General features: G+C 49.6%; 50 protein-coding genes and 2 tRNA genes (1 of these 52 running past the window's edge). 29 read left to right on the top strand and 23 right to left on the bottom strand.

Annotated elements, in window-relative coordinates; genetic code table 11:
* Nucleotides 1-33 precede the first annotated feature (33 nt).
* A complete protein-coding gene (locus tag ACF8D4_RS08830) occupies nt 34-1,248 on the bottom strand; it encodes a pyridoxal phosphate-dependent aminotransferase (protein ID WP_392464579.1) in 1,215 nt (404 codons plus the stop codon).
* A gap of 575 nt (nt 1,249-1,823) precedes the next feature.
* On the opposite strand from ACF8D4_RS08830, the gene ACF8D4_RS08825 reads away from it, so the two are divergent.
* Together ACF8D4_RS08825 and ACF8D4_RS08820 are read left to right on the top strand one after the other, a co-directional pair.
* Complete coding sequence (locus ACF8D4_RS08825) at nt 1,824-3,206, top strand: Na+/H+ antiporter NhaC family protein (RefSeq protein ID WP_044734497.1); 1,383 nt, start codon at nt 1,824-1,826, stop codon at nt 3,204-3,206.
* A gap of 250 nt (nt 3,207-3,456) precedes the next feature.
* Nucleotides 3,457-4,341, top strand: a complete 885-nt coding sequence (locus tag ACF8D4_RS08820; RefSeq protein WP_392464577.1) for a hypothetical protein — start codon at nt 3,457-3,459, stop codon at nt 4,339-4,341.
* Nucleotides 4,342-4,410: 69 nt separating this feature from the next.
* Here ACF8D4_RS08820 and efp read toward each other — a convergent pair whose 3' ends face one another.
* The 6 genes from efp to ACF8D4_RS08790 all read right to left on the bottom strand — a co-directional run bounded on the left by efp (nt 4,411) and on the right by ACF8D4_RS08790 (nt 8,257).
* On the bottom strand, nt 4,411-4,974 hold the full coding sequence (gene efp / locus ACF8D4_RS08815; RefSeq protein ID WP_025010405.1) for an elongation factor P: 564 nt from the start codon (nt 4,972-4,974) through the stop codon (nt 4,411-4,413).
* 45 nt (nt 4,975-5,019) lie between these two features.
* Entirely contained in the window at nt 5,020-6,216 is a 1,197-nt protein-coding gene (gene earP / locus ACF8D4_RS08810) for an elongation factor P maturation arginine rhamnosyltransferase EarP (RefSeq protein WP_392464576.1), read from the bottom strand.
* Between the two features lie 77 nt (nt 6,217-6,293).
* Complete coding sequence (gene fldA / locus ACF8D4_RS08805) at nt 6,294-6,821, bottom strand: flavodoxin FldA (protein ID WP_025010404.1); 528 nt, start codon at nt 6,819-6,821, stop codon at nt 6,294-6,296.
* Between the two features lie 54 nt (nt 6,822-6,875).
* Nucleotides 6,876-7,145: a LexA regulated protein gene (gene ybfE / locus ACF8D4_RS08800; protein WP_025010403.1), complete on the bottom strand. Its 270-nt coding sequence runs from the start codon at nt 7,143-7,145 to the stop codon at nt 6,876-6,878.
* Between the two features lie 14 nt (nt 7,146-7,159).
* A complete protein-coding gene (locus ACF8D4_RS08795; protein WP_025887393.1) occupies nt 7,160-7,381 on the bottom strand; it encodes a DUF2788 domain-containing protein in 222 nt (73 codons plus the stop codon).
* A 99-nt stretch (nt 7,382-7,480) separates the two neighbouring features.
* Nucleotides 7,481-8,257, bottom strand: a complete 777-nt coding sequence (locus ACF8D4_RS08790; protein ID WP_028779913.1) for an alpha/beta fold hydrolase — start codon at nt 8,255-8,257, stop codon at nt 7,481-7,483.
* A 299-nt stretch (nt 8,258-8,556) separates the two neighbouring features.
* Here ACF8D4_RS08790 and seqA point away from each other — a divergent pair, with 299 nt between their 5' ends.
* Nucleotides 8,557-9,111: a replication initiation negative regulator SeqA gene (gene seqA, locus ACF8D4_RS08785; RefSeq protein ID WP_025887395.1), complete on the top strand. Its 555-nt coding sequence runs from the start codon at nt 8,557-8,559 to the stop codon at nt 9,109-9,111.
* Nucleotides 9,112-9,148: 37 nt separating this feature from the next.
* Nucleotides 9,149-10,798, top strand: a complete 1,650-nt coding sequence (gene pgm, locus ACF8D4_RS08780; protein ID WP_392464574.1) for a phosphoglucomutase (alpha-D-glucose-1,6-bisphosphate-dependent) — start codon at nt 9,149-9,151, stop codon at nt 10,796-10,798.
* A gap of 70 nt (nt 10,799-10,868) precedes the next feature.
* On the opposite strand, the gene msrA is transcribed toward pgm, so the two are convergent.
* Complete coding sequence (msrA, locus tag ACF8D4_RS08775; RefSeq protein ID WP_392464573.1) at nt 10,869-11,348, bottom strand: peptide-methionine (S)-S-oxide reductase MsrA; 480 nt, start codon at nt 11,346-11,348, stop codon at nt 10,869-10,871.
* Nucleotides 11,349-11,644: 296 nt separating this feature from the next.
* On the opposite strand from msrA, the gene astE reads away from it, so the two are divergent.
* The 9 genes from astE to ACF8D4_RS08730 all read left to right on the top strand — a co-directional run bounded on the left by astE (nt 11,645) and on the right by ACF8D4_RS08730 (nt 21,991).
* On the top strand, nt 11,645-12,682 hold the full coding sequence (gene astE / locus ACF8D4_RS08770) for a succinylglutamate desuccinylase (protein ID WP_025010398.1): 1,038 nt from the start codon (nt 11,645-11,647) through the stop codon (nt 12,680-12,682).
* Nucleotides 12,683-12,845: 163 nt separating this feature from the next.
* Complete coding sequence (locus ACF8D4_RS08765; protein ID WP_028779909.1) at nt 12,846-14,024, top strand: thiamine pyrophosphate-dependent dehydrogenase E1 component subunit alpha; 1,179 nt, start codon at nt 12,846-12,848, stop codon at nt 14,022-14,024.
* A 2-nt stretch (nt 14,025-14,026) separates the two neighbouring features.
* Nucleotides 14,027-15,004: an alpha-ketoacid dehydrogenase subunit beta gene (locus ACF8D4_RS08760; RefSeq protein ID WP_107004818.1), complete on the top strand. Its 978-nt coding sequence runs from the start codon at nt 14,027-14,029 to the stop codon at nt 15,002-15,004.
* A gap of 10 nt (nt 15,005-15,014) precedes the next feature.
* Nucleotides 15,015-16,610 carry a dihydrolipoyllysine-residue acetyltransferase gene (locus ACF8D4_RS08755; protein WP_044734489.1) on the top strand — a complete coding sequence of 532 codons (1,596 nt, stop codon included), beginning with the start codon at nt 15,015-15,017 and terminating at the stop codon, nt 16,608-16,610.
* Between the two features lie 167 nt (nt 16,611-16,777).
* Nucleotides 16,778-17,845, top strand: coding sequence for a quinolinate synthase NadA (nadA, locus tag ACF8D4_RS08750; RefSeq protein ID WP_107004816.1), 1,068 nt, complete (start codon nt 16,778-16,780; stop codon nt 17,843-17,845).
* Between the two features lie 155 nt (nt 17,846-18,000).
* A complete protein-coding gene (locus ACF8D4_RS08745; protein WP_208129457.1) occupies nt 18,001-20,001 on the top strand; it encodes a methyl-accepting chemotaxis protein in 2,001 nt (666 codons plus the stop codon).
* A gap of 164 nt (nt 20,002-20,165) precedes the next feature.
* A tRNA-Ser gene (locus ACF8D4_RS08740) sits at nt 20,166-20,253 on the top strand.
* Between the two features lie 201 nt (nt 20,254-20,454).
* Nucleotides 20,455-20,542: transfer RNA gene (locus tag ACF8D4_RS08735), tRNA-Ser, on the top strand.
* Nucleotides 20,543-20,797: 255 nt separating this feature from the next.
* Complete coding sequence (locus tag ACF8D4_RS08730; protein ID WP_144167286.1) at nt 20,798-21,991, top strand: amino acid aminotransferase; 1,194 nt, start codon at nt 20,798-20,800, stop codon at nt 21,989-21,991.
* Between the two features lie 90 nt (nt 21,992-22,081).
* Here the strand turns inward: ACF8D4_RS08730 and yvcK are convergent, their stop codons facing one another.
* Nucleotides 22,082-22,984, bottom strand: coding sequence for a uridine diphosphate-N-acetylglucosamine-binding protein YvcK (yvcK, locus tag ACF8D4_RS08725; RefSeq protein ID WP_071238158.1), 903 nt, complete (start codon nt 22,982-22,984; stop codon nt 22,082-22,084).
* A gap of 150 nt (nt 22,985-23,134) precedes the next feature.
* Here yvcK and ACF8D4_RS08720 point away from each other — a divergent pair, with 150 nt between their 5' ends.
* From ACF8D4_RS08720 to ACF8D4_RS08710, 3 genes are all read left to right on the top strand, one after another.
* Nucleotides 23,135-23,962 (top strand): glucosaminidase domain-containing protein, encoded by an 828-nt coding sequence (locus ACF8D4_RS08720; RefSeq protein ID WP_025887408.1) that lies wholly within the window; start codon nt 23,135-23,137, stop codon nt 23,960-23,962.
* Nucleotides 23,940-24,569 (top strand): DUF2987 domain-containing protein, encoded by a 630-nt coding sequence (locus ACF8D4_RS08715; RefSeq protein WP_028779901.1) that lies wholly within the window; start codon nt 23,940-23,942, stop codon nt 24,567-24,569. The genes ACF8D4_RS08720 and ACF8D4_RS08715 overlap by 23 nt, the downstream gene beginning before the upstream one ends.
* Before the next feature lie 187 nt (nt 24,570-24,756).
* The gene (locus ACF8D4_RS08710) at nt 24,757-25,194 is read left to right on the top strand and encodes an N-acetyltransferase (RefSeq protein ID WP_186265645.1); all 438 of its coding nucleotides are present in this window, start codon (nt 24,757-24,759) and stop codon (nt 25,192-25,194) included.
* 90 nt (nt 25,195-25,284) lie between these two features.
* On the opposite strand, the gene ttcA is transcribed toward ACF8D4_RS08710, so the two are convergent.
* From ttcA to ccoN, 11 genes are all read right to left on the bottom strand, one after another.
* Nucleotides 25,285-26,247 carry a tRNA 2-thiocytidine(32) synthetase TtcA gene (ttcA, locus tag ACF8D4_RS08705; protein WP_045282778.1) on the bottom strand — a complete coding sequence of 321 codons (963 nt, stop codon included), beginning with the start codon at nt 26,245-26,247 and terminating at the stop codon, nt 25,285-25,287.
* A 78-nt stretch (nt 26,248-26,325) separates the two neighbouring features.
* On the bottom strand, nt 26,326-27,252 hold the full coding sequence (gene uspE / locus ACF8D4_RS08700; protein ID WP_025010390.1) for a universal stress protein UspE: 927 nt from the start codon (nt 27,250-27,252) through the stop codon (nt 26,326-26,328).
* Nucleotides 27,253-27,341: 89 nt separating this feature from the next.
* Nucleotides 27,342-28,094 carry an electron transport transcriptional regulator EtrA gene (gene etrA, locus ACF8D4_RS08695; protein ID WP_025010389.1) on the bottom strand — a complete coding sequence of 251 codons (753 nt, stop codon included), beginning with the start codon at nt 28,092-28,094 and terminating at the stop codon, nt 27,342-27,344.
* A gap of 55 nt (nt 28,095-28,149) precedes the next feature.
* Nucleotides 28,150-28,842: a sulfite exporter TauE/SafE family protein gene (locus ACF8D4_RS08690; protein ID WP_044734484.1), complete on the bottom strand. Its 693-nt coding sequence runs from the start codon at nt 28,840-28,842 to the stop codon at nt 28,150-28,152.
* Nucleotides 28,832-29,059 carry a cbb3-type cytochrome oxidase assembly protein CcoS gene (gene ccoS / locus ACF8D4_RS08685; RefSeq protein WP_044734483.1) on the bottom strand — a complete coding sequence of 76 codons (228 nt, stop codon included), beginning with the start codon at nt 29,057-29,059 and terminating at the stop codon, nt 28,832-28,834. Before ccoS ends, ACF8D4_RS08690 begins: the two co-directional genes overlap by 11 nt.
* Entirely contained in the window at nt 29,056-31,452 is a 2,397-nt protein-coding gene (locus ACF8D4_RS08680; protein ID WP_392464567.1) for a heavy metal translocating P-type ATPase, read from the bottom strand. Before ACF8D4_RS08680 ends, ccoS begins: the two co-directional genes overlap by 4 nt.
* Before the next feature lie 8 nt (nt 31,453-31,460).
* Entirely contained in the window at nt 31,461-31,940 is a 480-nt protein-coding gene (locus tag ACF8D4_RS08675; protein WP_025010384.1) for a FixH family protein, read from the bottom strand.
* Between the two features lie 104 nt (nt 31,941-32,044).
* Entirely contained in the window at nt 32,045-33,025 is a 981-nt protein-coding gene (ccoP, locus tag ACF8D4_RS08670; RefSeq protein ID WP_025890018.1) for a cytochrome-c oxidase, cbb3-type subunit III, read from the bottom strand.
* A 5-nt stretch (nt 33,026-33,030) separates the two neighbouring features.
* Nucleotides 33,031-33,207: a CcoQ/FixQ family Cbb3-type cytochrome c oxidase assembly chaperone gene (locus ACF8D4_RS08665; RefSeq protein ID WP_025010383.1), complete on the bottom strand. Its 177-nt coding sequence runs from the start codon at nt 33,205-33,207 to the stop codon at nt 33,031-33,033.
* 10 nt (nt 33,208-33,217) lie between these two features.
* The gene (gene ccoO, locus ACF8D4_RS08660; protein WP_025010382.1) at nt 33,218-33,823 is read right to left on the bottom strand and encodes a cytochrome-c oxidase, cbb3-type subunit II; all 606 of its coding nucleotides are present in this window, start codon (nt 33,821-33,823) and stop codon (nt 33,218-33,220) included.
* Between the two features lie 12 nt (nt 33,824-33,835).
* The gene (ccoN, locus tag ACF8D4_RS08655) at nt 33,836-35,272 is read right to left on the bottom strand and encodes a cytochrome-c oxidase, cbb3-type subunit I (RefSeq protein WP_028779894.1); all 1,437 of its coding nucleotides are present in this window, start codon (nt 35,270-35,272) and stop codon (nt 33,836-33,838) included.
* Nucleotides 35,273-35,537: 265 nt separating this feature from the next.
* Between ccoN and ACF8D4_RS08650 the strand changes: the two genes are divergently transcribed.
* The gene (locus tag ACF8D4_RS08650; RefSeq protein WP_342179421.1) at nt 35,538-36,005 is read left to right on the top strand and encodes a hypothetical protein; all 468 of its coding nucleotides are present in this window, start codon (nt 35,538-35,540) and stop codon (nt 36,003-36,005) included.
* Nucleotides 36,006-36,130: 125 nt separating this feature from the next.
* Here ACF8D4_RS08650 and ACF8D4_RS08645 read toward each other — a convergent pair whose 3' ends face one another.
* A complete protein-coding gene (locus tag ACF8D4_RS08645; RefSeq protein WP_107352115.1) occupies nt 36,131-37,708 on the bottom strand; it encodes a DUF3369 domain-containing protein in 1,578 nt (525 codons plus the stop codon).
* Between the two features lie 505 nt (nt 37,709-38,213).
* On the opposite strand from ACF8D4_RS08645, the gene ACF8D4_RS08640 reads away from it, so the two are divergent.
* From ACF8D4_RS08640 to ACF8D4_RS08630, 3 genes are all read left to right on the top strand, one after another.
* The gene (locus ACF8D4_RS08640; RefSeq protein WP_304715145.1) at nt 38,214-39,491 is read left to right on the top strand and encodes a site-specific integrase; all 1,278 of its coding nucleotides are present in this window, start codon (nt 38,214-38,216) and stop codon (nt 39,489-39,491) included.
* A gap of 311 nt (nt 39,492-39,802) precedes the next feature.
* The gene (locus ACF8D4_RS08635) at nt 39,803-40,015 is read left to right on the top strand and encodes a hypothetical protein (RefSeq protein ID WP_392468605.1); all 213 of its coding nucleotides are present in this window, start codon (nt 39,803-39,805) and stop codon (nt 40,013-40,015) included.
* Between the two features lie 283 nt (nt 40,016-40,298).
* Nucleotides 40,299-40,712, top strand: a complete 414-nt coding sequence (locus tag ACF8D4_RS08630; protein ID WP_392468602.1) for a hypothetical protein — start codon at nt 40,299-40,301, stop codon at nt 40,710-40,712.
* 214 nt (nt 40,713-40,926) lie between these two features.
* On the opposite strand, the gene ACF8D4_RS08625 is transcribed toward ACF8D4_RS08630, so the two are convergent.
* Nucleotides 40,927-41,109 carry a hypothetical protein gene (locus ACF8D4_RS08625; RefSeq protein WP_345854864.1) on the bottom strand — a complete coding sequence of 61 codons (183 nt, stop codon included), beginning with the start codon at nt 41,107-41,109 and terminating at the stop codon, nt 40,927-40,929.
* Nucleotides 41,110-41,222: 113 nt separating this feature from the next.
* Here ACF8D4_RS08625 and ACF8D4_RS08620 point away from each other — a divergent pair, with 113 nt between their 5' ends.
* The 7 genes from ACF8D4_RS08620 (at nt 41,223) to ACF8D4_RS08590 (ending at nt 46,451) form a co-directional block, all read left to right on the top strand.
* Entirely contained in the window at nt 41,223-42,500 is a 1,278-nt protein-coding gene (locus ACF8D4_RS08620) for a phage/plasmid replication protein, II/X family (RefSeq protein WP_345888759.1), read from the top strand.
* A 9-nt stretch (nt 42,501-42,509) separates the two neighbouring features.
* A complete protein-coding gene (locus ACF8D4_RS08615) occupies nt 42,510-42,806 on the top strand; it encodes a single-stranded DNA-binding protein (RefSeq protein WP_392468600.1) in 297 nt (98 codons plus the stop codon).
* Nucleotides 42,807-42,820: 14 nt separating this feature from the next.
* Nucleotides 42,821-43,024, top strand: a complete 204-nt coding sequence (locus tag ACF8D4_RS08610; RefSeq protein ID WP_345854868.1) for a hypothetical protein — start codon at nt 42,821-42,823, stop codon at nt 43,022-43,024.
* A 9-nt stretch (nt 43,025-43,033) separates the two neighbouring features.
* Nucleotides 43,034-43,264 (top strand): hypothetical protein, encoded by a 231-nt coding sequence (locus tag ACF8D4_RS08605; RefSeq protein ID WP_345854869.1) that lies wholly within the window; start codon nt 43,034-43,036, stop codon nt 43,262-43,264.
* Between the two features lie 68 nt (nt 43,265-43,332).
* Nucleotides 43,333-44,799: a virulence factor TspB C-terminal domain-related protein gene (locus tag ACF8D4_RS08600; protein ID WP_392468596.1), complete on the top strand. Its 1,467-nt coding sequence runs from the start codon at nt 43,333-43,335 to the stop codon at nt 44,797-44,799.
* Nucleotides 44,800-44,808: 9 nt separating this feature from the next.
* Nucleotides 44,809-45,138 carry a DUF2523 family protein gene (locus ACF8D4_RS08595; protein WP_345854872.1) on the top strand — a complete coding sequence of 110 codons (330 nt, stop codon included), beginning with the start codon at nt 44,809-44,811 and terminating at the stop codon, nt 45,136-45,138.
* Nucleotides 45,135-46,451 carry a zonular occludens toxin domain-containing protein gene (locus tag ACF8D4_RS08590; RefSeq protein WP_345854874.1) on the top strand — a complete coding sequence of 439 codons (1,317 nt, stop codon included), beginning with the start codon at nt 45,135-45,137 and terminating at the stop codon, nt 46,449-46,451. Before ACF8D4_RS08595 ends, ACF8D4_RS08590 begins: the two co-directional genes overlap by 4 nt.
* 387 nt (nt 46,452-46,838) lie before the next feature.
* On the opposite strand, the gene ACF8D4_RS08585 is transcribed toward ACF8D4_RS08590, so the two are convergent.
* Nucleotides 46,839-47,765: a LysR family transcriptional regulator gene (locus ACF8D4_RS08585; protein ID WP_181317028.1), complete on the bottom strand. Its 927-nt coding sequence runs from the start codon at nt 47,763-47,765 to the stop codon at nt 46,839-46,841.
* A gap of 126 nt (nt 47,766-47,891) precedes the next feature.
* Between ACF8D4_RS08585 and ACF8D4_RS08580 the strand changes: the two genes are divergently transcribed.
* The gene (locus ACF8D4_RS08580) at nt 47,892-48,809 is read left to right on the top strand and encodes an alpha/beta hydrolase (protein ID WP_234504527.1); all 918 of its coding nucleotides are present in this window, start codon (nt 47,892-47,894) and stop codon (nt 48,807-48,809) included.
* Between the two features lie 190 nt (nt 48,810-48,999).
* Nucleotides 49,000-49,573, top strand: partial view of an SDR family oxidoreductase gene (locus tag ACF8D4_RS08575; protein ID WP_101058786.1) — the 5' portion only. It continues 62 nt past the right edge of the window; 574 of the gene's 636 nt are visible here — the first part of the coding sequence; it begins with the start codon at nt 49,000-49,002; the stop codon falls past the right edge of the window.

Raw genomic sequence — 49,573 nt, 5'->3', positions numbered from 1 at the left:
AAAAAGCCGCCTCGATGGGCGGCTGGCATTGTGTTATTGACGGTAGTACTCGAGGAAGTCACCGAAGGCGAGCAGGGCCCGTTGTAAGTCTTCCTTATGAGGCAGGAACACCACTCGCAGGTGATCCGGCTCCGGCCAGTTAAAGGCGGTGCCCTGTACCAAGAGAATTTTCTTCTCTTTCAGTAGATCCAACACCAGGCGCTCATCGTCCCTGAGACCGAAACGCTTGCTGTCGATGCGGGGGAATGCATACATGGCGCCCTTGGGTTTCACCACACTCACACCGGGAATTTGATTGAGCAGTTCATAACAGATATCCCGCTGCTGAGTCAGGCGGCCATCGATGGCGGTAAGCTCATTGATACTCTGATAACCCCCCAATGCTGTTTGAATTGCATGCTGATTGGGCACGTTGGCGCAAAGGCGCATAGAGGAGAGCATTTCCAGCCCTTCAATATAGCTGCGCGCCGCCTTGAGGTTGCCGGATAGCATCATCCAACCGACCCGGAAACCGGCAACTCTATAGGCTTTGGAAAGGCCATTAAACGTCACAGTGAGAATATCGTCCGACAGGCCGCAGGCCGGAATATGCACAGCGCCATCGTAAAGAATTTTGTCATAGATCTCATCGGCAAACAGTATGATGGAGTGCTGCCGGCACAGCTCAACAATCTCCAGCAACAGCTCGCGACTGTATACGGCCCCGGTTGGATTGTTGGGGTTGATAATCACAATTCCGCGGGTTCTTGGGCCAATCTTGCTCTTGATATCCTCAAGGTCGGGAAACCAGTCGACCGCTTCATCGCAGCGATAGTGGCGCGCCTTGCCGCCGGCCAGGTTAACCGCCGCGGTCCACAGTGGATAGTCAGGGGAGGGAACCAACACCTCATCATCGGTATTGAGTAGCCCCTGCATGGCCATCACAATCAATTCGGAAACACCATTACCTATATAGATATCTTCGATATCGACACCGAAGATCCCCTGGGACTGGTAATGCTGCACTATCGCCTTGCGGGCAGAGAACAAACCTTTGGACTCACAATACCCTTGGGCCGATGGCAGGTTGAGGATAACGTCACGAACTATCTCTTCCGGGGCTTCAAAGCCAAAGGGGGCCGGGTTACCTATATTGAGCTTAAGAATACGATGACCTTCATCCTCCAACCGACGCGCTTCTTTATGTACCGGCCCTCGAATATCGTAACAAACACTGTCGAGCTTATTGGATTTGATGATTGGCCGCATTACTACCTCGAAACTGGCTGATATGAAAGAGTTTAACCTTCGGCACAATACCTAATTTCAAGCGCCTTAGAAAGAGGGGTAAAGCCAAATTTTGTATTTGCGGTAGAATTTTCATCTTTAAAAGCAAAAAAATACGCATAATAAAAAGATAAAAACTCTGCGTTTATTGTAAAATTACGTTTTAAAAACTGAACTGACTGCTAAACAATAGCAGTTATCACAAAGTGACCTTAGGCTTCTTTGAAATAAAAAGGCAGTTTAACTGAATGCTTATATGCAAATGCATGCAAAAAAGCATAAAAACGACATGTAAAACCCTTTGAATCATATGATGTTTTTTTTGGAATCGCCCACAAGGTCAAAATTTGCGCTGACTGACTCAATTTATGGTTGACTCATATCCAGTTGCGCATTATTTTCTGCGCGATGTTTTTAGCAAGGCTCCAACAAAAGCGACCAGTTGTTACTGTCCGTCTGGCGGAAAGCCGTAAATAAAGCAGTTGTTTTGGTGGTGTCTTCAACGCCCCACATGACTTTATAAGGCCGCAAGGCCATCTTTTTGAGGACCTAAGTGCATGTCTGAGCCGACAGCGTTAAGTCTTGTTCCCCCCATAGTTGTATTGGTGCTGGCCATTTGGCTGCGTCGTCCCATCCTGGCCTTAATCATAGGTGCCGTCAGCGGGCTATTGCTTCTTGACCCCAGTCAGGTGCTGAACAGCTTTGCCGATATCTCTCTCAAGGTGATGGCCGATGAAACCATAGGTTGGTTAATCCTGGTGTGTGGCAGTTTCGGTGCCCTGATAGCCTTACTGGTGCGCACAGGTGGCGCCTTGGCCTTTGGCCGTAAAGCGCTCAAACTCGCCAAAGGGCCACGCTCATCTCTGCTGATGACCTTTGTACTAGGCCTGGTGATCTTTATTGATGATTACCTGAATGCACTCACAGTAGGCGAAACCATGAAACGGGTTACAGACAGGTTCAAGATTTCCCGTGAGATGCTGGCCTATGTGGTTGACTCCACCGCAGCGCCGGTATGTGTGTTGGTGCCGCTATCCACCTGGGCGGTGTTTTTCGGCGGACTTTTGGTCAACAACGGTGTGGCCGCCGAAGGCGAGGGGATCCAAATTTATATGCAGGCGATCCCCTATATGTTTTACGCCTGGTTGGCGGTTGCCATGGTGCTGCTGGTCATCCTTGGCATAGTACCGGCAATAGGACCAATGAAAAAGGCGCAGCTCGCAGCGGCGGCCGGCAATCCGGCCAAAGAGCAGATAGATCTGGATGAAGTTCAGACTTCAGATGAATACGCCGTGCGCGCCATGGAGGAGGAGTTTGAGCAGGCCGACAAGCAAGGTAAGCTGCATAACTTCCTGGTGCCAATTTTGCTGTTGGTTGGTTTTACCGTTTACTTTGATATCGATGTTTGGAAAGGCTTGTTGGCAACACTGGTGATTACCCTGCCATATTACGCGGTGCAGCGTTTGATGCCCTTATCCGAGATGATGGATCAGATGATAGATGGCTTCAAGAGCATGCTGCCGGCCATAGGCACGGTTATCGCCGCCTTTGTGTTTAAGGATGTTTGCGACCAACTGCTGCTGCCTCAATATGTGATTGAGTCCCTGAGTCCCTTTATGACGCCAAAACTCTTGCCTGCAGTGGTGTTTGTGGCCATGGCGATTCTGGCCTTTGCCACCGGGTCCAGCTGGGGGATTTTTGCGGTGACCATTCCCATAGTGATGCCGCTGGCTCAATCTGTGGGGGCTGATATTCCGCTGGTGATAGGTGCTTTGCTGTCGGCTTCATCTTTTGGTAGCCAGGCTTGCTTCTACTCGGACTCCACCGTTCTGGCGGCGCAAGGGTCGGGCTGTAACCTGGTAAGCCATGCGGTGACCCAGTTACCCTATGCCTTGATAGCGGCAGTACTTACCTTTATTGGCTTTATCATAGTTGCCTGATTAGTCGCATGATTAGTTGAATGACGGCTGTTTCCAAGCCTGAGCCTACCAACAAAAATCCCCAAGGTTATGCCACGGGGATTTTTTTATCAAAAGGTTGCCGCAAGAAGCCATCAATAAAAGCGGATGCAAAAGGTTCAATAGCTCGACATATCAAACGCTTCTGGGCAGTATTGTGAATAACGATACAGGGAATTTGCCTTCGATGGTGTTTGTAAGTGAGTACCACAAGGCTTAAGGACAGAGCTGCATGCATATATTCTTTGCCATTACTGCGCTGCTGTTATTACTCATAACACCTCTAAGCAGTAACAAGAGCCGTTGCTTTACCCCATCACCTCGCCAGGCTATGGCTTTTATCAGCGTTCTTTGGCTAATTGTCTGGGGCTGCTCTGCAATTTTCAAAACTATACTCCCCGATGCTTCAGGCTCAGGTGTGATAAGTGCTATTGCAGGCTTGGTACTGGTTATTTTGCTTATTTTTGCCGGTATCTTAATGATCATCCGGATGGATGGAAAACACAGTGCCAAACGAAGTGCGGCACTTAAGGTTTTTCGTGCCAAACAGCGGCAAGATTATGGTCAAACTCCTTTGATAGAACATTTTAATGTTACTCAAAACCAGGATACTGCAGGTCAGCTCATCTCCTTGAAAGCGGAGATCGTTTTTAAACGCGATCCCTTAATTGAAGACCGCAACATTAAGATAATTGTCTTTGTGGATACCAATAGCCAGACTCAAGGGGCTTCCCTTTATGAAAATGGACTCTTCTCATCCCGCATGGCACTCCAGTGCCAGTCGGAAAGTACACTCGTCTACCAAGTGGAGATAAAGGCTGCAGAGATAAGGAACGAGCTGAACCGATTAAGAGGGAGGTTGAAAGACAGTTCAAATGAAGAGTTAACGGGGAAGGATGAGAGTGATATCAAACTCGACTACTCTGTGTATGTAATCGGTCCTGATTATATTACGGAGCTAGCTGAGAAACCCGGTATATGCTTTACCTCTTTGTCTGATGAGGCGCTCGCTTTGCGGGACTATTATCCGGGAGGCTCCCCCTATGAAGCAGCTTACCCTGCCTTATCGAATGAGAAGTTAATGCTCAATACCCGTTTACGACTGACAAACCAATAACAAGATGTGTTTTTTACGGTACAAAAAAGCCAGCAATGATGCTGGCTTTTACAAAGGAGGGCGATTTAATTAAACGCGCTTCTTGAATTCACCGGTGCGGGTATCGATTTCAATCTTGTCGCCTTCTTTAACGAAGTCGGCAACCATCACCTTCAGATCTGTACCTACGATAGAAGCAGGCTTCATTACCTTACCAGAGGTATCACCACGGGCGGCAGGTTCAGTGTAACCTACTTCGCGAATGATAGTGGTAGGCAGTTCTACAGAGATGGCTTTGCCTTCGTAGAAAGTGACCTGACAGATCTCTTCCATTCCATCAACTATGTAGTTGATGGCATCACCCATGTTTTCGGCTTCAACGTCATACTGGTTGAAGTCTGAGTCCATAAAGACATACATAGGATCAGCAAAGTAAGAGTAGGTGCACTCCAGGCGCTCGAGCTGAATATCTTCCAGCTTGTCGTCAGCCTTGAATACAGTTTCAGTTCCGGAACCTTGCAGCAGGTTCTTCAGCTTCATCTTTACCACAGCAGCGTTACGGCCGGATTTGTTGAACTCGGTCTTGAGTACAACCATAGGGTTGCCGTCAACCATGATAACGTTACCTGCGCGGACTTCCTGAGCAGTCTTCATTACGTATGTTCCTATATAAGCGGTTTTTCAATTCAGCGCAGAATCTTAGCGGGTTTTGGCCATTAGCACTAGCCTGTTTGCCAGATCTGCTTCATTTATTGCTTCAGCCGGCCATTTTTTTGCGTGTTGCATCAATGTCGGCATGGCAGAATTCAGTGCCAGCCAGCTTTGGCTGGCTTGGGCTCCCTGGTCGCAGTTGAACGCGGTATTCAGCGTTCGCCAGGTTTGGGCGACAAGGGGAGGCAGATTATCGCAGTATCGTGCCATAAAAGCATCCAATTTTACCAGATGTGCTTGTTCTTCCTGCTGATAGATATGCCAGATAAAAGGTTTGCCGGCCCACTGAGCTCTTAAAAAAGAGTCTTCCCCGCGAACTATGTTGAAATCGCAACTCCACAACAGCCGATCATAGCCATCTTGATCTGTCATCGGCAGGACTTGCACCTTGAGTGCGCCGCGACTGAAACTCTGGCCTGCTTGCCAACTGGCAGGATCTTGCCAGTCGACTTTGGGTCCTGAATCCTGGTTAAATTGCTCAAGTAAAGGCGCGATACAACCTAAGCTGCGCCCCTTGGGGACTAACAGTTGTACCCGCCGCTCACTTTGCTGCCAAAGTTCCAGCAACGCCGGCAAGGCTTGGGTCTCGTAGCTGAACAGGCTGATGAGGTAATCATCAGTGCCAATATCACTAAGCCCCATCTTTGCCAAGTGTGCCATGGCGTGTTCAGGCTTTGCTTGCCAGGCATCACGCTCGCTAAACAGAGACTGCTCGCAGATGAGTCCGCCTGACTTTGGGGTAAAGCCCGGAAAGAAAAAGGTCTTCTTGACCCCTTTGAGCGCCGGCGAACTGAGGCCGTGGCAATCATCTATCCAGCTCTCGGCGCTGAGATAATCCAGATTTATCCATTTCGGTGCCTTGGCAAGCTCAGGCAGGCTTGTCAGCACTTCCGAGGGCAAGTCGCAGGCAAAGGCTTCTATCAATACTTCGCCCGGTTGCCAGGCTCGGGGTAGGGGAGACAGCCAATGGATGACTTCAACACCACCAAAGTGTTGACTGACAAGGGCCGGGTTTAACTCGGGTAAAATGTGCGTAAAGCTGTTGAGGTCATCGACCCACAAACGTACTTTAATACCATATTCGCCGGCCAGCTGCCGCGCCAGGCGCCAGGTAACGCCTATGTCGCCATAGTTGTCCACCACAGTACAGAAGATATCCCAATGACGCAGATTATCGGCTTGCATCTTGTTTCTGTTTCCTGAGTAATAGCCAATAAAAAGGCGGCCATATAGGCCGCCGGAGAGTTACCGGGGAGCGAATATCAGTCTTCCAGCTCGGCCAGGCACATCTCTTCGTAAATCTGTTTAACCCAGGCGTCGACACGCTCTTCGGTCAATTCAGGCTGGCGGTCTTCATCTATACCCAGACCAACAAAGTGCTTGTCGTCAACCAGCCCTTTAGAGGCTTCGAAGTTATAGCTGTCAGTCGGCCAATGGCCAATGACTATTGCGCCGCGCTCTTCAACGATATCTCGGACCATACCCATGGCATCGAGGAAGTACTCAGCATAGTCTTCCTGATCGCCGCAACCGAAAATGGCCACCAGCTTATCGGTAAAATCAATCTGCTCCAGCTCAGGGAAGAAGTCATCCCAGTCACATTGAGCTTCACCATAGTACCAGGTTGGGATCCCGAAGATCAGCAGGTCGTATTCGGCGATCTGCTCTTTGGTGCTCTTGGCGATATCCTTCACCTCAACCATCTTCTTGCCCAGTTTCTTCTGGATCATCTTGGCTACAGCTTCGGTGTTACCTGTATCGCTACCGAAAAAAAGACCTACAGTTGCCATTGTCTTTCCTTTAATGTCTAGTTCGCTATTTACTTCGATCTTTCCTGACAGGGGCTAACCTAGCTGCTCCTGAAGGATCAATTCTATTAACTGGCTGCGGCTGATGTTACTGGCCAAAGCCTTCTCATTCAAGGCGTCATATAAATCTTGTGACACTTTTAACTCTATTCGTTTCAGACCCTTCGCCCGATCCCGCATGATCTGGTTACGTTTATTCACCTTGAGCTGCTGCTCGCGGGGCAGAGGATTGCTTCTGGGCCGTCCGCGGCGCTTTTCAGTGGCAAAAAGGTCTATGGTTGTTCTATCTGTTGCTTCTTTTGCCATTTGAAATCTGATGTTTAACCTATACCTGAGCCTTCCCAGGTCATTTGAATTATCCCCTTGGCGACAAAGCCTGCACAGCCAAGGAAGAGTACCAACCAAACAATGAAGCGACCAAACTTGGGTACGTTACCCTGATTGAGTACATCCCTGATGGCCATACCGATAAAAAAGAAAATTGCTGCGAAAAACAGATCCAGTCCAACGGCTTCTATCTGTTGCATATACTGGTTCAACACGCTGCAGCCTCCCGGTGTTCCCTAGCCAAAAAGAGGCGCGAATATAGCATATTGGTTCAGGGGCTGCTACCGCATTTACCCTCAGCAAGGGCTTGGATATTAATCGTTACTGTCAATGAAGTCGGACACAATACGGTTGAATATCGCCGGTTTCTGGGCGTGTAGCCAATGCCCGCACCCCTCCAGAGTCTTGGCTTTGACCTTAGGAAACTGAGCCACAATCTCTTCTTTGTAAGCGGCGGTCACATAGTTTGACTCGCTGCCCCGGATCATCAAGGTGGGCCCTTGATAGCTAAGTTGGCCACCGCAGCGCTCAGGGCCATTGTGCCAACCTATGATAGCCGGATAACTGTCAATCAGCCCCGGCAGATTCATCTTCCACTCAAAGCCGGATTCGCCGCGGCGCAGGCTCTTGAGCAAAAACTGCGCCGTCGCCTCATCGATCTCATGATTCAAAAGATGTGCCAGCGCCTGACGTCTGTCTTTAATATCCAAAGGCATGCTGCTTAGGCCGGCAAACACTTTTTCATGTCTCGGCGAGTAGGCCACAGGCGCGATATCGGCGGCGGTCAATGACTGTACCCGCTGCGGATAAGCCAGCGCGGTGGCCATGGCAATCTTACCGCCCATGGAATGGCCCACCAGATGCACCTTGCCTATAGCCAGTTCATCAAGCAGAGACACAAGCGCTTTTGCAAGCCCAGGATAGTCCATTTGCGGCCAATGTTCGCTCTGACCATGATTGGGGCAGTCTATCCTTATTACCCGATGATTTTGCTCGAGCAGAGCCCCGAGTGATTTAAGATTGTCCAAATCACCGAATAAGCCATGGATCAGCAACACCGGACTACCGCTTCCGGTCGAAACAAAGTGCATACAGCCCCCTCACAGTGAGTTTGTTGCCAGTATTTCAGCAGGGGGCAAATTCTGCGACAAAGGTCAGTATTTGACAAGGATGGATGCGGATTTAACACTGGCTTTGACTGCTTTTTCAACAAATTGGCTGTGCAAGTCATAGGTTTGTAACTCTATTCTCGCATTTTGATGGATTGAGCCTTCCACCGCTGGAGAGTTATGGCATACTTTGAGCCAAATCGCAGCCGCGCCCCAGATGTGCTTTGACGGCAATGTCATGGCGGCTGCATAGAACAAGTTGAAACTAAAGGAATCGGGCCATGAAATATATTGAGGTGGATGAGGAACTGTATCGCTTTATTGCCGGGAAAACCGAAAGGATAGGCGAAAGCGCATCGGATATTCTTCGTCGACTGCTGGGCTTGGATGTGACAGCCGTTGAACCCAAGGCACCGGTTGAACTCAGCCAGCCAAGCATGGAGCAGGGTTATCGTCCCAATACATTACCCGAGGCCGAGTCAACCCTGGACTTTGACAACCTGTTTAGCAGTGCGGCTATCGAAGCCCAAAAGGGGGCTGTTGGCCGTTTTCTGTTTGCCCTCGAATGTCTCTATAACCAGGATCAGCAAGGATTTGAGCAGGTACTGCAGGTTCAGGGGCGTGATCGCCTCTATTTTGCTACCTCGAAGGAAGCCTTGCTTAAGGCCAGTAAATCGGCCAACCCCAAAGAAGTCGGCAGCAGTGGTTTTTGGGTAACCACCAATAACAACACTGCCAAGAAGCACACCATTTTGTCTGAAGTGTTGGAAAAGATGGGCTGCGACGGCGACAAGGCCAAAGCGATTGCCGATAAGGCACTGCCACTTAAGGCATAAATCTGTATTCCAACATCCGCCATCAAGGAGCACTATTTTGGCTATTCATGAGCGGGCCGGTAAAAGGGCCATGCAGAAGGATCTGGTTAATATTCCGCGGCTGATGAGCCACTATTACCGAATTGTCCCCAACTGTGATGACCCGGCCCAGAAAGTGAGCTTTGGCACCTCGGGGCACAGGGGTAGTTCCTTAAGCGGCAGCTTCAATCAAAACCATATCTGGGCCATTACCCAGGCTGTGGTAGATTACCGCCAATCCCAGGGGATTGAGGGTTCACTCTATCTGGGCATGGACACCCATGCCTTATCTGAAGCAGCTTATATTTCGGCCATCGAAGTATTGCTGGCCAACAATGTGAAGTTGGTGGTGCAAGAGAGCCAGGGTTTTACGCCTACGCCTGTCATTTCCCATGCCATAGTTAGCGCAAACCGAAATGCCGCCGAGCTCAGCGATGGCATTATTATTACCCCGTCCCACAATCCACCTCAGGATGGCGGAATTAAGTACAATCCGCCCCATGGTGGGCCGGCAGAAGGTGAGATTACTGCCTGGATTGAGCAGCGAGCCAATGACTATCTCAAGGCACAGCTGGAAGGGGTCAGGAAACTCAACTACGGCGTAGCCGCCAGTATCGGACTCATCAAGGAAACCGATCTTATTGAGCCCTATGTTGCCGATCTCGCCTCTGTAGTAAATATGCAAGCCATCAAAGATGCCGGCGTTCGCATAGGTGTCGACCCTCTGGGCGGCTCAGGCATCCATTACTGGCCACATATTGCCCGCCGTTATGGCGTGAATATCACAGTGGTCAACGACCGGGTCGATCCCAGCTTCGGCTTTATGCCACTGGATAAAGACGGCAAAATCCGCATGGACTGCTCATCGCCTTTTGCCATGGCAGGCCTGCTTAAGCACATGGATGAGTTCGATATCTGCCTTGGGAATGATCCCGACTACGACAGACACGGGATAGTCTGCCCAGAGACAGGGTTGATGGACCCCAACCACTTTTTGGCGGTGGCGATAGATTACCTGCTGGAGCACAGACCCGATTGGCCGCAGACGCTGCAAATCGGCAAGACCTTGGTTTCCAGTGGCATGATAGACAAGATAGTTGCCTCACACGGTCGCAAGCTTTGTGAAGTGCCGGTTGGTTTCAAGTGGTTTGTCAGTGGTTTGAGTGAAGCCAGCCTGGCTTTTGGCGGCGAAGAAAGCGCCGGCGCCGCCTTCCTTCGACGTGACGGCACTACCTGGTGCACGGACAAAGACGGTTTTATTCTCGGGCTGCTGGCCGCTGAAATCCTCGCCGTTACCGGCAAAAACCCAGCCGAGCGTTATGCAGAACTGGCTGCGATACACGGTCATTGCTTCTACAAACGGATAGACAGCCCCATTAATGCCAAGCAAAAGGCGCGTTTTGCCACCCTCAATGCAGATACCCTGGGGGCAGAGACTTTGGCCGGAGACAAGATTGAGGCGGTACTGACCAAGGCCCCCGGCAATGATGGTGCCATTGGCGGTATTAAGGTGCTAACCGACAACGGCTGGTTTGCCGCCAGACCTTCAGGTACTGAGGCACTCTATAAAATTTACGCCGAAAGCTTTGTCAGCGAGCAGCATCTGCAGCAGATACTGGAACAGGCGAGAGCTCTGATAACCAGCGCCCTAAAAGGTAAGCCGAACTGAGCTTAAAAGATTGCCAATTCAGTAAAAAAGCGCAGCCGTGAACACAGTTGCGCTTTTTTATTCCCGGGGGTCAATATTCAAGATGGCAACTGGGCAGGTTATTCTTCTGGATATAATCCTGATGATATTCTTCCGCACGATGAAACTGTTTCACTGGAACAATTTCCGTCACTATGTGCCGCTGACCCCACTTACCACTACGAGCCAACGCCAGTTTTGAGGCCTCAGCCTGCTCCTTCTGCTCTTTGTTATGAAAAAAAATCACGCTCCGATACTGGGTGCCGATATCACCACCTTGGCGATTGAGACTGGTGGGGTTGTGATTACTCCAGAAAACTTGCAGCAGCTCGGTAAATGAAACCTGGGCTTCATCGAACTCCACCTGAACCACTTCGGCATGGCCGCTGTTTCCCTGTTTTACCTCTTCATAGCGTTTGATTCTATCATCACCGCCCATATAACCACTGGTGGCGTTTAATACCCCGGGCACTTGACGAAAGAAATACTCCACCCCCCAAAAACAACCGCCACCGAATGTTGCTACCGCCATTGAATTTACCTCTAGATGTCCAGATGGCCAAAATTATGCGTGATAAGTTTTTCCGGCGCAAGTGGTGTATTTGTCGGAGTGGCTTTTTTGCTCCTTAGTTAGATAAGAACTATCTGAAACCAGTTCGCGAGCCTGGCATTGGATAGCTTTAGTCACATCGCCAACTTAATAAGCTGTGGTACTATGAAACCTTGCTCTCTGGCGCTGGTCTCAACAAGCAAACGCATTGCAACAAGTTCCCAGGAGACAGCGTTAATGGAAACAACAGCCAAATCGGCAATAAGAAGGAGTATTTCGTGTTACAAGCCCTGAAGGATAATCCTGACTTCCTGTCATTGACTCTGAATAACCCCAATTCATTGGAGAGTATTAGTGGCACGCTTGGCGACCACACCCGGATAGCGATTTGGGACACAGGAGTCTTGCTGTTTGAACCTCTGGACAACCAGAGTGATAAAGATATCGTGCTGTCATCCGGGGTACACGGCAATGAAACTGCACCTATCGAACTGTGTAATGGCATTATCAAGTCGCTGTTAAAGCAAGAAATACGGGTAGGGCAGCGAGTACTGTTCATGTTCGGTAACCCGGCGGCAATTAACCGTGGCACTCGTATTGTCGATGAAAACCTCAACCGGCTGTTCAGTGGCGAGCATTCAAATCCCCCCGGGCTGGTGAACCCGGAGCGGATCCGCGCCAAGAAGCTGGAAACTTATGTCACACGTTTCTTCGAAGACGCACCACAAGGGGCAAGACAGAGGATCCATTACGATCTGCACACCGCCATTCGGGGCTCCAAGCATGAAAAGTTTGCCATCTATCCCTATCGACCGGGTAAGGCTTACAGCCGTGAACAATTGATGTTTCTGGAGGCGGCCGGAGTCGATACCGTGTTGCTGCATCACGAACCCACAACCACTTTCAGCTATTTCTCGTCAAATCAGTTTGGCGCCGATGCCTTTACCATTGAGCTTGGCAAGGTTTACCCCATGGGACAAAACGATATGACACGTTTTATCGCCACCCGGGAGATGCTGAGCCGTTTGATCTGCAAGCAATCGCTCGAACTCGAGGAGCAGGCGCTTGAACGGGTTAATATCTATCAGGTCTGTAGGGTCATCAATAAGCAGGCCGACGACTTTGAATTTACCTTCGCCAGCGATGTGGAAAACTTCACGGCTTTCCCCAAGGGATATGTGCTGGCGCGGGAAGCGGGCCGGGATATTCGAGTAGAGCAAGACTCGGAAGCCGTGGTGTTTCCCAACGCCAAGGTGCCCATTGGCCAACGTACAGTGATCTGCCTGGTTCAGGCCACAGAGGTGCCATTGGCCTGAATTGTAAACCAATATATACGCGCCGATCCCATGCTAGTTGGCAAAGCACCCAAGGCGGGAGTTGCTTGCTAGTTTACGTTAACGTAATGTTCGGGGCGCGTACTGAAAAAATCGGTAGGGCCGGTTTCGAGCCGGACAAACCCAGAGATAACAAGAGCACACTATGAGCAACGCAACAAAGATGAATGAGACGGTGCATCGGGTGAGTTTTTTGAACAAGGACTCGCTGCATATCCCTGTACTCAAAATACTTCAGGCCGACGGCACCACCTATGAAGAGGCAGTATTGCCCGTCATAGATGAAGCCCTGTCACGCAAGATATTCGATACCTGTGTCTTTACCCGTGTCCTGGACGAACGTATGTTGGGCGCCCAGCGACAGGGAAGGATCAGTTTTTACATGACCTGTATCGGTGAAGAAGCCGCCGTTATCGGTAGTGCCGCAGCGCTGGATGACAAGGATGTGATCCTTGCCCAGTACCGCGAGCATGCGGCACTGCGTTATCGCGGCTTTACCACTGAGCAGTTTATGAACCAGATGTTCAGCAATGAGAAAGATCTGGGCAAAGGCCGGCAGATGCCTATTCACTACGGCAGCCGTGAACTCAACTATCAAACCATCTCTTCACCGCTGGCGACTCAGATCCCGCAGGCATCCGGCGTAGGTTACTCGCTGAAGATGCAGGGCAAGCGTAATGTGGCTATCTGTTACTTCGGTGAAGGTGCCGCCTCTGAAGGTGATTTCCATGCCGGTCTTAATATGGCCGCAGTTCACAAAGCGCCGGTCATCTTCTTCTGCCGCAACAACGGCTACGCCATCTCAACCCCTACGGAAGAGCAGTACGCCGGTAACGGCATAGCCAGCCGCGGCGTTGGTTATGGCATGCACACCATCAGAGTCGATGGTAACGATATGCTGGCGGTTCTGGCCGCAACTCAGCAAGCCAGAGCCTACGCGCTTGAAAACAACGCGCCTGTGCTGATTGAAGCCATGACCTACCGCCTGGGTGCCCACTCATCTTCCGACGACCCATCCGGTTATCGCTCCAAAGAGGAAGAAGCCAAGTGGCAACAGCACGACCCTGTGAAACGCTTCAAGTTGTGGCTTATCAACAAAGGCTGGCTCAAGGAAAGCGACGAGACCGAGCTGTATGAGAAGTATCGCGAGGAAGTGCTGGCCGCGGTAAAAGTGGCCGAAAAGGTTCCGGCACCAGCCATAGACGCCATCATAGAAGACGTTTTTGATCAGCCGACAGCGGCGCTCAAGCAGCAATTAACCGAGCTTAAGGCCCACGTTGCCAAGTATCCGAAAGCCTATCCTAAAACAGCAGGGAGATCATAAGCGTGGCACAGATGAATATGTTACAGGCCATCAATAATGCCCTGACTATAGCGATGGAAGCCGACGAAAAAATGCTGGTTTTCGGTGAAGACGTAGGCCATTTCGGCGGTGTGTTCCGGGCAACTTCCGGTTTGCAGGAAAAGTTTGGCCGTGAGCGCTGCTTCAATACTCCACTTACAGAGCAGGGGATTGCCGGCTTTGCCAACGGCCTGGCTTCCAACGGTATGACGCCGGTAGCGGAAATCCAGTTTGCCGACTACATCTTCCCGGCGTTCGATCAAATCGTCAACGAAGCGGCCAAGTTCAGATACCGCAGCGGCAACGAGTTTGATGTCGGCGGCCTGACCTTCAGAACCCCCTATGGCGGCGGCATTGCCGGCGGTCATTACCACTCCCAGTCACCGGAAGCCTACTTTACCCAAACACCCGGTCTTAAGGTGGTGGTTCCCCGTAACCCATACCAAGCCAAGGGTTTGCTGCTGGCCGCCATTCGCGATAAGAACCCAGTGGTCTTCTTCGAGCCCAAGCGCCTGTACCGCGCCTCTGTCGGCGATGTGCCGGAAGGCGATTATCAACTGGAGCTGGGTAAAGCCGAAGTGGTTCGTGAAGGTAAAGATATTACTCTGCTTGCCTGGGGCGCGCAGATGGAAATCATCGAGAAAGCAGCCGATATGGCCAAAGAGGAAGGTATTGACTGTGAAGTCATCGACCTTCGTACTCTCGCCCCTTGGGATGTGGAAACCGTGGCCGAGTCGGTGAAAAAGACCGGCAGATTGCTCATCAACCACGAAGCGCCGCTGACCGGTGGTTTTGCCGGTGAAATTGCCGCTACCATCCAACAGGAATGTTTCCTGTACCTGGAGTCGCCCATCAGCCGGGTCTGTGGTCTGGATACGCCATATCCATTGATCCACGAAAAAGAATATATGCCGGATGCGCTTAAAACCTTTGAAGCCATCAAGGCCTCGGTGAATTTCTAGGAGAGCCAGGATGATTAAAGATTTTATTTTGCCCGACATAGGCGAAGGTGTTGTCGAGTGTGAACTGGTGGAATGGTTGGTGACTGAGGGCGATAGCGTCGCCGAAGATCAACCCGTTTGTGATGTGATGACAGACAAGGCACTGGTGCAAATTCCTGCGCCTTTCCCCGGTGTTATCAGTAAGCTTTATTACGCCAAGGGTGAAATTGCCAAGGTGCATGAGCCTTTGTATGCCGTGGAAGTGGACGCTGTAGACAGTGAAGCGCCAGCAGCCAATGTGGCCGGCGCCGATACCGCTGCATCGCCTAGCACTAACGCTGCGGCTAGTGTCGGTAGCCAGGTGGAAGACTTTATGCTGCCGGATATTGGCGAGGGCATAGTCGAGTGCGAACTGGTGGAGTGGCTGGTCGAAGAAGGCGACACTGTGGTTGAAGATCAACCCATCTGTGATGTAATGACAGACAAGGCACTGGTGCAAATCCCGGCGATGAAGGCCGGTAAAATCGTCAAGCTGCACTACCGTAAGGGGCAGTTGGCCCAAGTGCATCAGCCACTGTTTGCCATTGAAGTTGCCGCTGAATCCGCCAGTGCACCTGTGGCTCAAACCGCTGCAGCAAGTGCATCATCTGGCTCAACCTCTGCCGCCTCTCAAGCCCAGAGCTGCTCGCAAACGGCTGGCTGCAGTATGGTGCCCCAAGGCAAGGCTCTGGCGAGCCCAGCGGTAAGACGTATGGCTCGCAGCCTGGATGTCGATATCGCCAAAGTGCCTGGCAGCGGCAAAAATGGCCGGGTCTACAAAGAGGATATTGAGCGTTTCCTCAAGGGGGCTACGCCTCAGGCACAAGCCCAACCCCAAACTTTGCCACAGGGCCAAGTGCAAACCGGCACAGCGGCAACTGCAAACGACAGGGTAGAGCCTATCAAGGGCGTTCGCGCTGTGATGGCGCGGATGATGACAGAATCAGTTTCCAGCATTCCGCACTTTACTTACTGCGAAGAGCTGGACTTGACCGAGCTTATCGCCCTTCGTGAAGCGATGAAGGCCAAGTACTCCAATGACGAGCTTAAGCTGACCATGATGCCTTTCTTTATGAAGGCCATGTCGCTGGCGCTGACCGAGTTTCCGGTGATCAACAGCCGAGTGAACGCCGATTGCACCGAGCTCACCTATCTTGGCCGTCATAACATAGGTATGGCCGTTGACTCCAAGGTTGGCTTGTTGGTGCCCAACGTTAAGGATGTGCAGGATAAGTCGATTCTGGATGTTGCCGCCGAAGTCACCCGTCTGACCCAGGCCGCGCGCTCGGGTAGAGTCGCACCTGCCGATCTTAAAGATGGCAGCATCTCTATCTCCAACATAGGCGCGCTGGGCGGCACTGTGGCGACACCTATCATCAATAAACCCGAAGTGGCGATTGTGGCCTTGGGTAAGGTGCAAACCCTGCCGCGTTTCAATGCCAAGGGTGAGGTCGAAGCCCGTAAACTGATGCAGGTCAGTTGGTCAGGTGACCACAGAGTAATAGATGGCGGCACTATTGCCCGCTTCTGTAATCTGTGGAAACAGTATCTCGAGCAGCCGCAGGAAATGCTGCTGGCGATGAGATAATCATAAAGGCCCTGCAATGCGGGGCCTTGTTTTAGGTGTGTTTCGGGAGCAGCACAATTCTTGCCTTCTTAAGGCATTGGCTTTATTTGATCCCAAACACAAAGTGGTTACGATTTGATGGCAGATTTCGTATAATCGCCAACAGTATTAGTCGCATTGGGTCTGTTATGAGTCAGGTAGCACCAAGCATAGAACACATTCAATATCCTTTCCCGCCAAAACCGGTTCCCTTGTCTGAACAGGAAAAAAGCGAATACAAAGCCAGGATCAAGCAACTGCTCAAGGAGCAGAATGCGGTGCTGGTTGCCCACTACTATACGGATCCTGAAATTCAGGCACTGGCCGAGGAAACCGGTGGCTGCGTTTCCGACTCGTTGGAAATGGCGCGTTTTGGTCGCGATCATCCTGCCAAGAAGCTCATCGTTGCCGGGGTTAAGTTTATGGGGGAAACCGCCAAGATCCTTAGCCCGGAAAAAACCATTCTGATGCCGACTCTGGAAGCCACCTGTTCTCTGGATGTTGGCTGTCCTATTGAGCAGTTCAGTGCCTTCTGTGATGCGCACCCGGATCACACTGTTGTGGTCTATGCCAACACGTCGGCTGCGGTCAAAGCCCGGGCCGATTGGGTGGTGACTTCCAGCATAGCGCTGGAAATCGTTGAACACCTGGATAGTGAAGGCAAAAAAATCATCTGGGGGCCAGACCGTCACTTGGGCAGCTATATTGCCAAGCAAACCGGTGCAGAAATGTTGATGTGGCAGGGCGAGTGTATCGTTCACGATGAATTCAAGGCCAGGGCCTTGCGTCAATTAAAGGCGCAGCACCCGAACGCCGCCATTCTGGTCCACCCTGAATCTCCGGCGAGTGTGGTGGAAATGGCCGATGCGGTAGGTTCAACCAGCCAGTTGATCAAAGCTGCCCAGACCATGGACAATGATACCTTTATCGTGGCCACTGACAGAGGCATCTTCTACAAGATGCAACAGGCAGCACCGGGCAAGACCCTGATTGAAGCCCCAACCGGCGGTGAAGGCGCCACTTGCCGCAGCTGTGCTCATTGCCCCTGGATGGCAATGAATGGCCTCAAGGCGATAGCCAGTGCGCTGGAAAGCCAGGACAACTGCCAGCATGAGATCTTTGTCGATGAAGCGCTGCGTCAAGGGGCTCTGGTGCCTCTGACCCGGATGCTGGATTTTGCCAAGACCCTCAACATGCAAGTCAAAGGCAACGCCTGATAAACCCACAAGAGTTTGAACCAAGTCAAAGAGCCTGCAAATGCAGGCTCTTTTTCCATTTACACTCGGTTTCATCGACTATACTTGCCGACGTATGCTAAAAATTGTATTTCATAGCAATAAATTAGTAAGTTAGCTGCTTAAAGGATGCATCAATGAAATGGCAATGGATTGAAAATCTTCCTCTGAAACACAAATTTCTCTTGGTTATCCTGCCGCCTTTTATTGCGGCAACCCTGTTTGGTATTTTGTTGTTCAGCGATCGGCTGTCGCTCGCCAATGGCCTGGAAGAAGTGCTGGATCTCAGTGAACTGGCGGTGGTTAACTCGGCGCTGGTGCATGAGCTACAAAAAGAACGCGGCATGAGCGCCGGTTATCTCGGCTCCAAGGGCAAGAGCTTTGCCGACAAACTACCGGGCCAGCGGCAACTCACAGATAATCAACTCCAACAATTCAATGATTTCTTGAATAATCATCAACTGCCCACCGATTTTGCCGCTGATTTAACCGAGGCAAGGAACAGCATTGCCCGCTTGAGAGAAATTCGCAGCCAGGTTGATAGACAAGGGATAAGCGTTGCTGAAGAAGTGGCGTTTTACACTCAGTTGAATAAATTACTGCTGTCGATTGTCGATCTCAGTGTACAGAAGGGCGGCGATCAACAAATTGCCATGCAAGCTGCAGCATTCTCGGCCTTTTTGCAGATGAAGGAACGCGCCGGTATCGAGCGAGCCGTACTGAGTTCAACCTTCGGCCAAAGTGAGTTTAAACCCGGTGTCTATCGCAAATTTATCACTCTGGTTTCCGAGCAGGACGCTTATCAGGAAAGGTTTGTGGCCTTGGCTGATGAAACCGCACTCAAGAATTTAAAGGTATTGCAAGCCCAAGCCGCAGTGGCTGAAGTGGCTCGCTTGAGGGAATTGGCCTTTGGTCAGAAAGCCGAAGATCTCCAATCTCAATCTCCCGAAACCTGGTTTACCCAATCCACAGCCCGTATCGATCTTCTGCATAAGTTTGAGCAACAGCTGTCAGACAAACTGCTGGCAGAGACTCTGAGTAAACAGCAAAGCGCAGCCAATCAGACCTGGCTTCTACTCGGGATCATGGTGATAGGTCTGATCATTGTCAGTCTGGTCTCCAGCATCATACTCAAGTATTTGCACGGCAGCTTGAGGGAGTTACATCAAGGCGTAACCCGAGCCCGGGCTCACTATGACTTAAGCGTGCGTTTGCCCCATACGGGCAAAGATGAATTTGGCGAGCTGGCCGAGTCTTTCAACAGTATGATGACCGACTTTGAACAGGTAATACTGCGCGTCCGCTCCAGCAGCAAGACCCTGCTTGGAGTGGTGCAACAGATGGAACAACACTCGACCCAGATGCAAGCCGATGTATCTGTTGGCTACAGTGAGACAGAACAAGTGGCTTCGGCGATGACAGAAATGAGCTCAACCGTACAGGAAATTGCCTCCAATGCGGTACGGGCCTCGGAAGCGTCCAATCAAGCCAGCACTGAGGCCAGGGAAGGGAGCCTGGAAGTGGGGCGCACGGCATCGGCCATCAATGAACTGGCTGAAGAGATTAGTTATGCCGCCGATGCAATATCCAAACTGGATAAAGATATTCACGGCATTGTCAGTGTACTGGAGGTCATCAGTGGCATAGCCGAGCAGACCAATCTCCTGGCTCTGAATGCCGCCATCGAAGCCGCCCGGGCCGGCGAAATGGGCCGCGGCTTTGCCGTGGTGGCCGATGAGGTGCGCAATCTGGCGCAGCGGGCACAATCTTCCACCGAAGATATTCGTAATATGACAGTAAGGCTCAAACAGGGCGCCGAAGTGGCGGTAGCCGCCATCACCAAAGGCAAGACACAGGCGGGTACCAGTGTCGATGAGGCCAATCGCGCCGGTGAGGAACTCAGACGCATAGTTGAGCACGTGGAGGTTATCGATAGCATGAATGAACAGATAGCTGCCGCGACCCATGAGCAGTCGGCCGTCTCAGAAGAGGTGAATCGCAACGCTATGAAGATCAGCGATATTTACCGCAATACTCAGGATATCGCCAATGAGCTTGGCAAACTCAATGAGCTGTTGATTAAAGACGCCAACAAGATGAGCGATGAGGTGAGTAAATTCCGCCTCAATGAACATTGATTGCAGCATTTTTCACCTGTTTTGTTCAGCAAACACGCAAACGGATATTATGGCGGATTTTTGCTTGACCGGCATTCGCCTTTTGCGTAAAGTACCGCTCCATCAAGAGGATAGAGATATCTCTTGCTGAATGTGTTGATACGCACAGTAAATAGTATTGATGCGGTGAGGTGTCCGAGTGGCTGAAGGAGCACGCCTGGAAAGTGTGTATACGGCAACGTATCGAGGGTTCGAATCCCTCCTTCACCGCCAGATTTAGACGACGGGGTTCAGTTTAGGCTGAACCCCGTTTTCGTTTGTAAAGCCCAGGGGATGATAGGGAAGTCATCTCAGACTGTTCTGTCCTTCAAGGCTAAAAACCAAGCGAACGGATGATAATGCGCGATAAAGCATTGACCCGGCCTTTGGAGTTCTCTATAGTAGCGCCCCGTTGAGACGCAATGTCCAACGTACGGTGAGGTGTCCGAGTGGCTGAAGGAGCACGCCTGGAAAGTGTGTATACGGCAACGTATCGAGGGTTCGAATCCCTCCTTCACCGCCAGATTCTGATAACGGGATCCAGTATTAACTGGGTCCCGTTTTTCATTTCCGAACCTAACCGACATCACAAACGGGCTGAAGTCATCCGTAGCGCACTTCGTTGTCATATCCATGACAAATTTCCTTTCTGAGTGAATATCCTTCAAGTAATAAATTAAATGACTCAGAATCTGCCAAGGAGACTGTAACCCGGGCGAGGACAATGGTATAAATGGAGCCGATTTGTCCCTACATGTCCAATTACAGGAAAGCTGTCATGATTTTTTCTCAGATTACCGCCGCGCCGGCCGATCCCATTCTTGGTTTAACCGAGGCTTTTAAAGCCGATCCCCGCACGGATAAAGTCAACCTGGGTGTTGGCATCTATAAGGATGAGGCTGGCCAGACCCCGGTACTCAAGTCGGTCAAGTTGGCAGAGGCCAAGTTGCTCGAAGAGGAAAAGACCAAGAGCTATCTCGGTATCGAAGGGGTTGCCCTGTATAACCAGGCGGTTCAACAACTGCTATTCGGTAAAGACAACGTCATAATCGCCGATGGCCGGGCAGTAACGGCTCAGGCGCCGGGAGGTACCGGCTCACTGCGGGTCGCTGCCGAGTTTGTCCTGAGCAACACAGACAGCAAAACCATTTGGATCAGCAACCCAACCTGGGCCAATCATAAGAACATTTTCGAAACCGCCGGGCTTGAGATCAAAGAGTACAGCTATTATCAGGCAGAAACCCATGCTCTCGACTTCGATGCCATGATGACAGATCTGCAACAGGCGAGTGAGGGTGATCTTGTGCTGCTGCACGGCTGCTGCCACAATCCGACCGGTATCGATCTGAATATCAATCAATGGCAGCAAGTTGCCAAACTGTGTGCCGAAAAGGGCTTGGTTCCCCTGTTTGACTTTGCCTATCAGGGCTTTGGCACTGGAATTGAAGAAGATGCCCAAGGGCTCAGAGCCGTTGCCGCCTTGGTGCCGGAGCTGCTGGTTGCCAACTCTTTCTCGAAAAACTTCGGGCTCTATAATGAGCGTATCGGCGCCGTGACTCTGGTGGCCAAAGACAGTGAATCTGCTGCCCGGGCTTTCAGTCAGGTTAAGCGTACCATTCGCGCCAACTACTCAAACCCGCCGGCTCATGGTGCCATGATTGTCAGCACTATTCTCAACGACGTTGAACTTAATGCCCTGTGGCAGCAAGAGCTGACTGAAATGCGCCAGCGCATAGCCAGCATGAGAACCCTGTTCGTTGAGAGCCTCAAGGCCGAAGGCGTCGATCGCGACTTCAGCTTCATCTCTCGTCAAAACGGTATGTTCAGCTTCTCGGGCCTCAACAAGGAACAAGTTGCCAGGCTTAAAGATGAGTTCGGCGTCTACATTGTCGGCTCCGGCCGTATCAGTGTTGCCGGGATGACCAAGACCAATATGCCGGTTATCTGCAAGGCGATAGCCAAGGTGCTCTAAGCCTGTTGGATTTTGCCAAACTTAAAAAGGACAGCTGCAGCTGTCCTTTTTACTTATCCGGCCACAAAAACCTGTCTTAAAAAATGCTGCTCAGGCAATGAGTTTCTTCGGCTGCAGAGCTTGCACCAGCGCGCTGACCAGGGCGTCTCTGTCGTGGCAGCCACTCTGGATTGGGTCGGCAAGCGGCGAGCGATAAATCAATCCTTCCTGCGCAGGCTGACCATGACACAGCACAGCATCAATACGCCCGGTGCCTATGAGTTGCTGACACCAATCCAGTTTGGCATTGAGACTGAGTTCGCCCGCCACAGAAGCCTCGGGCTTCAGATTATCGATAAATACCACTTTAGCGGCGCTGTTTTTAATGGCGGCGGCCAACTCGGGCAACAGCAAAGGCGGCATCAAGCTGGTGAGAAAGCTTCCCGGGCTTAAAATTATCAGTTCGGCAGCTGTCAAGGCCGCCACCGCTTCCTCTGTGGCCCGAACCATAGGTTCAAGATTCATTGCCACGGGCCGCTCTGCCATGCTGTCGACTTCCAGTTCACCAAACACCTTACTGCCGGAGACATCGAGTGCCAAAAGGTGTGTGGGTTGTTCCGACATGGGGTACAGACGGGTCTCGATTTTGAGCAGGCCGCGGATAAGATTGATAGCCTCAAGCGGCCGGACGCAGAGCTGATCCAACGCAGTCAGGATAAGATTGCCCAGGTTATGGCCGCTGAGCTCGTCCTGGCCATCAAATCTGTATTCGAACAACAAGGAGCCAACAGAAGGTTTATGGGCCAGCTGGCTGAGACAGTTGCGCAGATCGCCCCAGGCGATACAGTCATTGCTGTTTCTTAACCTGCCAGTGCTACCGCCATTGTCTGTTGTCGCCACTATGCCGGTGAGGTGGTTACCCAGAAACGCCAAGGCTGACAGGACTCTTCCCAAACCATGGCCACCGCCAATGGCAACAACTTGCCGATATTGACTGAACAACTGCGCTTGCATAGCGGATCCTTGCTGCGGTTTCAAACCCTTACATTCTACATTAGTGGGGGAAAGCTGCCAGCGGCTGATTTTGTGAAAAGAGATATCTGACATATAATGCGCGGACATTTTCCCCGTAACCTTTGGGCAACAGGCAAAAGGAAAGACTGATTGAAAACCGGAAAACTTGGCTCATTTACCCTGGCACTGGCTTTGGTGATCCTGTCGGTATTGGCACTGAGAGTGTATTTGATACCCAGCTTGAAAACCGCCGAGCAGACTTCAGCGCCACTGATAAAGAACCAATTGGGCGTCAGCTTGATCCCCGATTTCAGCAGTATCAGTGTTGTCAGCGACAAGAAACAGGCGTTTTTTGACTTCCTGCGTCCGGCGGTGCAAAAACAAAACCGGATTATCGCCGAGGAACGTAAATTCCTCGAGCAGGTGCAAAAACATCTGCAAAACCAGCATCAGCTCAATGATGCCGAGCAATATCGTATTCAACGCTTGGCGGAAAAGTATCAATATGCCATGCGCGCTATCGATAGCGACAGCATCAATAAATTGCTGCGTCGGGTCGATGTGATCCCCGAATCTATGGTACTTATCCAGGCGGCCAATGAGACCGGCTGGGGCAGCTCACGCTTTGCCCGCGAAGGACTCAATTTCTTTGGCCAATGGTGTTTCAAGAAAGGCTGCGGCTTGGTGCCGCAGTCACGCACCGAGGGTATGTCCCATGAGGTTGCGGTATTTAAATCGGTCGATGATTCCGTGGCTTCCTATATGCGCAATCTTAATTCCAATGCAGCCTATTCTCTGTTTCGCTCCATTCGCGCCGATCTCCGTAGCCAGCAAGAACCGCTGACCGCTGAAAAGCTGGTCTATGGTTTGGTCAACTACTCGGAGCGTCAGGAAGCCTACATAGACGAATTGCTCGATATGCTGCGTCACAACGAAGAATATTTGGTGGATAACCATGTCGAAAAAACTGCTGTTTAGTGCACTCTTGTTGCTGTCACCCTCTTTGATGGCGAGCCAGGTATCTTTGAACTACGCCGACTTTTACGCACGGATGAAAGTGATGAATAAGGGGAATTATCAACTCATAGATCTGGCGTTTACAGTGCCTGAAACCCAGAGCTGTCAGGTGAAAGCCGGCAGTATAAGTACAGAGACTGAGCGCTTTCCGCTGACCTTCGATGCCGGCCAACGGCTATTCATTCCCTTTGATGAAAAACTCAAGAATGCCAGGGCCTTGATTAATCTTGAGATTGCAGGTGAAGGGCAAGGCTGTGGCATTGGGATGCAGCTCAGAGTGCGTAATCCCAAGCAAGAATACAGCGGCGACGAGCTGAGAAACATCAGCAGTCAAATGAATGAAGCGCTGAAGCAGATGCAAGGCTTTCCCATGAAGTACTTCGCCAAGCCTATCTCGGGTTTGAGCATAGAGTTTAGCGGCAGTGAAAATGGTGCTTGGTTCGATGGCCGCCACCAGGCGCTGGATAAGCGCTATGAACTCAGTAACGAGGAAATCGCGTTACTTGAGACGCTGAAGTTTGACGCTACACCCAAAGTTATCAGCCCTTGGGTCGCGCCAGGCAAATGACAAACGAGTAACCGCTAAACCCGCTGTCAAACCGTTCGGGTAAGTTAGTTATGGTCAAACAAAGCAGAGCCTCGCATTGCGGGGCTTTTTTATGTCGTATGAAGCACAGGTTCAACATGAAACCGATATATCGCCTCTCCTGCAACATATAGAATAATGCGGTTAGCATTTTGAGATCGGAAGTAAAATGATTGAATTAAAGCAGGCTATCGTGACTGAGATTGGGCAATTCGTGGCAATGGAACAGTTGCAAAATACGGCCGGCTTTATCATGCCTTATCCGGCGGAAAAGCATCTGGCCGAAATGACGAAGGATACTGTCCACTATCTTTCGATTTATCAAAATGAGTTACTCGCGGGTTTTATGATTTTGGTCGAGGATAAGCCGAAGGAGATAGAGTTCAGAAGAATTGTTGTCGCCCATAAGGGTCAAGGTTTAGGTCAAAGAGCGATGCAATTGATGGAAGAGTATTGCCTTAATGAGTTAAACGCTTCACGTATCTGGCTCGATGTATTTGCTGCTAATCAGGTTGGCCGCCATATCTATCAAAAGCTGGGCTATTGTGAATTCGATACTACTGAGGTCAATGGCAAGCGTTTGCTGTTTATGCAAAAGTGGCTTTAGTTTTGATAGTGGCTTTAGTTTTGATGAAGTAAACGGCAGTAAACAGAGCATTTCCGAACAAGCACCAAGTGCTTGTTCGGAATAGGTGTATCAAGGCTGATAGATGCCAACCACTTCGATACGTTGGCTTTGATCAGCATGTTTGGCGGCACTGTCGAGATCGATATGACCGCTGTTGCTGACATCCATAAAGTCAAAGGCGGGTAAATCGGCTTCGGCAACTTCCCCGCTGGCAGGAGCATCCGGATTGCGCTCCAGTGCCATAAAGTCAAACACTGTGCGGTCAACACCCTGGGACGGCGCGGTATTTTGCATCGCAGTAAAGATGGTTTCGATACGCCCGGGGAACTGTTTGTCCCACAATTTGAGCATATTTTTGACTTCGGCGCGCTTGAGGTTTTCCTGGGAGCCGCAAAGGTTACAAGGAATGATAGGGAAGGCTTTCAGTTTGGCGTATTCGGCAATGTCTTTTTCTCGGCAATAAGCGAGGGGACGGATCACCATATTGGCACCATCATCCGATAGCAACTTGGGTGGCATGGCCTTCATCTTGCCACCATAGAACATGTTGAGGAACAGGGTTTCTATGATGTCGTCTCTGTGATGGCCCAGCGCTATCTTGGTGGCTCCTATTCGCTGGGCAAACCCATAAAGGGTACCGCGGCGCAGCCTGGAACAAAGCGAGCAGGTGGTCTTGCCTTCGGGGATCTTATCTTTGACTATCGAATAAGTGTCTTTTTCTAGAATATGGTAGGCCACGCCTAAACTATCCAGATAGGCCGGCAGCACTTCTTCCGGGAAGCCGGGCTGTTTCTGATCCAGATTGACGGCGACAATTTCAAACTGCACAGGTGCACGCTGCTGCAGGTTCAACAAAATGTCCAGCATGGCATAGCTGTCTTTGCCGCCGGAGAGGCAGCACATCACGCGATCGCCTTCTTCAATCATGTTGTAATCAGCAATGGCACTGCCGACTTCGCGGCGTAAACGCTTTTGCAGTTTGTTGAGACGAGTGATTTGTTTCTTATCCAGCTCTTGCATAACTTCAGACATAAAAAAATAAGCGCCCAGTAACACTATGGTTCAGGGCGCGTATTATTCCAGCTAAAGTCGGTCGGGTAAAGGGGCGACTCAGGCCAGAGGCGACTTATAACCGTCGGGTTTTACCGCCAGCAGATCGCAGTTGACCGAATCTATCACATGTTCTGCCGTGTTGCCGATAAGCGCGGCAGAGAAACCGGTACGACCCACAGTACCGAGAACGACCAGCTCGGCGTCCAGTTGCTCCGCCAGCTCAGGGATAACATCCTCAGGTAAACCTTCTTTCACGTGGCAGTGGGCGGTATCGACCCCGTAACTGTTGGCCAGATAATTGACCCGCTGCTCATGCTGCATACGAATGGTTTCGTTGTAGGTGTGGGCATCAAAGTCCGGCAGTTCAATCGCCAGGTTGACCGGAGTTCCGGGATAACCGTTGACAAGGTGTACCTCGGCATCGAACTTGGCCGCCAATTCCTGGGCATGTTCAATGATCTTGCCGTTCAGGGATTGATGCTCCTCATCTTCAGAGGCAACGTTGACAGCGCAGAGAATTTTGCCTTTCACCGGCCAGTCATGCTGTTTTACCAGCAATACAGGCACTGGAGCCTTACGCAACAAGTGCCAGTCGGTGGGGGTGAAAATAACGGCCTTGAGTTTGTCGTGCTCATGGGTGCCTTTGACTATCAGGTCGTACTCTCCCTGAATGGCAAAGTTGATGATGCTCTCGAAGGGGCGGTTATGCCACAGTACTTCGCTGTCCATCTCGAGTCCGGCTTGCTGATGCGGCTTGAGCAGATCGGCAATCCAGGCTTTGCGTTGATTGATAACCCCCTGACGCATGGCCTCACGTTCCTGATTGGAAAGAATAGAGGTCATTTCATAGGAGAAATCAAAGATGGACAGAAAGACAGTGATCTTGGCCTTGCTGCGAGTGGCGAGTTCCACCGCGCGGGCAAGGGCAGGCTGTTTTTCCGATGTAGGGTCGACTACGACCAATAGCTTTTGATAATCCCTCATGGCTTTTTCCTTATTCCGCAGGATATACCTATATCATGCGATATTGGCTGTGATTTGTATTGCTTGAGATCAATATATTGAATCGCTTGCTATCTTGCTATCCGGGCGGCTCCTGCCAGCCTGTCGAGCTCTTCAAGATCCAGTATAGTGATATATTTTCCTTTTACTTCAATCAGTCCGGCCTTTTGGAACCGTCCCAGCAAACGGCTGATAGTTTCCACCGTCAGGCCAAGATAGTTGCCTATATCACCACGGGTCATGGTGAGGCGAAATTCCCTGGGGGAGAAGCCGCGGCTACCGAATCGGGCTGCTAGGTTACTGATGAAGGCCGCCAGGCGCTCTTCGGCATTCTTTTTGCTGAGCAGCAGGATCATCCCTTGGTCACTCATGATTTCATTACTCATCAGGCGCATGATCTGCTGCCTGAGTTTGGGCATGGTGCCGGAGAGTTCATCCAAAGTATTAAAGGGAATTTCACACACCATAGAGGTTTCCAGGGCCTGGGCAAAACTCTGGTGTGATTGGGCATGGATACCGTCAAAGCCTATGACATCACCAGCCAGGTGGAAACCGGTGATCTGCTCATCGCCCTGTTCTGTGATGGTATAGCTTTTAATCGTTCCGGAGCGGATAGCATACAGAGATTTCAACGGATCTCCGGACTTGAACAACTGTTCACCCTTCTGAATGGGTTTCTTGCGCTCGATAATATTGTCAAGCTGATCCAACTCATTGGTGTTGAGCGTAAAGGGAATACATAAGGTCCCCATGCTGCAATCATGACAATGAATGGTACAGCCCCCGGCAGCAGGGCGACGATGCTTGTTATTGTCTATTGTCATAGTCTTTCTCAAGTAAAGCGACTCTTCCCATGTTAAACCAATTCACCGACCCCGGCTAGTCAAGCTGAGCCAGGGCGATATAGAGTGTTTGGATCCCGAAGCCAACCAGGAGTAAACCGGCAATCAAGCGTACGGCGCGCTTTTGAGCCCAGTCGGCCAGCGCCTTGGCGGCCACTCCGGCGCTGAGCAAGGCAGGTAATGTTCCCAAACCGAAACAAAGCATGATTAGCGCGCCCTGGCCGGCACTGCCGCTGGCCACTGCCCAGGTGAGAGTGCTGTATACCAGGCCACAGGGCAGCCAGCCCCAAACCATGCCGGCCACCAAAGCTTGCCCGGGATGAGTTACAGGTAACACTTTTTGGGACAATGGCTTAAGTAAACGCCACAATCCTTGACCAAGACGCTCAATCTGCACCAAACCGGCCCAGATGCGGGCAATGTAGAGGCCCATGGCGATCATCATCACACCGGCAATGAGCCTGAGCACCAAGAGGTAGATATCGATATCAAACAGCATGCCAAGCCCGGCGGCAGAACCGCCCACTAAAGCGCCGGCCAGGCTGTAACTGAGAATACGACCAAGGTTATAGGGAAGCAGAAACGAGAGTTGTTGCGCCAACGGATTCTGGCCTCGATGGGCAGCGGGAAGCTGGCTGGAAAAGGCGCCCACCAAACCGCCGCACATACCAAAGCAGTGTCCGGCTCCCATCAGGCCCACCAAAAAGGCGCCGGTGAGGTTATATTCCATTGCCTCTATCCTGAGGCGCTTGAGTGACTTCAGCTTCAGCCGTTTGAGATTGCTCCTGTTGCGCCTTGTTGTCCAAAGGTTCCTCATCAAACAGAATCGACACACTGTGGCGCTCGAGATCGTCAAATTGATCCGATTTTACCGCCCAGAAGAAGACACCAACAGCAATCAGCACAAACAGCATGGCGATGGGGATTAGTACGTAGATAATACTCATAAGCGAACCCTGAGAAGTCTGAGGCTGTTGCTGACAACGATCAGCGAACTGGCCGACATGCCGATGGCGGCGATATATGGTGCGACATGGCCTGTAACGGCCAGAGGCAGTATAAGAAGGTTATATCCCAAAGCCCAGGCAAGATTTTGGCGAATGATACGATTGGCTTTACGGGCAACCGCTATGGCTTGAGTAAAACGCCATAGATGATCGCCAAGCAAAATCAGATCGGCGCTGTTTTTCGCCAGCGCAGTGCCACTGCCCATGGCGATAGAGAGATCGGCGCCGGCAAGCACAGGGGCATCATTGATGCCGTCGCCGAACATGGCCACCTTATGTTGCTGTTGCAAACGGCGTACATAATCGAGTTTATCTGCCGGGCTCATGTCTGCGTGCACTTCCGCTATGCCCACTTGCCGAGCCAGGGATTCCACATGGGGCCGGGTATCGCCGCTGGCAATCGCCAGACGGATATTGTTTGCCTTGAGAGCCTCGACCGTATCCTTGGCGTCTTCCCTCAGCCTGTCCTGCAAAACAAAACTGGCCACCAAGCCTTGCTCATCGGCAAGGAACACTTGCTGCTGTTCACTGGCGGCGAGCTCGATTCCAACAAACTCGGCGTTGCCTATCTTAAAGTCGCAACCGTTGATCTTGCCGCTGATGCCGCGAGCCACCTGATGATGCACCTCGTTGGCTTCAAGAGCGCCGGCATAAGGGCTAAAGGCCAGGGCTATCGGGTGCAGTGAACCGGCTTCAAGCGCTGCCGCCACTTGTTGCACCTGCAACTCGCTATACTCAGCCTCACGGCCTTTGGTGATGCGGGTTTCCAGCAAGGTCAGATTGCCGCAGGTGAGGGTACCTGTCTTGTCAAAGACCACGGCATCAATTTGCGGCAACTTTTCAAACACTCCTGCTTTACGGGTAATCACCCCCAGGCGGGTGAACAGCGCAGTGGCGCAGGTCACAGCCGTCGGGGTTGCCAAGGCCAGCGCACAGGGGCAGGTAGCCACCAATACAGATAGAGTGACCCAGAAGGCGTCTTCGGGCGAGAACTGGTGCCATACCAGATAAGTGATGGCTGCGATGCTGAGTATGGTGCCGGAGAAATAGCGCGACAGCTTGTCGGCCGTCATGGCGACGGCTGGCTTATTATTGGAGGCCAGTTCCTGCAAACGGATGATCTCTGCCACCAGTTGGTCCTGGCCTATGGCGTTCACCCGTACTTTAAGCGGTTGATCCTGGTTGATGGTACCGGCATAAACCTGAGCTCCCGGTAGTTTGCTTTGTGGCATCTGCTCACCGGTGAGCATGGCCTCGTTGACGGCGGAATGGCCTTGCTCTACCAAGCCGTCGGCGGGGATCACTTCCCCAGGGCGAACCAGTACCAGATCGCCTATTTGCAAGCGCTTGGCGGGGATCTCTTCGCTGCTGCCATCATCCCCGATACGCTTGGCGGTCAAGGGCACCAACTTATGCAGGTTACTCGAACTGACCGAGGCTTTCTGCCGCGCTGCCTGCTCAAAATAGCGCCCAAGCAGCAGGAAGAAGGTGAACATGGACACAGACTCGAAATAGACTTCGCCAGTGCCTTGCACTGTCGCGATACAGCTGGCGATATAGGCGCCGCAGATGGCAATGGAGACAGACACGTCCATATTGAGCCTGCCTGCGAGCAGGGCCCGCAGGGCACTGAAATAGAAAGGCTGCGCTGAGTAGAACACCACAGGTGCGGCAAACATCATGCTCACCCAGCGGAAATAGTCGCGATATTCCACCTCAAGCCCGGTAAAGTAACCGGCGTACAGCGCCAGGGCGAACATCATTACCTGCATGGTGGCAAAGCCCGCCAAGCCAAGCCTCAACAGAAACTTACGGCTGTTCTTTTTACTCTGAACTTCCTGATCATCCAGCTGGTAAGGTGCTGCCTGATAGCCGATGCGGCCGATTTGATTGAGTATTTCAGACAGTTTGATGTCGGCCGGGCGCCAGCTGATGAGGGCTCTTTGAGTGGTAGAGTTGACCTGCACTGAGACTATGCCGGGCAACTGCTTGACTTTGTGCTCGATGAGCCAGGCGCAGGCGGCACAGGTAATGCCGTCAATCGATAGCGAGACAGAGGTTTGATTACCCTGATCGTGCACAAAGTCCTGTTGCACTTCGGGAAGGTCGTAGGCACTGAAGGTTTTGAGCTCATCCGGCACCAGGGCGTTTTGCCTGCTGCCGGGTTCGGAGCGAAATTTATAGTAATTGGTCAGCCCGGCATCCATGATGGCCTGAGCCACCGCCTGACATCCAAGGCAACACATGGGCTGAGCCTGACCATCAATCACTGTACTGAACTGCATGCCCGTGGTGACAGGCTCCCCACAATGAAAACAGACTGTATGTGTCATGACAGCACTCAATTGAGCCAGTAGGTTTTATCCGCTTCTATCTGCAGTCTTTGCTGCAAACGCCATTTACGGTCAAATCCTTCGACTCGTACAACCCAGGCGCCATCTAGCGACTCATTGGGAATATAGCGATACACCTTGGAGGCATCGGCAGTCAGCATTTGGGTAAAATCCTTTTCTGCCAGAGTAGGGTGGTAAAACTCCAGGTTCAGTGCCGCCAGATACTCTGGGCCGCCGTGCTGGGTTATCAGGAGTTCGCCATTGTGCCATTCAAGGGAAAACTGCATTCCCAATTGACGGGCATATTGAATTTTATGGATGTCCTGGTTAATTGCCTTGCCGTTTTTGTAGTAGTCATCGGCAACCAGGGAGTCTGAGTTGGTGAGGGCAATACGCAGAGTGGCAAAACTGGCTATAACGGCACACATGGGCAAAACGATAAGAAACCAAGGCCAGAACTGCTTATACCAGGCTTGTGGAGCGCTCATACTGTTTACCTACTATTCTATTTGGGCGGCTATTCTATCGCGAAAGCGGTTTTTTAAAAACAAAGGCCCCGAAATTATCGAGGCCTTTGAAAAGTCAAACGAACTTACTTCTCAGCCTGATGTGACAAGCTATATACGTAAGCTGCAATAACGTGAACTTTCTCTTCACCGAGAACGTCTTTCCACGCCGGCATAACGCCACTGCGGCCGTTCTTGATGGATTCCATGATCACGCCACGGCTGCCGCCGTAAAGCCAGACATTGTCGGTCAGGTTAGGGGCGCCCATCAGCTTGTTACCTTTGGCATCCATACCGTGACAGGCAAAACAGCCCTTCATAAATGAACCTTGGCCCTTGGCGGCCAACGCGGCATCATGTTCACGACCGGACAGGCTCACTACGTATTCAGCCAGACCAGCAATTTCGCTGTCATCGATAGGCAGACCACCTTTAGGCGGCATCATACCGTGACGACCGTTCATTATGGTGGTCTTGATAGTTTCCAGCTCGCCGCCGTACAACCAGTCACCGTCGGTCAGGTTGGGGAAGCCTTTGCCACCGCGACCAGCTGAGCCGTGACACTGGGCACAGTTCTGCAGGAACAGACGGCCACCGACTTTCAGGGCTTCTTCGTTCTTGACCAGCTCGGCCAGTGGCGTTGCTTTGTAAGCTTCGAAGATAGGGCCGTACTTTTCATCGGCCAGCTTCACTTCCTGATCGTACTGAACCCAACGGCCTTCTTCCGTTGCGTCAGCAATCGCCTTGGCGGAGTCGGCCTTGATGCCTTTTTCGGTGCCTATGCTCTGGTTGGAACTGCTCCAGCCAAGCAGGCCTTTGTAGTTACCCAGGCCAGGGTAGAGCACCAGGTAGAGCAGACCAAAGACGATGGTGATATAAAAGAGATAGCTCCACCACTTAGGCAGTGGGTTATTGATCTCCTGAATACCATCATAGCTGTGGTCCATCAGGTCGCCTTCTTTAATCTCCGGCGTGGTGTTTTTGGAGCAGAGCCGTAGCAGAATAAAACATCCTGCGATCACCAGTAAGCTGAGTACGGTGATCCAGATACTCCAGAAGTTACTCATTAACATTATTTGTGTTCTCCTGAGTCCTTCGCATTCTGGTGTTGTTCCTCATCGGAAAACACCAGATTAGCTGCTTCGTCGAATTGCTTTTGACGACGCGAGCTATATGCCCAAGCAAATATCCCGACAAAAACCAGGATCAAAACCAGCGTAATAATCCCTTGCATTGTGCCGTAGTCCATATTTGCCTCCTTATTTCAGTGCGTGTCCCAGCGACTGCAGATAGGCTATCAGCGCCTGCAGTTCTGTCTTGCCTTCAACGGCTTTTTGGGCGCCTTCGATATCTTTATCTTCGTATGGCACACCAAAACCACGCATCACTTCCATTTTCTTGGCTGTGTATTCACCTGTAAGGGTGTTTTCAGCAAGCCAAGGGAAGGCAGGCATGTTGGACTGAGGAACAACGGCACGGGGATCGATCAGGTGAACTTCATGCCATTTGTCACTGTAACGACCACCCACACGGGCCAAGTCGGGACCAGTACGCTTGGAACCCCACAGGAAGGGGTGATCCCAAACCGACTCACCGGCAACCGAGTAGTGACCGTAACGTTCGGTTTCGGCACGCAGCGGACGGATCATCTGGCTGTGACAGTTGTTACATCCTTCACGGATATAGATATCACGGCCTTCCAGCTGCAGGGCTGTGTAAGGCTTGAGACCGGCAACCGGCTCAGTGGTATCTTTTTGGAAGATAAGCGGCGTGATCTGCACCAGGCCACCAATACTGATGGCAATCACTGTGAAGATACCCAACAGGCCGACGTTCTTCTCAACTATTTCATGATTGAATTTCATCGTTACTGCTCCTTATGCGGCTTTGGCTTCTGCGATGGCAGGCAGAGAGTCTTTAGGGGCATAAACAGTGCGCAGCACGTTGTAAGCCATGATCAGCATACCCGTTACGAAGAAACAACCACCCAGGAAGCGGACGAAGTAGAACGGATAAGAGGCTTCCAGACTTTCAACAAAGCTGTAAGTCAGGGTGCCGTCTGCGTTCACTGCGCGCCACATCAGACCTTGCATTACACCGGAGATCCACATGGCAACGATATAAAGTACGGTACCGATAGTCGCCAGCCAGAAGTGCAGGTTCACCAGCTTGGTGGAGTACATGCGGCCATGACCAAACAGCACTGGGATCAGGTGGTACAGAGAACCGATAGACACCATGGCAACCCAGCCAAGTGCACCAGAGTGAACGTGACCAATGGTCCAGTCGGTGTAGTGAGACAGAGCGTTTACTGTCTTGATGGCCATCATAGGACCTTCGAAGGTAGACATACCGTAGAAGGACAGAGATACCACCAGGAAGCGCAGAACCGGATCGGTACGCAGTTTATGCCAGGCACCGGACAGGGTCATGATACCGTTGATCATACCGCCCCATGAAGGAGCGAACAGGATCAGTGACATCACCATACCCAGAGACTGAGTCCAGTCGGGCAGGGCAGTGTAATGCAGATGGTGAGGACCGGCCCAGATATACAGGGCAATCAGAGCCCAGAAGTGGACGATCGACAGACGATAAGAGTAAACAGGACGCCCGGCTTGCTTGGGAACGAAGTAATACATCATTCCGAGGAAACCGGCAGTCAGCAGGAAGCCTACCGCGTTATGACCGTACCACCATTGCACCATGGCATCGACAGCACCGCTATACAGTGAATAAGACTTCCACAGGCTGACAGGAACAGCCATGGAGTTCACTATGTGCAGTACGGCGACTGTGATAATGAAGGCGCCAAAGAACCAGTTGGCCACATAGATGTGGGAAGTGGTTCGTTTGATAATGGTACCGAAGAACACGGTCGCATAAGCGATCCAGACTACGGCGATGGCGATATCAATAGGCCATTCCAGTTCGGCGTATTCTTTACTGCTGGTGATACCCAGCGGCAAAGTGATTACGGCCGAGAGAATGATGGCTTGCCATCCCCAGAAGGTGAATGCAGCCAGTTTAGGTGCAAACAGACGGGTCTGACAGGTGCGTTGAACGACATAATAGGATGTGGCGAAAAGGGCTGATGTGCCGAACGCAAAGATCACAGCATTGGTATGTAACGGTCTTAAACGACTGAAAGTTAACCAAGGAGTCTCAAAGTTCAGCTGTGGCCAGATTAACTGAGCCGCGATAAGTACACCTAATGACATACCAATAATGCCCCACAAAACTGTGGTTAAGGCAAATTGGCGGACAACGGTGTAATTGTAATCAGCGCCTGTTGGCTGGGAATGGTTCATCATATTGCTTCCACTGCTTATTACTTTTACTTGTTGTTCAGTAAAGGACTGGCCTTTACCTGTTATAAAATGACTCGAGTGAAGGCGTCCCCTATGAGAGTCACACTCTTGTGTCAATGGCTTAGCCTGCATATTTGTGACAAAACGTCAGGCGATGCAATGATACTTGAGCTACGTCAAAAAAGATACCAATCTGCCGGACACATTGTTGATCCAGATCAAACTTGACCATAGAATGTTAACACCTTGCAGCATAAGGTGAAATTTTATGCATAGTGCGACTCTCCCCAAGCTATTTGGCGCCGTTTTCAGCCTACTTTTGCTCCTGGGTTGTGACCAAGCTCAAACTCCCCGGACGACCCAAACTGGCGCAGATCTCGATTTATGTGATTTTTCCGTTACCGATTGTGTTAAAAAATTGGGTGAGCAGCAGATCTCCCTGATGCTAAACCCAAGCTTTGCCCCCAGCGAAAAGCCTATTCACTGGCAGCTTGGCTTTAATCGCCCGGTATCCAATCTCAAACTTCGTGTCGAGGGCCGGGATATGTTTATGGGAGTCATTCCTATGACGCCGTCTGCCACCGAAGGGGAAGCATTCGAGGGCCAACTGATTTTCGGCTCTTGCAGCAGTGGTTATATGGTATGGCGGGTGTTTGTCAGTTGGCAGCAGGGCACAGAGCAGTACTCAACTTGGTTCGACTTTCTCGCCGACAGCCATAAGCAGAAACAGCCATAAGTTGGAATCGGACATTTTGCCTGAAAACCACTGCAAGACTAAAAATCTCGTATACAACGGGCCTGCTCAAATGGCTCGCATCTCAATTTTCGCTATGCAGAACCACTCCCCGGTGTGCAAACAGCTTAAGGCTCGGCGTCATCGCGCCAATTGTTTTTTATTTTGATAAAGATATCTATGTTATCAATAAACAGCCTTAGAAAGTCCGGGTCAAAATGGCTGCCACTGCAGGACTGCATCTCGCTCAGTACCTCATCGAGCGGCCAGGCCGGCTTATAGCAGCGGGCGTGTGACAGGGCATCGAACACATCGGCAATGGCAACGATTCTGGCGAAGGGATGTATCTCTTTACCTGAGAGGCCTCTGGGATAGCCACTGCCATCATACTTCTCATGGTGTTGCAGGGCGATTGTGCCGGCGGCCTTTAAAATGGGCCGCTCTGAATTAGCCAGGATCTGATGGCCGATTATCGGGTGTTGCCGCATCACATCCCACTCAATATCGTCCAGTTTCCCCGGTTTGAGCAGCACATTGTCGGGAATGGCTATTTTCCCTATGTCATGCATGGGCGCAGCGCGCTTGAGCAGATCGGCCTGCGTTTCCGGCAGGCCGGCAAGCAGCGCCAGTTCATGGCAATACTCAGCCATACGCTTAACATGATTGGCCGCTTCCTTGGAGCGGCTCTCCACCACATCACCGAGACGTAAAATAAGCTCCGACTGAGTATCTTCCACTTCCTGATTCAGCAGCAGGTTTTCGAACGCCACCCCGACATTGATGGCAAAAATGTCGATAAGCTGTTTATCCAGATCGGTCAACTGGCTGACCGAATCCATATAAAGCAGGTTGACCCAGTTATTTTGGGCCGGAAAGTAGCCCACAAAGCAATCATCCCGATAAAGACAACGCTGCTCTTTCAAGGCTTCTTCCATCAGCGACTGAATATGAGAAGGCAAGGGCTTCTCATGGTGGTTGGTAAACTCACCAGTGGCGGCCAATATCTGAATTTTGTTGCCGTTACCCGGCTCTGTTACCGCATCCATGGCATTACAGCCGAGTATGGTGGTGGCGTCTTTGAGCTCAAGCAAGTTGGCCACCTGAGTCAGCAAACCATCAGCAAATTTGTGCAGGGTACGCAATTCAAACAGGCCGGAAGTGGCCTCCAAAACCCGCTCCAGCCCCTGGCGATGGTTGAGCTGCATCTGCCGCGCCTGCTCAATTTCGGTAATGTCCCTGAAAGAGCGCAGGGCAGAGTAGACACTGGTTGTCAGCTTACGGGAGTCCAGCTCGGCCTTGGCTTTATAGTCATTGATGTCATAGTTAACGATCACATCCTCTTCCGGCGCCTGCCCGGGTTGGCCGGTACGCAGAATCAGCCTGATGGCTTTATTTTGTTGGTTTTCACGGATCCACCGCACCAACTCAAGCCCGGCATGATCGCTTTCCATCACCACATCAATAAAGGCGACGGCGACATCTTCTTCACCTTGCAGTAGCTCTTTGGCCTGTTCGCCGCTATAAGCATTGATAAAGCTCAATCCGCGGCCGTCGAGTTTGAAGCGGGAGAGGGCAAGTTTAGTGACTGTATGTACATCAGGCTCATCATCCACCACCAGAACTTTCCAGGGGGGCAGGGTATCTGTCGTTGTTGAAGCTTTCTTTGAGCCAAATAGCGGGCCTTTCTTGGCCATGTCGATCAGCATCTGTCGGACTCCAATCAATTGAATAGTTTTGATTTACCTTTCAAAAGTGTAGTCCAAGCATCGAGAAGGGCTAGCAATAGCTCACAAATTTGACAACGGCCGGTATAGGGGGATTTTCAGCAGCGCCAGGATCTACTATATTGAGAACCATTCTCATTAAGTGGGTGGCAGAATGGAAACCAAAAGCAAAACAATATCGTATAAAACCGATCAGGAAGTTTGCATGGCGATACCCGTCGGCAAACTGGCTGAGTTGATCCACAAGGGCGAATTATGTGCGGCGGATTTTCGTTGTCTCGACAGCCAATCCAAAAAGCAGGTTTGGCAATTGTGCCTTTGGTGCTGTAAGCAAAGAGTCCATTGCGATCGTCAGTGCAGCCAATGTGAGACTGGGATTAGTGCCGATAAATAACATTATCGGCATCAGTCAAAAAGGAGTAAAATCTATAGTAATCATTGCTATAGAATAGGTTTTACCTTGGAAGACTATCAAGCGTTATCTGCCATGCCGCTGTTTGACAGCGCAGACTTGCTTTTGCAGGGTAACCCTGTGGTCAACAGCTATATTACCCAATTAAGCTTGGGTAAAGTGGCCGATGCCGGCCTCTTGCTTGAGCATGCAACAGACTGGCTTTACGAACAAAGAGACAGTGAAAACAACTACAAGGCGTACCGCAGCGAGTTGACAACCTTTTTTCACTGGTGTTTCGATGTCGCAGGCATATCCGCCGCCAATGTGGGCCGACGGGAAATGGGACGTTACGTGGCTTATTGCCAGGCACCGCCGACTGACTTGGTCGGTTATTTCAACGTTCCGCAATTCAAGACGGATAAGTTCAATCAGAGTCGGGAACCCAATCCCAACTGGCGGCCGTTTATTGGTCGCAAGGCGCTCGGCAAACCCTTGCCATACAGTCTGAGCGATAATGCCTTAAAGACAAAAATAGCCATACTTTCATCATTTTATACTTATCTTATGAGCGAAGAGTATTGTGAGCGCAACCCGGCGCAGCTCTGGCTCAATCACAGTCGCTTTGCCAATAAGAGTAAGTTCAGGTTGGATCCGGCCGAAGAGCAACTCAAGGTGTTCAGTGAGCTGCAATGGTCTTATCTTGTGGCTTGTGTACAGCGCCTGGCTGAAGCCGAGCCGGCACAACATCAACGCAGTTTGTTCTTGATTAACCTGATGTACGGCTGTTATCTGCGGATCTCGGAAATTGCCGCTCGTGCCGGTTATGCGCCAACCATGAGTCAATTCAAGCGCCATAATCACAGCGGCATCTGGTATTTTCATATTCCCAGGAGTAAAGGCGGCAAGGCCAGAAACGTGGCGGTATCCAAAGCGTTGCTGCAATCACTGCAAAGTTACCGGCGCCATTTGGGATTGAGTGACTATCCACAATCCAATGAAACCGCGCCGCTGTTTATACGGCATCGCGCCGCCGGCCGAGGTCGGGAAAGTGGCGTGCTCAATGCCAACCTCGGCATACGTCAACTGCGGGATGAAATTCAGTTTCTGATAAACTGCGCTGCCGATGATGCCGAGAAAGATGGCTTTATCCAGGAAGCCAATGAAATGCGACAGCTTACTGCGCACAGTATTCGCCATACAGGTATCACTCATGACATCAATCTCAATGGTCGGCCTTTATCCCATGTGCAGGCGGACGCCGGTCATGAAAGCATAGACACCACGTCGCAGTATCTGCACACCAGCCAGGAAGAAAGGCACCAGAGTGCATCCGCCAAACCATTGGATAGACTGCAAGGAATTGAGAGTTAATCCAAGAAAACTATTGCTAGAGGTTTAAGGTGAATCACGGAGGAAGTTGATTACCGGTAATAACTCTCTAGATTTCAAATAGCTGCACATATAAATGCGCACAATGTGATCCAAGTTATGTATAAGTGCTTTCCGGGGTAGTATGCATAGCATCCCGGAACGTGCCCGGCAGGGGGCGACTTTTGCATAACTGGTATTGTGCGCAATTGAATTATGTTTACAAAAATATCCTGCTTTCTTTTGAAATTTGTTTACATTAATCAAATTTAGGCTATAATGAATACAGTAAACAGAAATCAAAGGCGTGAGAAATGAAACAGTCACAATTGAACTTTAAAGAAAACACTAAGAACTGCGTTTGGTGTACGTTTGATGATATGTTTGATTTTTACTGGGAGGCTCGTTCTGGGCAGATTCTAATTACTCCTGAACGTCACGGTAAGGTTTATGTCTCTGATAACGCAACTGCCTCACAGGTACGTAAAGAGATCACTTCTTGGTTAAAGGCTTATTTCAATGTCTGAATCTAAATCTACACGTGGTGGTGCTCGGAAGGGTGCCGGCCGTCCCAGGTCTGAACAGACTAAAATGGTTCGGGTTCCTCTGGGTTGTCTTGATGATGTTCGTGCTCTTATTGATCGTTATCGCTCTGTTTCTGTTGAATCTGATGGTCAAACAGATTGGGTTGGCCGGACAACGAAACAATAACTCGTTATTCTAAGGTGTTGTTTTTTATTGTATTTTTTTGATTATTTCTCAGTGTGTAGTAAAATGGCTAAGTGTTAGCAGATATAAGGTTAAAACTTTATGCCAGTGTTAAAGAAAATTCCTACCGATTTAGAGATATTAAATACGATTTACCGTTTATATTATTCTGATTTTGTTGCTTTTGATGATGATGATGATGAACGGACTCGAGATTCTAAGGTCTATGTTCCGATTGACTGCGTGAGGATTGCCAATGAGCTTAAAGTAGATAGAGATATTGTCTTTGGTCGTTTGTATTCCCATTTGAATAATCTTTACAGTTACGAACAGGGCAATATCAAGTTGTTTACTTCTGTCCATGGCGAAAATTTACGATGTATACATTTTCCTCTTATGAGCTCTGTTTTAGCTAGTTTGCGTCAGGAGAGGGGTAAGTTTTTGATTAGCACATTGATTGCTTCCCTTGCATTGATTATCTCTTTAATTTCATTGGTTTTTTCAATTAGCAAGTGAGCTTGATTGTGGCATTAAATCTGGGGTTATTAGGGGCCAATGGCCCCTGATGCCAGACATGAAAAGGGGCGCTTTTAGCCCCGTTTTCGTTCCTGCCAGACATCTTTTCTGATTTGCAGCTACTCAGTGCTTTGATGGTCGGAGACAAAAGGTCGTTTCAGCTCGTAGAGTCCACATACTTTAACAGTGGACTCTACTCCCATTTTGGGAGTTTTCACCCCCTTTTCTTTTCTGCGAATTTTTTATAATCGTCTTCCTTAACATGTTCTAATCCCTTTAAAATCAATATCCTAAGAACTTCTGTTTCTTTTATGCTTGCTTGTGCTGCGATTACTGCTCTAACTGTCTCTTTTTCTACTTTTCGCCACGTTTGATCATCTATGTGTTTCGATGGCATGTCTTTTGTGCTCCCACTTTGATTCTGAGGTTCTGATATTATAAGAAGTATTGACAATTAGATTCTAATAATCTAAGTTTATCTCACTTTCTGGTTTTCTAAGATTCTGAGAAATGATTGACCTGCTAAGGATTGCAATACCTTTTTCTGAGTCATTCGTGGCAGGGGATACCTCTGCTGAGAAGCCTTCTGGCCTTGTTGACTTGAAAGAGTGTTCTCTCCGTGGTGCTCGTCTTGAGTCTGGTGATGTGATTTTTAACGATGGTCAATTTGATGTTGATCAGTTGCGTCACCCTTATGAAAGCCTTCCTTCTTCTTGGTCTACCCTCAGTTTTAAGATTCATGCAGGTGGTTCTACCTATTGGCCTTTTGTTGAGTTAAAAGCCAGTCCTGCTAAGTTGCTTCAAGGTCATAACGTTTTTGGCTCTGATAATATTCGTCTTTGCGTTGAAGCTTTGATAACTACTTTTAACATGGGTATGCCTCGTCTTGCTGAAATGTTGGATTATTATTCAGCCGAGATAAAACAAATTGATGTTACTTTCACTTCTCATTTAGAAAGTGAATCTATGGCTAGAAATACTATTGATGCTCTTAGAAACCTTTCTTCTGGGCAAACTCGTTCTAGCAAATCCTCTCATGATACAACTGTATATTGGGGGACAAAAAATTCTAACGGGGGCAGGGCGGCTTCTCGTCATAAACAATTAAAAGCTTATTTAAAACATTTTGAGTTAGAAAAATCTATTAGAGATGCCAAGAGTAATTACGAAAAAACAAAAAAGGAAGTCTTTCAGCGGCAATTATCAGCTATGACAGACCCCGAAGTTATTGCCTTTTCTAAAAATTCATTGCGCTTTGAAGCTTCTGTTATGCCTAGGATGTTGAAGCGTTTGGGTTTTCCTTTGAGGGTAGGGGATTTCGTTGAACACTGTGAAGTAATGTCTAAAAGGCACTGTCCTATTCAATATTTATGGAATCTTTCTTGGCAGGATATATTTCAGACTTTTGAGGGCAAAGATGTGAATATATATAATGATGATGAAGTTAGAGAGCTTCTCCGAGCAGAGTTTCACACTGTCGGCAAATCTGGAAAGGTTTCTTTTTCAAAGGCTGATAGGCTTTTTAGGTTTATTCGCTCATTAAAGAGTGAGGGTTGGGAAGAGGTTAAGGAAACCACTTCTGAATCTACTTTTTATAGAAACATTCAAGAAATAACTTCTGTTATTCCAAAATCTTTTTTAATGAATTTGCAAGCTAACGCGGCTAGTAATGTTGTCCCGTTAGTTCGCTTTATTAATGTTGACTTTTCAAGACAGCATCCAAAAAACTGGCAAGAGCCAAAACCTTTATATATGCAACTCAGAGAAGGCTTACGTGCAGTAAGCTAAGGATTAATTATGGAAATGGTAAAAATCGAACTTCAAGCGCCAGAGTGTAATGTGCAGTCCAGGACTTTTCCTGCTAAGGATGATAAGCCAGCTGTTACTCGTCATTTTCAAATCGGTTGGATGTGGAACGGGAGTCGTTTCCCTGTTCAAGTTCAAATTCCTTTGGAGGATGGTCAGCCTCCTTATGCTCCCGGTGATTATTCTATTCATGTTAGCAATTTCAGGGCTAACCGTTTTCAAAAAATTGAGTTAGATCCTTTTAAGTTGATTCTTGTTCCTTATGCCGACAAGCAGTCGAAACAGTGATTTTAGGTGCCATTATGTCTATCTGTGTAAAAACAATTAATGAAACTCTTGTTGTATCTGAGGCTGTTCCTTGTGATGGCACTTTGTTGATTGAACAAGCAGATATTCATAGTGGCTTTGGTATCGCCGAGTATAGTTTATTAGTTAGTTCAATTATTGCCTGTTATTGTCTAGCTTTTATATTCCGGCAATCTAGAAAGCAAATGGGCATTTATTAGAGGTGTTTTATGGTTAAATCCTTTTCTTTTATCAAGAAGGCTGGTTCTGCCGTTGCTCTTTCTGTTGTAGGCGGTGCAGCTATGGCTGAGGGTGTTAATGCTGGGACTCAGGCGGCTTCTGCGGCTGCTGAGCTTACTACTAATGGTTTGGCTGCCATTGGTGCTGTAGGTGTGGCCATGCTTACTTTGGCTGGTGCTGCTGTTGTCTATAAATGGGCTAAGGCTGCATTTTTCAGTTAATTCTGTCGGGAGGGATTTCCCTCCCTTTTTTAGGTTTCTGTTATGCTGATTTCGGTAGATGATTTGGTATGGATAATTGTATTGTTGGTTGTTGCGGACTGCATAAGGCGGGTCTTGTTTTAGCTTTTTTATTTTTTTCTTTTCCTGCCTTTTCTTATACCCCCCCTAAGCCTCCCGGTGAGAAGATTTGCTTTACTACTCAAGGCCCTAATGCTGAGGCCGAAATGACCGCGGCCACTCGCTCCCAGTGTTCTCCTGATAAGTTTAGTTGGCGTCCAATGGGTGATGTTAATACCTGTTTTACTGGCGATCCTAATAATATCAGCTGTTATTACTGTATGACTTATCTTGCAACTGACGTTAACCAGTGCCAAGACAGCGGCGGTGATACTGGTGGCGGTGACGGTGACGGTGATGGTGATGGTGGTGATACTGGCGGCGGTGATGGTGGTGATACTGGCGGTGGTGATACTGGTGGCGAAGTTCGCCCCGGCAGGGTTAACAATCCTGATTATTTTACTGATGCAAAAGGTGATGAACGCAGTAATCAATCTTTAATTACTCAGATTCAGTATTCTGGTGAAGCTACAAATAAAAACTTAGATCGCATTAAGAATACTCTTTATGAGATACATACAGAAAATATTAATGCTAATACATCTAGCGAACGTTCTAATACTCTTTTGAGTCAGGTTGCTTACAGTCTTCTTGAAAACAATCAGAGTTTAAAGGCAGCTTATGAACGTCAGGCACAAGAAATATCAGCGTCTCTTGGTATTAAAGATTTGCTTAAGGATATTAAAGAGCATGATATTCAGAAAGGGCAAAATGACAACTCTTATCTCTGGTCGATTTCTGATGATGTTCACAAGTCTTTCGAATCTTTAACTCAGATAAAGGATAACTTGGGCAATAGGGGGATTATTGACCGCCGTTTGGCTGTAATTTCTGGCGACATAGCTCAATCATTTTTTGCTATGAATGATATGAAACAGCTTTTATCTAATATAAATGAATCTATTAAGAGTCTTAAGTCCGGCGGTGGTGACGGTGACGGTGATGGTGGTGATACTGGCGGCGGTGATGGTGGCGGTGACGGCAAGGGTGATAAAAATGATGTTTATGCTGTTGCTTGTGAGAAGTTCTCTTGTACTAAGGATTCTTCTGTTGAGTGCTATATAGCCAGAAATGAATGGTATAAACGCTGTCGCGCTCAGCAAGCTTATAGTTTTGATGGTGAGTTAGGCGCTTTAAGAAGTTCTATAGAAACGTTTGCAAGTTCTGGTGATAGTGATGTTTCTAAGATTAATAAGGGAACAATAGATGTCATGGGCAAAATGGATAAATATCAGAATGGTAATGGTTTTACTACTGGTGCCAGCGCTTCCTGTCCTGCTCCCTATGTTAAAGAAACTCCAATAGGCACTATCAGGGTTGAATTTGATGCTCTATGTGAGATTGGCTTTTTAATTAGGTTTTTTGTTATTGCTTTTGCAAGCATTCATTCTGTTATGTTGATTGTTAGGAACGTTTAAGGGGTTGTGATGGAATACATTCTAATTCTTTTAAATGCTATATTCCCATATCTGGCTAGTTTTTTAGGCGCTATGGTTGCAAGAATAGCTCTTTCTATAGGGTTTGGCACTGTAGGTTATTCAGTCAGTGATTACTTTTTTGATTCTATTATTAATAAACTTAATGACTCTGTTGGTTCGATGCCTTCAACTATTGTTAGTTTTTTAGAGATAATAGGGATTCCTACGGCGATTAATATTTATCTTGGTGCTGGCTCTGCTTTGTTGGTTCTTAAGGGGCTTAGTTCTTCAGGAGAAATTAGAAAGGTTGTTTGGGGTTCTCCGAGGGCTACTTCATGATTTATTTGAGAACAGGGATGCCCGGAGCATCTAAAACTCTTAATAGTTTATCTGATTTAATTAACTCCAATGATGGTTCTAGGAAAATCTATTATACAAATATCAGGCTTTTCATGCTTGATTTTGAGGTTTGCAATACTTTTTCCGGTTGGTTTTATGGTCTTTACTTCCCACAGCTAAAGGACAAGGCACAGAAAAAGAAGCTTATCAAGGTGATGAAGCGTGTTCATGCCGATGATGAGTTTTGCGAGTTGAAGGATTTACCTTGGCTTGAAAGTCTTTATGAGGCCAGCAATCCTTTGGATGTTTGGCTTCATTGGGCAAGGAAGCTTTACAGCAAGTCGCAGCTGCGCGACTTGGAAAATTATATTGAAAACTTCCCTGGCACTGATGTTAGCTTTGAACATCTTGAACGGTTTAATCTTCATTTCACCCGGTTTGATAATGCCCGGGAATGGTACAAGCTCCCGAAAGGGAGCATCATTCTCATAGATGAATGTCAGCAGTTTTTTCCTCCTAGGGCTGTTGGTGCTAAGGTTCCTGAGCATATCTCAGAGTTTGAAACACATAGACATAAAGGTTTTGATGTTCATCTAGTGACCCAGAACGCCAAGCTGATGGATGTGAACATCCGGCGGCTCACTGGCCGTCATATTCATTACTTCAATCCGTTTGGCGGTGAGCGGGTTACTCGCTATCAGGCTCCCAAGTGCCTCGATACCGACAACTATTTTGATCTTAAAGAGTCGGAGAAAAACTTTTCTAAGCGACCATCTAAGCTGTATGGCTGTTATTATTCGGCTGAAATACATACCCATAAGTTTAAGGTTCCTAAGTTTGCGTATTATGGCTTGTTTCTAATTATTGCCATGATTTGTAGTGTTTATGGGATGGTTTGGGTTTTTGATAACATGAACCCAGACTCTAAGAAGACTGTTGAAGTTGAGAAAAAGGAAACAGTTCCTGACCGTGTATCATATCAAGATAAGGTGATTCAGCCTGTTTTGGATGCTGAAAAGGCTTCTATGGTTAAGTATGTTTCTAGTCTTGTGGATGGTGTATTTATAGATGGTTATGTTATTGAAGCTTTGGGCAGTTATCGCAATATTCATTATTCATTCGGTAAAAAGTCTACAGGTGAAGCTTTTGACCCGTTATCAGTTGGTTTTACAGTGATACCGATTAAGCCTTGTTTTGCTCGTTTTCAGCTTTATGATTTTACAACTTTTGTTACCTGTGACCCGTTTTATAAGGCTCCGGCTATCAAAGATAAAGATGAGTCATCATCTGGTGATGATTCTAATTTTTCTTAGTTGCCTGCCCCGTTGGGAAAAGGGAGAGGAGGGGGGAGGCAAGCGAAGCGCCCCCCTCAGCTCCCGCACTTACTTGTGGAGATACTCATGACTCTTTGGCTTGCTTTGTTGGTTACTGTTGCATTTAACCTTTTTTCTTTTCTTTTTGCTAAATGGCTTGTATCTCGTAACTGGTAGATATTCTTTCTGCATCCCTCAGTGCCGATAAGTGACGATATCGGCAATTACTGCGCACAACTCTCCAGATTTCAAATAGCCGCACATACAAATGCGCACAATGTATATTATGTTAAATTGATTGTACGGGTAACTTATTACACACACTACATATCCTCTTTAAGCTTCTTTATAACTTATTTACGGGCTGCAAAAACTTTAAGTCGTAAGTTATGTTCTGACGTTCGACATCAGCAGCCTTTTCTCGACAAAGAAATCCATTAGTGCTCTCACCTTGCTCGGCATATGCTCACGAGACGGAACGTATAAATAAACGCCGGGAAAAGACTGACACCATTCCTGTAGAACACGTTGCAACTTGCCTTCTTGCAAATACGGACGCACGACAATTTCAAAATGCTGGATTATACCGACCCCCTGGAGTGCCGCACGCACCATGCTGTCATCATCGTTGGTGATAAAGCTCCCTTGAGGTTCCAGCGCAAATTCTTGCCCCGCGATCTCTGGTGGCGCAAACTCCCAGCTGAAAATGGTCCCACTGCTGGTTTGCCGGAAACGCAGACAGTTGTGCTTCGCCAACTCGGCAGGCGTTTCCGGTATGCCATGTTTCTCGAAATAAGCCGGTGTCGCCACCACTGCCATTTCCATTGGTGGCGTGATGGGTACCGCGGTCACGTGTTCGGCCAAGCTCTGGCCCAGCCGAATACCTGCATCGCAGCCGTCAGCGATGATGTTGGCTAGGCCATCATCCATGATTAGCTCCAGCTGCAACTTGGGATGACGCTCCAGGAATTCGCCCACGTGAGGCTCGATTAGGGTCTTGGCCGCAAAACGGGATGTGTTTACACGTAAAAGTCCTGAGGGTTCAGAGCGGGTCTCTCCTACCGTTTTTACCACATCGTCAATCGATTGCAGCGCCCCTTGCAAGACTTCAAACAGCCGCCTACCATCTTCCGTCAGCGACATGTCCCGCGTAGTGCGATACAGCAGTTTGACGTTCAATTTTTGTTCCAATGTTTTGAGGTTTTGCGATAATGCAGCCCGGGAAACCCCCATTTCAGCGGCCGCCTTGGTGAAACTGAGATGATGGGCAATATGGGTGAACCATGCCAGTGACGGCAGCAACGAAGGATCCATCGGCACTCCTATTGTAAACCAGTACTTACTACTGTGATCCTAATTTATGTCTTTTTCAATGACAATCTTGGTTCTATAGTTTTATCTCCAACTGAGCACTCCAACCGTGAAAAATGGAAGATGACAATGAACACAGTTATGATCAAGACCCAGTACTGGGACATCGCAGCCAACATCTATTTCCCTCCTGGATTTGATGACAATAAGCAGTACCCTGCCATTATCAGCGCCCATCCTATCGGGAGCTGCAAGGAGCAGACTGCAGGCAACGTTTATGGAGAAGCCCTCTCAAAAGAAGGATTTGTTGTCATTGCCTTCGACCGCAGTACGCAGGGACAGAGCGGCGGTGAGCCCCGCTATACCGAAGATCCTTCGATGGCTGTAGAGGACTTCAGCCGCGTAACTGACTATCTAGTGACTCTGCCTTACGTAGATGCAGATCGTATCGGGGTACTGGGTATCTGCGGCGCTGGCGGTTATGCCATCAATGCGACCATGATCGAGCGCCGTATTAAGGCTCTGGTCAGCATTACCGGAGTCAATTATGGTCGCCTGTGCCGTGAAGGCTTCAGCGGTTTCGACCCTATCGGCCAGATGGAAGCCGTGGCTGCGCAACGCACCGCCGAAGCCAAGGGGGAAGCCCTCCAGGTCGACCTCTTCGTCCCCCCTTCCCTGGAAGTCGCAGCCGAAGCAGGTATGACTGATGTCGATGTGCTCGGTGCCACTGACTATTACCGTAATCGCTGTGTCAACGACAATGCAGGTACCCGCGCACTATTCTCCCGTCGTGCTGCCTCCGCAGCCTGGGATGCCTTCCATCTGGCCGAGACCCTGCTGACTACGCCGATGATGGTGGTGGTCGGCGATATACCTGGTGGCTTTGGTGCCTATCGCGATGGTCTGGAGATTTACGCGCGTGCAGCTTCGAAGGTGAAGGAACTGGTAGTCGTAGAGGGCTATTCACACTACGACCTATATGACCAACCAGAGCCGGTTGGCCAGGCACTTGGCAAGTTGATCCCCTTCTTTAAAACCAATCTCTAACGACTGAACACTTCAAGGACGGTTACAACTGGTTTGGCCGTCATCCACATGAGGTTTTGAGTTTCTTGAACAGGTATATGGGCTAATCATCAAAGCATCATACCCCCGTACTTTTAAAATACGCCCGCTGCCCTCGGGGTTTAAGCAGACGTCGTATACATATTTTTCAGTAGGTTAAGGAGTTCTCCCCATGACCAAAGTATTAATCCTGGGTGCCAATGGTCAAATTGCCCGTTGGGTGGTGCAGATGCTGGCAGACCGCAAGGATATCGACCAAACACTGTTGGTTCGAGATCCCAATAAGCTATCTAGCCAAGAGCCTAAGAATGCTCAGATTGTTATTGGCGATGTACTGGACAGTCATTTTCTTCAACACATCATGGTTGGACAGGATGTTGTATATGCCAACCTGGCCGGAGATGTCGATGTTCAAGCTGAGCATATCGTCACAGCTATGGCGGCTACCGGAGTCAAACGTCTGATATTCGTCAATTCGCTGGGGATCTATGACGAGGTACCCGGGAAATTTGGAGAGTGGAATAATGCCGAGATCGGTAGCTATCTGAACCCATACCGCAGGGCGGCAGACATTATCGAAGCAGCCAATGTCGATCACACAATATTGCGGGCGGCCTGGCTGACGGACAAGGACGAAGTGAACTATGAAACGACTGAGCGACATGAACCTTTCAAGGGGACTGAAGTGTCACGCAAGAGTGTGGCCGGATTGATCGTAGAAATCATCAGCTCACCTGCGCTGTACA

The organism is Shewanella sp. YQ_9, from assembly GCF_043103185.1.
GTDB classification, from domain to species: domain Bacteria; phylum Pseudomonadota; class Gammaproteobacteria; order Enterobacterales; family Shewanellaceae; genus Shewanella; species Shewanella algae.
This window is presented reverse-complemented; position numbering and strand designations above follow the sequence as displayed.

Bases quoted from the DNA above. Each gene is read 5' to 3' on its own strand.
- uspE (WP_025010390.1), bottom strand. From the start codon at position 27,252: ATGAGGGATTATCAAAAGCTATTGGTCGTAGTCGACCCTACATCGGAA.
- ccoO (WP_025010382.1), bottom strand. From the start codon at position 33,823: ATGAAATTCAATCATGAAATAGTTGAGAAGAACGTCGGCCTGTTGGGT.
- ACF8D4_RS08825 (WP_044734497.1), top strand. From the start codon at position 1,824: ATGTCTGAGCCGACAGCGTTAAGTCTTGTTCCCCCCATAGTTGTATTG.
- ACF8D4_RS08645 (WP_107352115.1), bottom strand. From the start codon at position 37,708: ATGCTGATCGACATGGCCAAGAAAGGCCCGCTATTTGGCTCAAAGAAA.
- ACF8D4_RS08820 (WP_392464577.1), top strand. From the start codon at position 3,457: ATGCATATATTCTTTGCCATTACTGCGCTGCTGTTATTACTCATAACA.
- ACF8D4_RS08605 (WP_345854869.1), top strand. From the start codon at position 43,034: ATGGTTAAATCCTTTTCTTTTATCAAGAAGGCTGGTTCTGCCGTTGCT.
- ACF8D4_RS08680 (WP_392464567.1), bottom strand. From the start codon at position 31,452: ATGACACATACAGTCTGTTTTCATTGTGGGGAGCCTGTCACCACGGGC.
- ccoN (WP_028779894.1), bottom strand. From the start codon at position 35,272: ATGATGAACCATTCCCAGCCAACAGGCGCTGATTACAATTACACCGTT.
- ybfE (WP_025010403.1), bottom strand. From the start codon at position 7,145: ATGGCAAAAGAAGCAACAGATAGAACAACCATAGACCTTTTTGCCACT.
- ACF8D4_RS08830 (WP_392464579.1), bottom strand. From the start codon at position 1,248: ATGCGGCCAATCATCAAATCCAATAAGCTCGACAGTGTTTGTTACGAT.
- seqA (WP_025887395.1), top strand. From the start codon at position 8,557: ATGAAATATATTGAGGTGGATGAGGAACTGTATCGCTTTATTGCCGGG.
- fldA (WP_025010404.1), bottom strand. From the start codon at position 6,821: ATGGCAACTGTAGGTCTTTTTTTCGGTAGCGATACAGGTAACACCGAA.
- earP (WP_392464576.1), bottom strand. From the start codon at position 6,216: ATGCAAGCCGATAATCTGCGTCATTGGGATATCTTCTGTACTGTGGTG.
- ACF8D4_RS08755 (WP_044734489.1), top strand. From the start codon at position 15,015: ATGATTAAAGATTTTATTTTGCCCGACATAGGCGAAGGTGTTGTCGAG.
- ACF8D4_RS08620 (WP_345888759.1), top strand. From the start codon at position 41,223: ATGATTGACCTGCTAAGGATTGCAATACCTTTTTCTGAGTCATTCGTG.
- ACF8D4_RS08715 (WP_028779901.1), top strand. From the start codon at position 23,940: ATGTCGAAAAAACTGCTGTTTAGTGCACTCTTGTTGCTGTCACCCTCT.
- ACF8D4_RS08580 (WP_234504527.1), top strand. From the start codon at position 47,892: ATGAACACAGTTATGATCAAGACCCAGTACTGGGACATCGCAGCCAAC.
- ACF8D4_RS08650 (WP_342179421.1), top strand. From the start codon at position 35,538: ATGCATAGTGCGACTCTCCCCAAGCTATTTGGCGCCGTTTTCAGCCTA.
- ttcA (WP_045282778.1), bottom strand. From the start codon at position 26,247: ATGTCTGAAGTTATGCAAGAGCTGGATAAGAAACAAATCACTCGTCTC.
- ACF8D4_RS08625 (WP_345854864.1), bottom strand. From the start codon at position 41,109: ATGCCATCGAAACACATAGATGATCAAACGTGGCGAAAAGTAGAAAAA.
- ACF8D4_RS08765 (WP_028779909.1), top strand. From the start codon at position 12,846: ATGAGCAACGCAACAAAGATGAATGAGACGGTGCATCGGGTGAGTTTT.
- etrA (WP_025010389.1), bottom strand. From the start codon at position 28,094: ATGACAATAGACAATAACAAGCATCGTCGCCCTGCTGCCGGGGGCTGT.
- efp (WP_025010405.1), bottom strand. From the start codon at position 4,974: ATGAAGACTGCTCAGGAAGTCCGCGCAGGTAACGTTATCATGGTTGAC.
- ACF8D4_RS08730 (WP_144167286.1), top strand. From the start codon at position 20,798: ATGATTTTTTCTCAGATTACCGCCGCGCCGGCCGATCCCATTCTTGGT.
- ACF8D4_RS08585 (WP_181317028.1), bottom strand. From the start codon at position 47,765: ATGGATCCTTCGTTGCTGCCGTCACTGGCATGGTTCACCCATATTGCC.
- ACF8D4_RS08595 (WP_345854872.1), top strand. From the start codon at position 44,809: ATGGAATACATTCTAATTCTTTTAAATGCTATATTCCCATATCTGGCT.
- ACF8D4_RS08600 (WP_392468596.1), top strand. From the start codon at position 43,333: ATGGATAATTGTATTGTTGGTTGTTGCGGACTGCATAAGGCGGGTCTT.
- ACF8D4_RS08710 (WP_186265645.1), top strand. From the start codon at position 24,757: ATGATTGAATTAAAGCAGGCTATCGTGACTGAGATTGGGCAATTCGTG.
- ACF8D4_RS08635 (WP_392468605.1), top strand. From the start codon at position 39,803: ATGAAACAGTCACAATTGAACTTTAAAGAAAACACTAAGAACTGCGTT.
- nadA (WP_107004816.1), top strand. From the start codon at position 16,778: ATGAGTCAGGTAGCACCAAGCATAGAACACATTCAATATCCTTTCCCG.
- ACF8D4_RS08615 (WP_392468600.1), top strand. From the start codon at position 42,510: ATGGAAATGGTAAAAATCGAACTTCAAGCGCCAGAGTGTAATGTGCAG.
- ACF8D4_RS08675 (WP_025010384.1), bottom strand. From the start codon at position 31,940: ATGAGCGCTCCACAAGCCTGGTATAAGCAGTTCTGGCCTTGGTTTCTT.
- ACF8D4_RS08630 (WP_392468602.1), top strand. From the start codon at position 40,299: ATGCCAGTGTTAAAGAAAATTCCTACCGATTTAGAGATATTAAATACG.
- ACF8D4_RS08610 (WP_345854868.1), top strand. From the start codon at position 42,821: ATGTCTATCTGTGTAAAAACAATTAATGAAACTCTTGTTGTATCTGAG.
- ccoS (WP_044734483.1), bottom strand. From the start codon at position 29,059: ATGAGTATTATCTACGTACTAATCCCCATCGCCATGCTGTTTGTGCTG.
- ACF8D4_RS08640 (WP_304715145.1), top strand. From the start codon at position 38,214: ATGCCGCTGTTTGACAGCGCAGACTTGCTTTTGCAGGGTAACCCTGTG.
- msrA (WP_392464573.1), bottom strand. From the start codon at position 11,348: ATGGCGGTAGCAACATTCGGTGGCGGTTGTTTTTGGGGGGTGGAGTAT.
- ACF8D4_RS08665 (WP_025010383.1), bottom strand. From the start codon at position 33,207: ATGGACTACGGCACAATGCAAGGGATTATTACGCTGGTTTTGATCCTG.
- ccoP (WP_025890018.1), bottom strand. From the start codon at position 33,025: ATGAGTAACTTCTGGAGTATCTGGATCACCGTACTCAGCTTACTGGTG.
- ACF8D4_RS08790 (WP_028779913.1), bottom strand. From the start codon at position 8,257: ATGCACTTTGTTTCGACCGGAAGCGGTAGTCCGGTGTTGCTGATCCAT.
- ACF8D4_RS08745 (WP_208129457.1), top strand. From the start codon at position 18,001: ATGAAATGGCAATGGATTGAAAATCTTCCTCTGAAACACAAATTTCTC.
- ACF8D4_RS08690 (WP_044734484.1), bottom strand. From the start codon at position 28,842: ATGGAATATAACCTCACCGGCGCCTTTTTGGTGGGCCTGATGGGAGCC.
- yvcK (WP_071238158.1), bottom strand. From the start codon at position 22,984: ATGCAAGCGCAGTTGTTCAGTCAATATCGGCAAGTTGTTGCCATTGGC.
- ACF8D4_RS08590 (WP_345854874.1), top strand. From the start codon at position 45,135: ATGATTTATTTGAGAACAGGGATGCCCGGAGCATCTAAAACTCTTAAT.